Raw genomic sequence first — 55,542 nt, forward strand, 5'->3', positions numbered from 1 at the left:
GGCGCTACTATGGTCGAGCCCTTTGACTCCTTTAACACCATCGTTGGTCAGGGCACTGTTGCGGCGGAAATTATTGCGCAGCTCTCTGGCCAAGGCCTGACGCTCGACACAATCTGCGTGCCCGTTGGTGGCGGTGGCCTGCTCAGCGGTGTCGCCTCGTATTTGGCCGATATGTCGCCGAACACCCAGGTCATGGGTGTGGAGCCTGCGGGCGCGGCCTGTATGCGCGCAGCTTTGGAGAACAACGGCCCCATCACGCTGGGGCACACTGATCCGTTTGTCGACGGGGCTGCGGTGGCCCGCTTTGGTGACCTGCCGTGGCACATACTGGAGGCCAACCGCAATCGTGTTCATCCGATGATTGCGCCGGAAGGTGCCGTCTGTGAGGCCCAGCTGGATCTCTACCAGAACGAGGGCATCATCGCTGAGCCCGCCGGCGCGCTGTCCGTGGCAGCTCTGGAGCAGATGCAGTTCGAGCAGGACGAGGTTGTTGTCTGCATCATCTCCGGTGGTAACAACGACGTGCTGCGCTATGCCGAGATTATGGAGCGCTCGCTGGTCTACCGCGGCCTCAAGCACTACTTCCTGGTGAACTTCCCGCAGAAGCCTGGACAGTTGCGCATGTTCCTCAGCGATGTCCTCGGCCCGGACGACGACATCTCCCAGTTCGAGTACCTCAAGCGCAACAACCGCGAAACCGGTGCGGCCCTCGTTGGTATTGAGCTGCGTCGTGCCTCTGACCTCGATGAATTGCTGGCACGTATGGATGCCTCGCCGCTGAAGTGCCGCCGACTGGTGCCTGGCACGCCAGAGTATGACTTTTTGACCTAGACTTGCTGGGTCAATCTGGGAAACTTCCGAGGGAAATCTCCCAGGACTGTCAATCAAGTGAATCTTTTCGAGCAAGCTTTGTAGCGAAGGGGAGCGTCCACCCACTATGACTGGGGCAAACAGCGTTGACCAGGGTGTCCGAGTGGAAAATACAGTGATTGTCGAAATGTGGCTGGCCGCCGCAGAGCAGGACCTGGCCACCCGGATTCCGGGGCTGCTGGACTCAGCCACACAGGCCAAGGTTGAGCCGCTGTTTGTCTGGTCGGGGCTGTCAATGGATGAGGTCGAGCGCATCGACCGCTTCCTGGGAACGCTTCTGGCTCACCATCTGGCCGGTGGCACAGCTGCCGATATTGATGCTGCGAAGAGTGTCGTTGATAATCACCCGCTGGTTACTCTTGCCTCGCTAGTGGGCCGCGCTGCGCGTGTTGCGTCGGCAAGCGAAATGTGGCTGGACTGGCCGGCCGCTCTGCAGCTGAATCCGCACACAGGGGCCACCGGCGCGCTCATTTCTCACCTCGCCGCCGCGGTGCCGACGATGCTGGCAAATGCCGGTCTGCCTAACGACGTTGACAGCGACCAGACCGATTCGGATGAGCTTCAGCAGGCCGCACAGGTTCTTCTGCTGCACGCGGGTGTGCAGCTATCGGTGATGCCACTGATTATCGAGCGCTGCGAGGAACTTGCCGGGGTAGCGGAGCTGTTCAATCCTTCCGCAAATGACCTGGTACAGGCGTTGTCGAAGGTACATCCGCTGCTCGAGGGGCTGCTGACCGAAATCGCAGAGGCCGAAGATGGTGTCTATCCGCTGGCGCTGCGTCAGTTGGCCAGGACGGCACCTCGTCAGGCGCACAAGCTGTTCAAGGCGACCCTCGGCTACACCATTGCCACTGCCGCTGATCCGGCTAACTGGGAAGCTCGGGAAGAGCTGGGCCAGCTCGATGCGGGGTTGCCACCAATGCTGGTGGCCGCTGCGCGTGAAGAGCTGCGTATGCGCCCTGCAGGTACTGCGAATCGTCGTGAAGCGGTCGGAGTGGTGGCAACGACCGGCCGCCCGCAGCTGTACTTCGACGAGCTGACGCAGACCGTTGGCGTACAGCTGCCGACACCGCTGGATCCGGCGGGGCGGACCTGGCGCGTCACCTTCGGCGGTACCGTGGCGACAACGCCGGTGGTGGGCCTGCAGGATTCACTGCCGCGACCGGTCGTGACCATCGACGAGCCGGTGCGCGATGTGCTGGTGGAAATCGGCGATGAAAAGCATTGGCGAGTTCCGGCGATTAGCACTGAGGACCCTATTCTTATTTTCGGTGCTGACGGGCAGTCGGTGACGGATAAGGTTTCGCTACATTCGACGTCCGCCACAGTGGTCTACCCGGTCGATGCCACACTCGTTGACCCCGTCACAGGTGCTGAGGTGCCATTCCTTGCGGATCCGCGCCCATTCAACTGGGAGCTGTGGCAAGTCGCTGAAATTGATCTTCGCGATGTTCATGCAGTTCAGGTTCGTCGCGCCGGAGTGGCGGGTGAGGTCCGCTCGGCGTCCCCGCAGCGCCAGCCGCGGATGACCATGCCGCACGCCCGCCTTGACGGCACAGTATCCTCCTATGGCACTCCGGTTTACGCCGGCGGGCCGGTGGCGGTGTTCCCGCCGACTCTGTCCGGAAAGGACGAGTCCTGGCGCGCCATCGTCACCGAGTTTGGTGGCTACGGCGCGTTCACCACGGATTCAGTTATGGTCTACGACCTCGAAGTACCCGCAGCCGGTGGTGAGGTCGACATTCTCACCGACGATGATTACCCGTGGGTCGGCGAGTTCGTGGTTCGCCTTGTCAATCCGCGCGGCCGCAGCTTTCAGAAGCACTTTGCCATTGCTGAGCAGGCCGACCTCACCATCACCTACAGCGGCGGTGGCGACGGCTTCCGCATCCCCACCATCGAGGGCCTGAGCCCCGCTGACATCCGCGTTGTCTCCGGCGACAAGCCGCTCGAGGCCGAGCCCGCCATCGTGCGTCTCGGGGCGGATGAAGTCACCGGCACTGTCGAGCTCTCCACTGACGAAGGCGCATGGCTGCAGTTGCAGGTCACGCCAGGCACGCTGCAGTTTGAGGTTCCGCTTGCCGACGAATCCGTCGCCCGCCGCACCACTACTTTGGTTACCCGCCCGAAGCGTGTCGATGCCTTCGGCAAGATTGTCGTTAGCGCCCCGGGTGAACTGCGCCATGCGCATATTGCCGTTGCCAGTGGTGAACGCGATATCTGTCGCATTCCCATCAAGCGTTTCGGCGATACTGGCTATGCGGAGTTTGGCAAGTTCGCTGACCGTATCTCCCTGCTGAAGGCCCTGCGCATCAGCCTGGACTGGACGCGTGTGACGGGACGTAAGCGCCTGTCGGTGCCACTGGTGGAGGCATCCTCCCGCGATGCCATCCGTCAGATTGCCTTCAACGATGAAGCCACTGACGTCATCGAAATTGATGTTGCTGACGATGTCGCGCATCTGCCGATGACCCTGTGGCTGTGGGCTGCAGGTCAGCCGTGGCGCGAACCTGTTGCCCTGGAAGTCGTTGAGGGCAAGTGCGAGCTTCCCGACGAGCTTCGCGGTCTCGGCCCCTTTGTCGCCCAGGTGACTCTCGGTGTGGAAAAGGAACGCCATCCGCAGTGGCCAGCGGCTGGGTCGATTATTCTGCATCATGTTGATGACGCTGAGGCTGTCGACCTCGACGGTGAGGGCGCTGACCCTGTTGCGCGTGCGCAGGAGCTGTGGGGTGAGCTGAATCAGGACCAGCTCGCACGTCTGTGGACGCTACTGGTGACCCTGCGCGCCGGTCGTGCAACTGCGATGGCACAGGCGAACCCGCTACTGACCGCTCCTATGTTGGGGGCCATCCTGTGCGCTGAACCGCGTGCTGGCCTGGCTGCGTTGAACCGGTCGGTTATCGCACTAGATGATCAGCCGGGAATGTTTATCTCTTCCGGCCTTGTCCTCGGCGACTTCAGCGCCACTAAACCGGTGCCGGGGCGTCGCCGGGTGCCATGGCTCGGTGCGCTGGCAGCGCTGGCGGATCTCACTGACGAGAGCGTGGACCGCTCCCGACAGCTGGATTACCTACGTACCACCGGTGGTCAGGGTCTGCTGGACATCGCCGCCAGCGGTCAGGACACGACTTTGGAGTCAGCCACCATTGACCAGAGCTCGGTGCAAATCACCTCGCTGCCGGAGGCTCAAGCCAGCGCTATTCTGTCGCAGGTCTTTGATTCTTACCGCATGGTCCCAGGTCCGCTGACCGACGATGACGCCCGATTCACCGCGATTTATGAAGTGGTTCGCAACCGCGCCGAGATTGTGGAATCCGGTGTCATGACCCAACTCGCCGCAGCCTCTCGGGTGCTGTTCAAGACGGTGTCAAAGGCATCGCCGCGACTGCGCAAGGCGGTCAATGTCCGCTTCCACAAGCTCGATGGCATTGACGCGGATGATCCTGCGCTGCACTGGACTTTGGTGCCGGGCACGTCGCTACTTATTGCAGTGGCCGCCCGTGTACTGGCCCGTACGCAGGCTGAGAGTTCCGACGCTAGTGTCGCCGCTGTCCGTGAGCTGATTCCGATGTGGGCACAGCTGGCAGACCTGGTGCCGACTCTGGTGATGAGCGATATTCTCATCGCCGATGCGTTGGTCGCTCACGTTCTACACGGTGATGTCACCGAGCTTCCGTGGCCGGCATCGGACTAGCTCAGTGAAATGACAGCGTAGCCCCAGGCTGGAAGCGTAATTTCCGGGCCGGCAGCTTCGTCGTTGACGATGCTGGCAGCTGCATCCTCAAAAGTGTGCAGCAGGTGAGCGGAACCGAATTCGGAGTCCAGGTTGATGCTGGCCTCAGCGTCAGAGAAATTGGCTACCAGCGCGACCGTCTCAAAGGCGTCCGAGCTGCGGGCACCGACTTCGCGCTCATCCTGACTGCGCACGACGACGAGGCAACGGTTGTCCTCGTCATATTCGGTGACCACAGATGCCGACCACGGAGTGCGCAGAGATGGGTGCGACTTTCGGAGCGAGAAGAGATCGCGGTATGCCGACAGAATGGCTGCGTGCGAGCCTTCCGAGACCTCCTGCCAATTGAGCTTCGAGCGGTTAAAGGTCTCCGGGGCCGATGGGTCGAACACTTCCTTCGGATTCCAACCGGCCCGGGCAAACTCACGAAGGCGACCTTCGCGTGTGAGCCGCTGCAGCTCCGGATCCTCATGGGAACAGAAGAACGCAAACGGGGTGGAAGCTCCCCATTCCTCGCCTTGGAAGAGCATTGGAGTAAAGGGGCTACAGGCGATAACTGCTGCCTTCAGAACCTGCTGCGCCGGGGTGAGGTTCATGGACGGGCGGTCGCCAACTGCGCGGTTACCCGTTTGATCATGCGTGGTCGTGTATGTCACGAATGCATGCATGGGCTGGACAGACAAATCAAAGGGGCGACCGTGCGTGCGTCCGCGGAACGTCGACATTGTGCCCTCGTGCCAGAAACCTGTTTCCAAAGCGCTAGCCAGCGCTTCCACCGAACCAAAGTCCGAGTAGTAGGCGTGGTCCTCGCCAGAGACAAGCGTGTGCAGCGCATGGTGGACATCATCATCCCACTGCGCGTTGAGACCAAAGCCACCGGCGGCGCGAGGACGAACCAAACGGGGATCATTCTGGTCGGACTCCGCAATCAAGGAACGTGGAATACCAGTCTCTGCTGCGACAGTATCGGCAACAACCTGCATCTGCTCCAGAATGTGGAAAGCCCCCTCATCATGCAGGGCATGGACCGCATCCAGTCGCAGGCCATCGACGTGGTAATCCACCAGCCATTGGCGCACTGCATCCAAGATGTAGGCGCGCACCTCATCGGAGTTATCCCCAGTGAGATTGACGACCTCGCCCCAACCCGTCGAACCACCAGCGGTGTAGGGGCCGAAAAAGCCCACATAGTTACCGTCTGGGCCGAAGTGGTTATAGACAACATCCAAAATGACGGCCAACCCCTTGCGATGGCAGGCATCAATAAGCTTTTGCAGACCACGCGGGCCACCGTAGCCTTCGTGCACGCTGTGCCAGGACACACCGTCGTAGCCCCAGTTGCGGTCACCGCCAAAAGGCTGCACCGGCATAAGCTCGATGTGCGTGACCCCCAGCTCAACCAGATGGTCCAGATGTTCTACGAGACCTGCGAAGTCACCAGAATCACTGAAGGTGCCCACATGCAGCTCATAGATCAGACCACCCGGCAGGATCCGGCCCGACCAACCCGAGTCCTTCCACTTGTAGGCGCCGAGGTCAATGACCTCGGAGAAACCATGCGGACCATCTGGCTGGGACTGGGAACGCGGATCCGGCAGCGGGATCGTCCAGTCGCCGACAGCAGGGGAGGAGCCATCCCGCGAGCCGCCGTCAGGCGCGCCATGCCCCGCATGTGCCCGCAGTGAAAACGCGTAACGATCTCCCGGCGTGCGCGCCACATCAGCCTCGAACCAACCAGAGTTGGCGCTATAGCCTTCGGAGGCATCAGCCATCCGGTGCATATCAAAAATTGCGGGAGCGTCAGGATTGCCCAACAGCAGACGGGCTTCAGAAGCGTAGGGTGCCCAAACTCGATAGTTGCTCATGAGCCCCATGGTAGGTCAGTCAGCGGATTGACACAGTAAAACTTTTTCGAACACCGCAGATTCGAATTGAGTCCGAGGTCATCTTTGAAATGGGCGGAGCGGCCGTGATTGGGTGTGCGCCCAGCTCGTACGTCACAATGGACACTATGACCACCGAGCCATCCACTTCGACTTCCACAGCGCCGCGTCGGCGTGACATCGAGCTGATTGTCCCCGCCGACGGCGAGATTGTCACGAATGAAATCGAGATTAAGAAATCTCGCTTCATTACGTGGATCGCGCGTGCCGACGACGAAGATAGTGCCCGAGAGGTCATCAATCTGGCCAAGTCGGAGTACCCGGATGCCCGTCACCACTGCAGCGCATACATTCATGAGGTCGTCGGTGGAAATCGTGTAGAGCGCTCCTCGGATGACGGTGAACCGGGTGGTACAGCAGGCCGGCCCATGCTCGATGTGCTGCAGGGCTCGGGGATGACAAATGTAACCGCAGTGGTTATCCGCTATTTTGGCGGCATCAAGTTGGGCACCGGCGGGCTCGTGCGGGCTTATTCGGACTCGGTCTCACAGTGCCTGGAGAAGGTCACGCGCATGCGGCGTGTGCAAAGAGCCTTGAGGATTGTGAGCGTCCCAGCCGCCGATGCCGGTCGCATCGAAGCTGAGCTGCGGGCGCGTGGTTACGAGATAGTGGAAACGCAGTGGGGGCAGAGCGTGGACTTTTCTATCGCGGTGACTGCCGATGGAATTGCTCAGCTTGACGGTGAAATGCAGGCTCTGACCAAGGGCGCCAGCGATCTATCTAAGGACGGCGGCGAAATCTGGTGGGAGCTGCGGGCCTAACTGCGCTACTCCTGCCCTGCAGGCTCTTCGCCGTAGTGTGCGCCGCGATGGCGCTTGAGAATCGCCACCAATTCGTCCTTATTTTCCGCAATCTTTTCCGGTCGGCCGAAGACACAGACCGCAGCGACAGTTGCACCGTCTTCCTCCACGGCGATGGAGACACCATCGACTCCACCGCCTTCTGCGATGCCTGGGGCAGCACAGACACCGGTCTCTGCAATTTCGCCGGCCTGGCGGAGAAAATCGTCTACATAGACCTGGTCTTCTGGTCGTGCAGAGTTTAGGTATGACCACAGTTCGCGCTTTTCAAAGCGGCTCATCAAAACCCACCCCGCGGAGGTTCGCAACAACGACCGGGGTAGGAAATTCTCCGTCAGGTACTGGTAGCGCATGGACTCACCGACGGTCTTGAGATAGAAGAGCTTTCCACCGACCGGCAGCGCCAGCACAGTAATTAGACCAGTTTCGTTGTGAATTGCCTCAAGCTCGGCCGTCGGTACGTTGACCATGTGACGACCGGCCATGACATTGAGCAGAAATGGTGCCATGCCGAGCGTGTAACGCTTGTTTGATTCGTCAAGGTAGCCTGTGACGGTCAAACCGTTGACAAGGCCCTGCGTGGTACTGAGAGGATAGTTCAGTGTGTGGGCGATGTCAGTGAGGGTCAGGCCCTCGTTAGAGCGCGCAACAAGTTCGAGGATCGCCGCAACGCGGTCGACCATGCGGTGGCGGGGGCGGACAGTTTCTGTCATAGGGCTAACTCTAGCAACCGAACTACGCCATCGCGTTAATTGCCTACCTAAATAGGGAGGACTGTTCGGTTGGTTATGGGTATTGACACTTTTGATGAAATGTACGAATCAACGACGGATGTGTTACGTCAGGTCGATGAGAACACTCTAATATGTACCCCATGAGCTATCTTCAGCCCCAATCTCAGAACCCCATCGAGCTCCGCAAGAATGCGGTGCGAAAGTACTCCCGCAATGCAGTCGTGTGGGCAGGCAGCGGTGTCGTTGGCGGCGCAGTGCTGGGCATCATTGCGCCGAGCTTCGAACTCTTCCTCATTCTCGCGATTGTCGGCCTGGTGGGTGGATTTATTAACTGGCAAAAGGTTCAGCGGATTGTGAACCACAAGGATCCGCAGTAAATGCCACCTCAACAGCAGTTACCCACTGAACCAGTGCGTATCGATGCCTGGATTTGGGCGGTCAGGTTGCTGAAAACGCGCTCCCTGGCCGCGGATGCCTGCCGCGGAGGGCACGTCAAAGTCAACGGTGAGGCTGTAAAACCCTCGGCTCTGATTGTCCCTGGGGACACGGTGAGGTTGTGGGCCAATCACCGCGAGCACATCGTTGAAGTAACCAAGACAGTGAAGAAGCGAGTCGGGGCGCCCGTGGCCAGGCAGTGCTACATCGACCACTCACCGCCGCCGCCCCCGAAGGAAATCCTCGCATCCATGCCGATGCGCGACCGCGGGGCAGGGCGGCCTACGAAGCGTGATCGTCGTCAGCTCGACCGTCTTCGTGGACGTCGTTCATAGAAACCCCGGCTTCGGTCAATTGCTGCAAACGTGCGCGCAAGCGAGCTGGTCGGCGCTGCGGATTATGGCTAGTATCCGCAGTTGCCTCAATGTGTTTGGCACCGCGGGCGGCAAGCAACAGGTCATCGATAACACGCACATGACCGGGAGTGAAGCGGTACTTCATGGCCTTACTGACAGCGCTCAGGCGCTGCGGGTTCAGTAACTCACGCAACTGGCCGACGGTGCGAATGCCATTGAGTTGCAGTAGCTCCTCCGCCCAACCGTAATGCTCCGATTTGGAGCGCGGCGCATCCGGAAGCAGCATTGTGAGCACGCCCGGCAGGGTTTCCTCGGTCACCACGATGTCATCGGCCGTGGTCTGTGCCGGAACAGAGGCCTGCTCGCCTCCGCCATGCGTGGACTCATCGGGAGTGGATTCCTCTAGCACGGCAACGACTTGGTCAAACTGCTGGTCCGCCAGCTCAATGAGGCCCGCGGCCAGCGCAAAAGCTCGATCAATCCGCGGGTCTGTCGCGCCCTCGGGTGCTTTGTAGCGAATATCGTGCTCAAACTCCGCCCACGCATGCTGTAGGACCGTGCGCAGCTGTACCTCAAACTGCATGTCCGCATAGGGAGCCAGCTCTGACGGCGCCGCCGTCGACACCTTGCAAATCAAGTGCTGAGAGCCATATCCCAGCCGGCCGCTAACCCTCGTCTCGGCCGTCTTATCAATCGTGCGCAGCACAATCAGCGAATCTCCCAGCGCGTCCATAATCGCCGGAATTTCCGTCGAATGGTACGTCGTCACCCGTACGCCGATGATGTCGTGGATATCGTGCCACGGGTCTGGGTAGGTGTAGGTGCCATCAGCTTTACGACGCAAGGCCTTCTGCCGCAAGGAACGGAAAGACTTCACTCGTGCCGTGACATTGTCAAAGGCCAGACCGGCATCCGAGAGGATCTCTTGGATTGCATCGACAAAATCTTCCGCGGCGGTGGGATGCCGTGTAACCCATGAGTCGTACTTAGATTGCAGCGCGCGTGTGACTTCCCGATCTTCCGCCTGCTGAGCCTTGCGGGTGGGTTCTCGGGAATCGTCGGCAAGCGAATCTTTCATCCGATTAGTCGTCATCGTCCTCGCGGACCAGGAGCGCTACCGGGAAGGAATTGAACAGAGACGACACGGCGATGGTGCCTGACCACGTGTGACCGGTAAAACAGTCGGTCCAGAAACCCTTGGGCAGCGTCACGGTCGTGTCGCCCCAGCCGCCTTCGCGCTGCAACCCCAGCGGGCGACGCGTGACCAAGGCAATGACATTCTCCGGCTCGCCCTGGGGGCCTCGCGCCGCGCCAACCAAGTGGCGCTCGCCCACACCTACGGCGAAAACCGGCTGGTAAGTGCCGCCGACGAAGGACTCCGGGCGCTCCGCACGCAGCTTCACGCCGTGGTGGGTCACCATCAGCTTTGCGACGTCCGCATCGGCATCCGTAAAGTCCTCCGGCAACTCCGCTGGCTGTTCCGGGCTCTTCGTTACCGAAGTGACCTCATCGCGAGCGACCTTATCCAGCGCCGCGACGCGCGCATCGTAGTCGATGAAGCGGCGGTTATCTGGGTCAACCAGGGAGTCCTCTGTGAACTCCGTGCCCTGGTACGTATCTGGGATTCCGGGGCCGATGAGCTGGAGGAGCTTGCGCGACAGGGACGTAGTCAGAGCTGCGGGCGCAATCGAGCGGACGAACTCGGTGATGGAGTCGGTCAACGGCCCGTCGAGAAGCGCGTCAATCCAACTACGGATGCCAAGCTCGAACTCTTCGACTGGCTCGGTCCACGAAGTGTGAACGTCGGCTTCGCGAATGGCCTTAGTGGCGTAGTCGTGGAGCCGTGTGCGCAGTTCATCGGTGATTACACCGTCAGTCGGCCAGACACCGATGATGTTCTGCAGCAGGAAGTAGCCAGTGGCATCGTCCGGGGCAGGGGTGATGGCCATCCAGTTGCGGACATTTTCCGCCCAGTCGCCGGAGACATCGGAGAGCTGGAGAATGCGGGCGCGGACATCTTCGCCGCGCTTGGTGTCGTGCGTGGACAGCGTGGTCATAGCCCGTGGCCACAGGCGAGCGCGCTCCGACTGCAGCAGGTGGAACTCCGCTGCCGACATTCCGTAGCGGCCGAGGTCACCACCGACCTCATTCAGACTGATTAGGCGGCACGCGCGGTAAAAGGTGGTGTCTTCGACACCTTTCGCCATGACCGCACCACAGACCTGTGCGAAACGAGTAGCGGCCTCGCCGCCGGCGACCAGACCTGCAGAAATAAGGTCGAGGGCGAAAACACGCGAGGGGAAGCGCGCCGCCATCTCGCCAATGACAGTGGATGCCACTCGAGAGAGGGAGACATAGTCCGAGCGGTAGACGGGCATGGCGGCGACCAGTTTGCAGATGGTGTCGATGAGCACCTCATCGCTGACGCTGGTGCCGCTGATAGACCAGTTGTCGCGGCGCAAGGCGCGCGCTAGACGACGGACTTCTGCAGCCAACTCGTGTGCCGCGACATCGTGCTTGAGAGCCTGTGCTGTCGCCTGCACGGCAGTCCTATCCCAGGTCGAACCGGACTGCTGCAGAGCCAACATGCTCATGGCATCGCGGGAGTCGCGGTTGACAAAGACATTGTCGAACTCGCGGAGAGCATCGTAGCCCGTCGTGCCGTCAACCTGGAGCCTTGGATCCAGCGGCTCTTCAGCTCCCAGAATCTTCTCGATGACCAGCCATTTGTCATCCCCGAGTAGGCGACGCAGCTCACTGAGGTAGCCGAACGGGTCACTGAGACCATCCGGGTGATCAATGCGAACACCGTCGATGATGTCCGCGGCCAACAGCTCACGGACAATGCGGTGCGTGTGCTCGAAAACTACTGGGTTTTCCTGGCGAATACCAGCCAGGCCGTTGACACTGAAGAAGCGACGGTAGCCAATGACCCCGTCCTTCCAGTACATCAACCGGTAGGACTGGCGGTCGTGCACTTCCTGCGGGGTGCCGTTTTCGGTACCAGGGCGCACCGGAAACGCATTGTCGTAGTAGCGCAGCAGCGGCTCGTCGCCGGAGGTGTCAATCTCCAGCTTGTCTGTGTCCTCCGGGGAGCCCAGGATTGGCAGCCCCATCTTGCCATTGGCACCGTTGTCCTCGTGCCAATCAATGTCGAAGTACGGCTCGAACTGAGAATCCTTGCCATAGGTCAGGACATCCCACCACCAGGCATTGAGCTTCGGCTGCTCAACTCCGAGGTGGTTCGGCACTAGGTCGATGATGATGCCCATACCAGCCTTGTGCGCTACCTGAGCGAGCTTCTGCAGCTCTTCGATACCGCCGAGCTCTGGGTTCACTGTGGTCGGATCGATGACATCGTAGCCGTGGTTCGACTCCGGTACAGAGGTGAGGATAGGCGACAGGTACAGGTGCGAAATCCCGAGGTCTGCCAGGTAGCCGACCTGTTCAGCCGCGTCAGCGAACGTGAAAGCGCGCCCGTTCGGATCGGCCTTGGGGCCACGGAGTTGGAGACGATAGGTGGACGTAATTGGTCGGCGACTCATGTTCCCCTTTATACCGCCCACCAGGAAAAGCTGCTGCCTAACCGCTGCGGCAGGAGCTGAATCCTGGCCTATGGCTACTGCCAGTTATTGGATTTTGTCCCAGAAAAGCGCAGAAAGCCCCCAACAAGATGGCCTTAGAAAGGTGGCATTCCGTCATCGCCCGGCAGGGAAGTGGAACCGAACAGCGGCACAGATTCGCCAGCGCTATCTCTGCTGGTGGAATTGGCTGCCCTGGTAGCGCCAGTCGTTCCAGCCGCGGCCTCACCCGTCCCTGACGCACCGTCCTCTTCCGGATTCAGACCGAGTGCGGTGAAGAGCTCTTTCTCGCTCCAGATCTCAATCTCTTGCCCCTCAGCCTGAAGCTGCCGAGCCCGCTTTTCCTTGGAGGTCACCGAATCCCACGGACCGGCGACCAAAATGGTTGTCTTTTTCGTGACACCCTTATTGATGTTCGCGCCCGCAAAGGCAATCTTGTCCCACAGGAAGCCCTTGTCATACGGTGAAAAATCACCAGTTAGCGTCACGCGCTGCTGGTACAAAAGCCCACTGGGATCCGCGTCCGGATTCGGATCCGGAATTTTATCCGGCGTCTTGGCCGCATCCCACTTGGCGTTACGACGCGGACGACGCGCCGGAGCCGAACCACCCGATTTCGGCCCAGTACCCGCACCAGGGCCAGTTCCGGCGTTGGTTCCTGCACCCGTGTTAGCGACACCTGCCGGGTCGTAGCGCACCATCCGCACCCGACCACTGCCAATCTGCCCCAGGCTCAGCGAGACTTTCTGGCTCAAATCCGCCACAGACGTCGCCCGCTGCTGTTCCATCAGCCACAGCGCTACCTCAGCACATGCGACCGCATCCGCCGTCGCATCATGATGATTCTCCAGCGACGTCCCCGCGGCCTCCGCCAACGTTGGTAGTTTCAAATTCGGCAGTCCCAATTGCATCTGCCGGGCCCACATGTAGGTACACGCAAAGTTCAACTTCGGTGCTGCGATGCCCTCGGCCCGGCACGCCCGCGACAGTGCCGTGAAATCGAACCGCGCATTGTGAGCAACTACGTCCAGGTCGCCGACGACATCAACGAACTTCGCCAGCTGCTCCGGAAATGCTGGTTCACCAGCCACATCAGCTGCTGTAATGCCATGAATCGCCACATTGGCCTCATCGAAGTACTCCAGCCCCTTCGGCGGTCGACACATCCAGGAATAACGCTCCGTCACCTTCCCGTCACGCACGATTGCAACACCAAGCTGAATAATCGAGCCCGTGTCCTCGTTCGCCGTCTCCACATCGAACGCCGCAAAGGGCGCGATATCCGACGCGGCAACCTCATCGCCCGAAGGCAGCGGTGCAAAAGGCACAGAGTGCTTTACGACGTCCCCCGCGCCCTCAACTACACTGACACCCTCGGTGACCGCCGCGCGTTGCGCCACCCACGGCATCAAAGTGGCAGAAAAAGCATCAGCGGAGTTGTAGAACTCCGGATTCTTGGCCATCTCTGCCATGAGAGCTGCCAGTAACTGTGCCGCGGCCTCCCGATGCGGCATCACGCGAGCCTTCGGTAGAGCTGCTCCCAGGTCGACCGTGCCGGGGAAAAAGCGTTTGGGCGGAGTGTAGGTACCGTTTTTACTTGCGGCTGCGGCCTCCGCGACGTCGGCAAGCGGAAGGGGCTTTGCGGGAGCAGTGCTGGCCGTGTTGATGGTGGGGGTGAGGCGGAGCCCATCTGCGGTAATAGTCACCGTGTCGCCGGTGAGCTCGAAGACGACGGCGGGCTCGGAGGATGGCGTGGTCGTAGTCATGCACTAGATGGTAGCGCCGATGGCGGATTGAGCCTTATAGCGGCTTCGGTACCTGCGCTTTTCTTCGCGTATGTGCCGCGAAGGCGTGGTGTCGAAGATGTGGAAATGTTCACAGAAATAGGAATATTTTTGGTGCATTCGGGCAGTGGGGGTGTCTGTACCCCTGTAAACCACATGTTTTGGGGTATTAAATGTCCGGATGCATTTTGAGTGGGCGCTACTTATACTTTTCGACGAATGGCGGTAACTCGTCGTTCGAGCTTTCGAGCTCAAGCGAAGGGCAAAGCGGAAACAACGTATGCCAGTGAAGCGATGAAATAAGGAGTAAACAATTTGAGCACGCATCCTGTGCACCCTGGTTCTATCCTGAACGACAATTTCCTCGAGCCACAACATCTGTCCATCTACCGACTGGCTCTCGCCATCGGCGTGCCAAGCTCGACCCTGGAGCGCTTTCGCACTGGCCGCACTGCGGTCACCACTGACCTCGCAAATCGACTGTCCGACTACTTTGACACTGAGCCGGAGTACTGGTTGAACTCTCAGGCGGAGTTCAATATGCGCGCATCTGCGTAAGAAGGCTTCACACGAGCTCGGCTCCCATTGGACTGGTGGCGGCTGGCCAACGCAAGTTACCGACTGCGGTTATGGCTGGCGACGGCGGGTCAACGCGAGTTACTGACCGCGTTTATAGCAAAAATCGCCCGAAAAATGGTCTGAAAGTGTCATAAACTTGCACAGTTTCACATTTGCAGCCCGTAATTTTTGGTCCTTAACCCTGTTTTGAGTTGACCTCAGAGCCACCCCCCCTGCCAGTGGAAGAAAAATCTTCCGCCGACAGGGGATTTTTGTGTAGGCCCAGGCTCAGGCCCAGGCCTCGACCCAGGCGCGCCCCGCACTACGGGGGCCAATCCGGCTAATGCCGCTCCATCAGCACAATGGTCGAACGGGCTGGAACGCGGAGCTCACCCTCCGGCTCAACGAGACGCTCGCGAGTCGGGCGCCCGGTAATTTCCGTGGTGTCAATGATGACTTCCCAGCTGTGTGCGTACTCGGTGCCCGGAATCTGGAACATGATGTCCTCGTGGTGGGCATTGAAGCACAACAGGAAGGAGTCGTCCTCAATCCTGTGGCCGCGGCGGTCGGGCTCAGTAATGGCATCGCCGTTGAGCCAGACCATCAGTGACTTACCGAAGTCGAAGTTCCAGTCATCGGTGGTCATGACACGGCCCTTGTAGGTCAGCCAGGCAATGTCACGGTCGTCGGTCTCGGCACCCAGCGGACCACCGCGCAGGAAGCGGCGGCGACGGAATACGGGGTGCTCAGAGCGTAGCTCAGTCAGGAATTGAGTGAATTCAACCAGTTCAGAGTTGGTGCGTGTCTGGTTCCAGTCCACCCATGACAGTCGGTTGTCCTGGCAGTAGACGTTGTTGTTGCCCTTCTGGCCACGTCCCATTTCGTCGCCATGACTAATCATCGGAGTGCCCTGGGACAGCAGGAGAGTGGTCAGGAAGTTACGGCGCTGACGGGCACGCAGCGAAATAACGCGCTCGTCGTCAGTGGGGCCTTCCACACCACAGTTCCACGAACGGTTGTGGGACTCGCCATCGCGATTGTCCTCACCATTGGCCATATTGTGCTTTTCGTTGTAGCTGACCAGGTCGTTGAGAGTAAAACCATCGTGCGCGGTCACGAAGTTAATCGACGCGGTGGGGCGGCGGTCATTGTTTGCATACAAGTCGGAGGAGCCGGTGATACGCGACGCGAATTCGCCGAGCGTAGATGGCTCGCCGCGCCAGAAGTCGCGGATGGTGTCGCGGTACTTACCATTCCATTCAGTCCACTGGGGCGGGAAGTTACCGACCTGGTAGCCGCCTTCGCCGACATCCCATGGCTCTGCGATGAGCTTGACTTGGCTGACAATCGGGTCCTGCTGTACCAAATCAAAGAAGGCAGACAAGCGATCGACATCGTGGAATTCTCGGGCGAGCGTGGAGGCCAAATCGAAGCGGAAGCCGTCGACATGCATCTCGGAGACCCAGTAACGCAGCGAATCCATAATCAGCTGCAGGGAGTGCGGGTGGCGCACATTTAGGGAGTTACCGGTACCGGTGTAGTCCATGTAGTGCTGGCGGTCGCCTTCAACCAAGCGGTAGTAGGCTTCGTTGTCGATGCCTCGGAAGCAGATGGTTGGGCCCATATGATTGCCCTCAGCGGTGTGGTTGTAGACCACATCGAGGATGACCTCAATACCCGCATCGTGGAACGCTCGCACCATGCCCTTGAATTCGCTGACTGCCCCGCCCGGCTTTTGGGAAGCCGCGTAGTCCTGGTGCGGAGCCAGGAAGCCAAAGGTGTTGTAGCCCCAGTAGTTGCGCAGGCCCTTTTCGCGCAGGTGATCGTCCTGGAGGAATTGGTGGACAGGCATCAGTTCGATAGCCGTGGCGCCGAGATCCTTCAGGTAGTCGATAATCGCAGGATGAGCGAGACCGGCATAGGTGCCACGTAGCTCCTCCGGAATATCCGGGTGAGTCATGGTCATGCCCTTGACGTGGGCCTCGTAAATCACCGTTTCGTTGTACGGCGTGCGCGGCGCGCGGTCCGCACCCCAGTCGAAGAACGGGTTGATGACCACCGAGGTCATGGTGTGGCCCAGACTGTCCTCGGTGTTGCGCTTTGAGTGGTCATGAATGTCGTAGTTGAACAGCGAGGGATGGCCGTCGAAGTCGCCGTCGAAAGCCTTGGCGTATGGGTCGACCAGTAGCTTGTTGGGGTCACAACGCTTACCGTTGGCAGGGTCGAATGGGCCATGCACGCGATAAGCATAGCGCTGGCCCGGCATGATGGACGGGATGTAGCAGTGCCAGATATGCGCATCGACTTCTTCCAGCTCAATGCGGGTCTCTTCGCCCTCGGCGCTAATCAGACAAAGCTCTACTTTTTCCGCAACATCGGAAAAGAGCGCAAAGTTGGTGCCAGCGCCGTCGTAGGTAGATCCGAGCGGATAAGGCTCGCCCGGCCACACTTGATAATCGCCGACTGTATTTGCTTGGTTCATGTGACTACCTTAACCGTTTTGTAAAATTCGCGAGCCTTTTCGGGTTCGCGTGGGCGAGGAAACATTCCCATCCATCGAGCGTACCCCGCTAAAACGACCGTCTATCAAAATATCGGGTTGAACGGTTAAGAACGTAAATTGCGTGCAAAAGTACGCATTTAACCCTGCTTGTGGGCAATTTAGGCCCCCCAAACACACCTCTTCAGTGCCCGCACCCCCAATATTCGCGGTCACCAACGCGCGAAGTTCAGCAAAGGGCTTTAGTTTTGGACTTATGAGTCCACGAACCATTGGTGTAACGGAAGTAGCGTTCCGAGATGCTCATCAGAGCCTCATGGCAACGCGAATGGCTATGGAAGACATGGTCGATGTCTGTGAAGAAATGGACAAGGCCGGTTTTTGGAGTGTGGAGTGCTGGGGTGGCGCAACCTTTGACGCTTGCATCCGCTTCCTCAATGAAGACCCCTGGGAGCGCCTGCGGACATTCCGCAAGTTGATGCCCAACAGCCGCCTGCAGATGCTGCTGCGTGGCCAGAACCTCCTCGGCTACCGCCACTACGAAGACATGGTGGTCGACAAGTTCGTCGAAAAGTCCGCAGAAAACGGCATGGACGTATTCCGCGTTTTTGACGCCCTGAACGACCCTCGCAATCTCGAGCACGCCATGCGCGCTGTCAAAAACGTCGACAAGCATGCGCAGGGCACGATCTGCTACACGACGTCTCCGCTTCACGACGTTGACGGGTACATCAAGCTCGCAGGTCGTCTACTCGACATGGGTGCGGACTCCATCGCGCTGAAGGACATGGCTGCGCTGCTGAAGCCGCAGCCGGCTTACGACATTATCCGCGGAATCAAGGAAACCTACGGCGAGGACACCCAGATTAACGTCCACTGTCACTCGACTACCGGTGTCACGATGGTCACCCTGATGAAGGCCATCGAAGCCGGTGCAGATGTTGTGGACACGGCAATCTCGTCAATGTCGCTCGGCCCGGGACACAACCCGACTGAGTCGCTGGTGGAGATGCTGGAGGGTACCGGCTACACCACCGACCTGAACATGGACAATCTGATCACGATTCGTGACCACTTCCGCAAGGTGCGTCCGAAGTACGCAGAGTTCGAGTCCAAGACCCTGGTCAACACCGACATCTTCATGTCGCAGATTCCAGGTGGCATGCTGTCGAACATGGAAAATCAGCTCAAGGCCCAGGGCGCGGGCGACCGCGTTGATGAGGTTATGCGAGAGGTGCCAATCGTTCGCAAGGATGCCGGCTACCCGCCGCTGGTGACACCGAGCTCGCAGATCGTCGGCACGCAGGCTGTGTTCAATGTGCTGATGGGACGCTACAAGGTCATGACCGCCGAGTTCGCCGACCTCATGCTCGGCTACTACGGCCAGTGCCCGGGTGAGCGAAACCCAGAGCTGATCAAACAGGCAGCGGAGCAGACCAAGAAGGAAGAAATTACTGTCCGCCCGGCTGATCTGCTCGAGCCCGAGTGGGATGACCTGGTCGCGCAGGCCAAGGAGCTAGACGGTTACAACGGCACCGCCGAAGACGTCCTGACCAACGCCCTGTTCCCGTCCGTCGCACCGGGATTCTTTACCACTCGCGGCGAAGGGCCGAAGAACGTCGGCAAGACCGCCGAACAGCTCAAGCGCGAGGCAGAGCAAGCCTCTGGCGCTGCCAATGCCATTCGCGAGCCAATACGCTACAAGGTCACCGTCGGCGGTCGCTCGCAGACCGTTCAGGTGGAACCCGCCTAGGAACATCGGGGAGAAGAGATAGCAATGTCGCAAAGTTCAGCAAACCAGCCGAATTCGGCGGACGCCGTCGCGCCGGGCGTCGACGCCTCTATGGAGGAGCGCCTGGAGTACTTGGATGCTCAGCGCCAGCGTGTTGAGGCCGGCGGCGGTGAAGCCCGCCAGGCCAAGCAGCACGAGCGTGGCAAGATGACTGCCCGCGAGCGCATCGACAACTTCGTCGACGAAGGCACCTTCCGTGAAACCGGCATGTTCATGACTCACCGCACCACCGACTTCGGCATGGACTCCGCCGACGCGCCTGCCGACGGCGTGGTCACCGGCACCGCCGCGGTTCTCGGCCGCGCAGTCCATGTGGCCTCCCAGGACTTCACCGTCATGGGTGGCTCCGCCGGTGAAACACAGTCCCGCAAGGTTGCGGCCACTATGCGTGCCGCTGCCGACAACGGCACCCCATTCGTATTTATCAATGACTCCGGCGGTGCCCGCATTCAAGAGGGTATTGACTCTCTGTCGGGCTATGGACAGGTCTTCTACAACAATGTCTGGCTCTCCGGTCTGGTGCCGCAGGTGTCCATCATCGCCGGGCCATGTGCCGGTGGCGCAGCCTACTCTCCGGCGCTGACCGACTTCATCATTCAGACCCGCAAGGCGCAGATGTTCATTACCGGCCCGGGTGTTATCAAGTCTGTTACGGGTGAAGAAGTTACTTCTGAGCAGCTCGGTGGCGCTGATGCGCACATGGCCAAGGCCGGAAATATCGACTTTGTTGCCGACGATGATGAGCAGGCCATCCTGATCGCGCAGAAGCTCCTAAGCTTCCTGCCGCAGAACAACACCGAAGAGCCGCCAATCGTCGACCCGGTATTCGATGCCGAGCCGGATCCAGAGCTCCGCAACATCGTTCCCGTCGATGGCAAGAAGGGCTACGATGTCCGCGAGGTCATCATCCGCATTGCGGACAATGGCGATTTCCTCGAGTGCCAAGCTGGCTTTGCCACCAACCTGGTCGTTGGTTTTGGTCGCGTTCTGGGGCGTACCGTCGGCTTCGTCGCCAACCAGCCGAACGTGATGTCCGGTGTGCTGGACATTAATTCCTCGGACAAGGGTGCCAAGTTCATCCGCTTCTGCAATGCCTTTAATATCCCGCTGGTCACCCTGGTTGACGTTCCTGGCTTCATGCCAGGCGTCACTCAGGAGCACGGTGGCATCATCCGCCACGGCGCAAAGATGCTCTACGCATACTCCGCCGCGTCTGTGCCCAAGGTGACCGTCGTCATGCGCAAGGCCTACGGTGGTGCGTACCTGGCGATGTGCTCGAAGGACCTCGGCGCGGACTACGTGTTCGCATGGCCGACCGCAGAGATCGCGGTGATGGGTGCAGAAGGCGCGGTCAACGTGGTCTTCCGCAAGGAAATCGCTGCTGCGGGCGACGAGGAAGAGCAGGCGCGCGTGCGCGAGGAGCGCATCGCCGAATACAAGACGCGCTTCTCGACGCCATATGTAGCCGCCTCGCGCGGACTGGTCGATGACGTGATTGATCCGGCTGAAACCCGCCTGCGTGTGGCTGACGCCCTGTCGGTTTTGCGTAACAAGCGCGAGGTTCGCCCGGCCAAGAAGCACGGATTGGGGCCACAGTAATGGGTGACAGCATCGGTGAGATTAAGGAGCTGCGAGCGCTGGTTGCTGAACTGACCGACCGGTTAGATGCGACCTCGACTAGCTTGCAGAAGGCCACGGCACGCCTGAACCAGGCAGAAAACGAACTGGCTGAACTGCGCAAACGCGTGGATGCGGATATTCCGGAAGATACGGTCATCGCTATTTCGGCTGCGGTGTCGGCATACCTCGGTAACCGCGGCAAGGTGAAGGCAATTCGATACAACCGCCACAAGACGTGGGCTGCGCAGGGCCGCCAGGTTCAGCAGCAGCGCACTCTGCGCTAGGTGAGCATCTTCGCCAACCGACTTATTTGAGTCCGACTCATTGACTTTTTGCTTAGTAAAGGATTGTTGAGCCATGAAATTGAAAGTGACCGTAGGCGGCATTGCCTACGATGTCGATGTTGAAGTGGTTGAGGAACCAAAGCGCCTTTCGCCCATCGTTCTGGGTGGATCGTCCAGCGCCTCTGTCGAGCCGGCCACCGCCAGTGTCTCCGGTGTCTCCGCCAATTCGGTGGTAGCTCCGCTGGCGGGTTCGGTCAGCAAGATTTTGGTCGAGGAAGGCCAGGCGATTGAGGCAGGGGAGGTGCTGCTCATCCTCGAGGCCATGAAGATGGAAACCGAGATTACGGCACCGAACGCCGGTACCGTCGGCGCCATTCATGTTGAAGTCGGCGATGCGGTGCAGGGAGGACAGGGGCTCGTCTCAATCGACTAGCGCAAACTCGGTCGCGCATGTGGCCCAGTTGCATTCGTGCGGCATTAGCCGGGGTGAAATGTTTTGGGGTGAAATATTACTAGCCCCGGTTGCTGGAAATACTTAAGGTTGCCTTAATATTTTCCTTATGAATGCCGTTCTTCTCGCCGTTTTGGTGATGCTAATCCTGGCGGTCTGCCGGGTACACGTTGTGCTTGCGCTGTTTATCGGCGCTTTGGTCGGCGGACTTTCCGCCGGCATGGGGCTTGATGCAACCATGGTGGCCTTCCAGGAAGGTCTCTCTGGTGGCGCCAAAATCGCCCTGAGCTATGCCATGCTGGGTGCCTTCGCTATGGCTGTGGCATCCTCTGGTTTGCCTAAACTGCTGGCTGACTGGCTGATTGCTAAGATCGGTGCAGAGGATGAAGGCACCAAATCTAAAGCAGAGGCATGGACTAAGTGGGGCATGGTCGCCGGTATTTTGACCATGGCCATCATGTCGCAGAACCTGATTCCGGTTCACATTGCTTTTATTCCACTGATTATCCCGCCATTGTTGCCGGTCTTTAACCGTCTCAACATCGACCGCCGAATGATGACCAGCGTGATGACCTTCGGTTTGATCACCACGTACATGTGGGTTCCGGTCGGATTCGGTGCTATCTTCCTGAACGACATTTTGCTGGGTAACATCGAAAAGGCCGGTCTTGATGTCTCCGATATCAACATCATGGCCACGATGGGTATCCCGGCTCTCGGTATGCTGACCGGTCTGGCCATTGCCGTCTTCTTCTCCTACCGGAAGCCACGGCATTACGAAGACCTGCCAATCGCAGAGTCCTCGCATACGGAATCGCAGTCTGATGAACCGGTGTCGAAGTATCGGGTCATCGTCGCTCTCGTCGCAATTGTGGTGACCTTCGTTGTTCAGATTGTGATGAACTCCATGGACACCGACGCAGATCCTCTGCTGATTGGTGCGCTCACTGGTCTGGCAATCTTCATGCTCACCGGTGCCGTGCGCTGGCGTGAAGCCGACGACGTCTTCACCGCTGGTATGAAGATGATGGCCCTGATCGGCTTTATCATGATTTCCGCGCAGGGCTTCGCCTCTGTGATGTCGGAATCTGGTCAGGTCGAGCCGCTGGTGACCGCCACCGCAGACCTGTTTGCAGGTAACAAACCAGCTGCTGCATTTGCCATGCTGGTCGTTGGTCTGGTGGTCACGATGGGTATCGGTTCGTCCTTCTCGACGCTGCCGATTATCTCCATCATCTACGTGCCGCTGTGCCTATCGCTGGGCTTTTCTCCGATGGCTACCGTTGCCATCATCGGTACTGCAGGTGCCCTCGGTGATGCGGGTTCGCCGGCATCGGACTCGACCCTCGGCCCGACGATGGGGCTCAATGCCGATGGGCAGCACGACCACATTCGCGATTCGGTTATTCCGACCTTCCTGCACTTCAACCTGCCGCTGCTGGCAGCTGGTTGGGTGGCAGCTCTGGTGCTCTAGTGCGCGAGTTCGCCGCTAGCCCCGCTATTTAGCAATCGCTGCAATCCCCGCGATAAAGAGCTCGGTTCCCAGTGCAATGCGCTGGCGGCCGAGCTCTTTGGCTTTTTCAGCCAAGTATTCAGGAGCTGTCTCGTTCTCATTGCCCTCACCGGTCCCGGCGTCATTATTGGCTTGAGGGCCCGTGCTGGCGGCTTTATCCTTGCCGACGGTGCCCTTGTCGACGTTTAAAGTTAGCGCACTGGCCGTTTGCTGGTCGACTGTCGCTCCGAGGATGAAATAGACGAGGACGGAGGCGGTATCAGCCGCTGATTTGATGCCGGTAGAAACTTCGGGTGCATTCTCCAGGACGTCGGCAAGCAATTGCTCGGGGCGAACCTTGGCGGTGCCTGTGGCGAGTGCGGCGGAGACGACCTCTGCGCCATCGCGATGAGCAGTGAGGCAGGAGTAGAGCAACTCGGCAATGGCTTCGGTGTCGGCACGCCAGTCGCCTGTGGGGGAAAACTCGGTGCAGGGAGCCAGGATGCGGTCCGCGACGGCGCCGAGCAGTGCCTGCTTAGAAGGGTAGTGCCAGTACATTGCGCCGGCGGCGGTGCCCAAGTGACGAGTCAGGCGGCGGATTGTGAGATCGCCAAGACCGTACTCGTTGAGGATGGTAAGAGCTGCGTCGACAATGATTTCCTTGGTCAATTGCACACTGCCTACCGTAGACGAAAGGGTAAATATCTGGAAGGAGGCTTGGGTTGAAAGGCAGGGCAAAAGCCCGCGACACGACGGGAATTGAACCTTGTTCGACAATCGGAGAATGCGGTATTAAGTTTGAGAACTGAACAATTTGTAAAACACTGTTCAAGTTCTATCCCCAGTCTCAAGGAGCGTCACCCCCATGACTCAACAGCAGCAGGACATTTTGGAACTCGCCCGGGAAAAGGTGCTCGGTCGCGGCGAAGGACTGAATTACGAGGAGACCTTGGCTGTTCTCAACCTCGATGACGACAGCATTGAGGATTTGCTGGCGCTGGCTCACGAGGTACGCCTGAAGTGGTGCGGCGAAGAGGTTGAGGTCGAAGGCATCATCTCGCTGAAGACCGGCGGTTGCCCAGAGGACTGCCACTTCTGCTCGCAGTCGGGCCTCTTTGAGTCCCCAGTGCGTTCGGCATGGCTGGACATTCCGGCGCTGGTCGATGCCGCCAAGCAGACTGCAAAGTCGGGCGCTACTGAGTTCTGCATTGTCGCTGCAGTCAAGGGTCCGGACGAGCGACTTCTCAGCCAGATGGAGCAGGCAGTTGCCGCTATTCAGGCAGAGGTTGATATCAACGTTGCCGCATCCATGGGAATCTTGACGCAGGAGCAGGTAGACCGCCTGGCAAAGGCGGGTATTCACCGCTACAACCACAACCTCGAGACTGCCAAGAGCTACTTCCCGCAGGTTGTTACCACTCACACCTGGGAAGAGCGCCATGACACCCTGCGCATGGTTGGCGAGGCAGGCATGGAGGTCTGCTGTGGTGGCATCTTGGGCATGGGGGAGACCCTTGAGCAGCGTGCTGAGTTTGCTCAGGACCTGGCGGCTCTCAATCCGACTGAGGTTCCGATGAACTTTCTTGACCCGCGCCCGGGCACCCCGTTCGCTGGTCGCGAGCCAATGCCGGCCAAGGACGCCCTGCGTGCCATCGGGGCCTTCCGCCTGGCACTGCCGAAGACCATCCTGCGTTTCGCTGGTGGCCGTGAGCTCACCCTTGGTGATCTGGGCGCAGAACAGGGCCTGCTTGGTGGCATCAACGCTGTCATTGTCGGCAACTACCTGACCACACTTGGCCGCCCGGCCGAGCAGGACCTGGACATGCTCGGCAAGGTGCGACTTCCCATTAAGGCTCTCAATGCAACCGTCTAGCACGCGGACATCTAACCCGAGCGTCGCGCGGAGGAAGAAAAAAGTCGACTCCACCGAGCTGCTGCAGGCGATGGTGCTGGGGGATGAGCCCAAGTTCGATCCGTTTACCGGTGCCGACCTTGAATCTGGTGAAGTGCGCGAACGCTCCTACGGGGCCAAGGCGGGGCTGGAGGCGCCTCGGTTCTGCCAGCTCTGTGGGCGGCGCATGGTGGTGCAGGTGCGTCCGGACGGTTGGACTGCACAGTGTTCGCGTCATGGCGAAGTCGACTCGGTTATGTTGGAGCAGCGCTAAGAAGTATCGGTAGTATCTGGGTGCTGCTAGGCATTCTGGTTTTGAATATGCGCCGTGAGGTAAATTAGTCAACTATGACTGTGAAAAATACCCGAGTCCCACACGTTGAGAAGAAGAGCGTGGCAATGGCCTCGGGTATTGTTCTTTTTTCCGTTGTAACAGGAACGATTGCTGGTTTGGCCTGGGCCTTCCTGCGACCAATGCAGCAAGTGCAAATCTTGGACAACGATCAGCTAGCCGTGGTCCAAGAAACGGTCGATGCAGGTTTCATCGGGATGCTCTGGTTTGTAGCTGTCACCGCAGTTAGCGGGTTAGCGCTGGGAATTGCTGCGTTCCGAAAGCGTCCGATTACCTCCCCGGTGCAGATGCTTACCGCAATGGGGTGGGCTGGGTTTTCCGCGTTGATGAGCTCGGCTGTGACGTATATCGTCGGCCAGTCTGTTGCGACATTGCGGCAGCCGGATTTGTCGGCATTGATGCCAGGTGAAATGCTCTCGGTAATTCCTGACTTCACAGCCTATGTGGCGTTGTTGGTCGCACCGCTGGTAGCGATGCTCGCGCTGTGGTCGCGGGTGCTGTTTCAAGAGGACTTCGCGGAGGGCAACGACAGCTCTGCGGCAGATGCCACAGAGATGAACAATGGCACAGACGGTGCCGCAGCGGCGGCCGGTACAGCACCGGATACGACCCCAGATTCGGCCACTAAGTGAGACCGTGAGGCCTGGTCGCTGGAGCCGTCGTAAAGCACTGTTTCTACTGAACAGGGGTAGTTATTGGGAAATAGGCTTATACAAGCCTTACAATTTTGGAAAATAGGTTCGTCCTCGATGTCGGTATTCGCCCCGTTTTAGGGGCTTTTTCGATATTCCGCGACGAGCTTAGGTCTCTTGCACTTGCCCGTTTGAGTCCGCTGCGAATGCCTCCGGGAACTGTCATCGGTAACGGTGACGACGTTGTTTTCGGTCGTAGCCACAGCCCATTGAAGTAAGGACGTAGTTTTCCGTGAATACCAGCCCTGCGGCCAATGCTCATGCTTCCAGCCTGCCGCGCCTTGAATCGGATCTGTACGCATCTGTCGTCGATAAAGATGGCCGCTACGGTGGCGTGGTCGCAGATGAGCAGTGGGCGCAGGAGATCAAGCGCCTCGCCCGCGAACGCAATGCCGTAATCCTCGCGCACAACTACCAGCTGCCGGAGATTCAGGATATCGCCGATTACACCGGTGACTCCCTGGGGCTTTCCCGCATTGCTGCGGAAACCGATGCCGACGTCATCGTCTTTTGTGGTGTCCACTTCATGGCGGAAACCGCCAAGATTCTGAGCCCGGAGAAGACCGTCCTCATCCCGGACGAGCGCGCTGGCTGCTCCCTGGCGGACTCCATCACCGCCGACGAGTTGGCCGAGTGGAAGGCTGAGAACCCGGGCGCGCTGGTCGTCAGCTACGTCAATACCACCGCAGACGTGAAGGCTCTGACCGACATCTGCTGTACTTCATCCAACGCCGTCGACGTGGTCAAGTCCATCCCGGAAGACCAGGAGATCCTGTTCAACCCGGATCAGTTCCTCGGCGCACACGTTCGCCGTGAGACCGGCCGCGACAACATCAAGGCATGGGCTGGCGAGTGCCACGTTCACGCCAACATCAACGGTGAGGAACTCGCGCACCGCGCGGAGGAGAACGCCGATTCGCAGCTGTTCATTCACCCGGAGTGCGGTTGCGCGAACTCGGCGATTTACCTCGCAGGTGAGGGCACCATCGAGCCGGAGCGCGTGCAGATGCTCTCCACTGGCGAGATGCTGACCGAAGCGCAGAAGCTGAAGGATGCTAAGCCCAACAGCAAGGTTCTTGTGGCCACTGAAGTGGGCATGCTCCACCAGCTGCGCAAGGCTGCTCCTGACGTCGACTTCGAGCCGGTCAACGACCGCGCTTCCTGCTCCTACATGAAGCTCATCACTCCGGCGGCACTGCTGCGCTGCCTCGTTGAAGGCACCGACGAAGTCGATGTCGATCCCGAGGTCGCCGACAAGGCACGCGCCTCGGTCGAGCGCATGATTGCTATCGGAAATCCAGGCGGGGGCGAGTAACACGTTTGGTCTACGCCCGTCATTCGACAGTTGGACATTAACGTGTGACCTCCTGGTCATCGGCGGGGGAGTCGCAGGGCTCAGTGCTGCGCGCCGAGCCATTGAGCTCGGCCTAGACGTGTTGGTCATCGACAGCGTCGAGTGGCGCGTCGGTGCCCGCAAACAGCTACGTTTCGCCGACGCTGCCACGAATCTCGCCCAGGGCGGGCTCGCCGTCGTCGGGCTTGACGACGACCCCAGCGGCCATGTGGCCAATGGGTTCGACGACACCACCGATTCCCATATCGCGGACACTCTCGATGCCGGTGCCGGACACTGCGATGAAGAGGCCGTGGCTTCCATCATCCGCGCCGGTGCCGCTACGACCGAGTGGCTGATTGGGCTGGGTGCCACATTCGACCCAGCACCGGATAACCCAGCCGTCTATTCCCGCACCAAAGAGGGCGGGCATCACGCGCGCCGCATCATTCATGCCGGTGGTGACGCCACCGGTGCCGAAATCGAGCGTGCGCTAGAGGCATCTGTCACTGGTGTGCGAGTGCTGCAAAACGCCACAGCCCGCCAGCTCATCGTTGGTAAAGACGGCCGTGTGCTGGGCGCTTTGGTAGCGGATCCCCGTGGTGGCGGCGCTATTCGTGCAGGCGCAACCCTGCTGGCTACTGGCGGGGTCGGCCATATTTACCGTGCGACCACGGCTCCCTCCGGTGCCCGTGGCGAAGCCATTGGTATGGCCTCCGACGCCCGTGCGGAGATTCGGGACATGGAATTTATCCAGTTCCACCCGACCGTGCTCTATGACGAGCGCTCAGCAGCAGACGGCACCGGTCGCAGGCATCTCATTAGCGAAGCTGTTCGCGGTGAGGGAGCCATTCTCGTCGACTCGCGCGGCAACAGTGTGACCGAGGGCGTTGACCCCCGCGGTGACCTGGCTCCGCGTGACATTGTCTCACGCGCTATCGCGACCCGCATGCGCGAACTCGGCGAGGATCACGTCTTCCTCGATGCACGTCACATCGACAATTTCGCCACCCGCTTTCCGACGATCACAGCGGGTTTGACCGCAGCGGAGATTGATCCGACTAAGGAGCTCATCCCGGTGGCCCCGGCGGTCCACTACACCTGTGGTGGCATTGCGGTCGATCCGTTCGGTGCCACCACCGTGCCAGGCCTCTTTGCAGCCGGCGAGTGCTCCGCGACGGGACTCCACGGTGCCAACAGGTTGGCATCCAATTCGTTGCTGGAGGGATTGGTCGTTGGCAAACGCGTGGCTGAAAAAGTCGCCGAAGCAGGCGTTGCACCGGCCGGGGACGAGGAGTTTGCGGCGGCGATTGAGAACCTGCCGCAGCTACGCCCGGAGCTGGAACCACGGCAGCTTTTCCAATTGCAGACTGCAATGCAGGAAGGCGCTGGGGTGACGCGCAATGAGCAGAGTTTGCGACAGGCGTTGGCGGTTGTCGACCGGCTCCCGCAATCGGTTCAGGTTGTGGCAGCAAGGAAAGTAGTCGAAGCAGCATTGGCGCGGCCATATACTTTGGGGTGCCACACTTGGTTTGAAAAGGACGAGGATTAGCTAACTATGACTTGTGAGAAGGACACGCTGCGCGGAGTGCTGAATGAAAACATCACCCGTGGCCTCATTCGGACCGCGCTGCAGGAGGATATGAGCTTCGGGCCAGATGTGACCTCGCTATCGACGGTCGCGGCATCTGCGCAGGCGCGCGCTCGCCTGGTGGCCCGCCAAGAGGGCGTTATTGCGGCTATCGATGCGGTCGAGTGGACGCTGCAGGAGGTCATCGCAGGTGAGTTCACCGTCGAAAAGCACGTGGAAGACGGCACCCTGGTGCATCCCGGCACAGTTCTGGCAACGATTTCTGCGCCGACTCGGGGACTGCTGACTGCCGAGCGCACGATGCTGAATATCCTCACGCACGCCAGTGGTGTGGCCACTGCGACGCGCCAGTGGGCCGACGCGATTGTCGGCACCGGTGCGCGGGTGCGTGACTCTCGGAAGACATTGCCGGGCCTGCGTAACCTGGAAAAGTATGCGGTGACCTGCGGTGGTGGTATCAACCATCGCTACGCATTGGGTGATGAGGCCCTGATTAAGGACAACCACGTGGTGGCCGTTGGCTCGGTGTCGGGTGCGCTGAAGAAGGTGCGCGCTCAGTATCCGGAGCTGCCGTGTGAGGTGGAAGTCGATACGCTGGCGCAGCTCGATGAGATCCTGCCGATGAAGCCGGACATCGTCATGCTGGACAACTTCGAGGTCTGGGAAACTCAGATCGCGGTGCAACGCCGCTCGCAGGTTTCGCCGGCAACACAGCTGGAGTCCTCCGGCGGGCTGACCATCGATGTGGCGCGTGAATACGCATCCTGTGGTGTCGACTACCTGGCTGTGGGCGCGCTGACCCACTCAGCCAAAGTCTTCGATGTCGGACTCGACTTCGACGAGCAGTAACTGATTCAGCCCCGGTATCGCTTCGTGGCTCTGACTACAGGCGACGGGGGCTACAGACGACGGGCGATTTCCGCGCCAATCTCGCTCAGAGCTGCTCCCCAGCGCGCCCGTGACGGTTCATCGCAGGTTTCCTGCGCGCGGTAGAGTGCCTTCTCCGCGGCACCGACATCGCCCAAGTGCAGGTGGCACTCAGCAATCTGCGCAAGCAACGGGACTGCCTGGATATTGAGCTTGTCGGACTGAAAAAGTCCCGCAGCCAACTCCAGGTGGTCGATGGCACGCCCCTGGTGGCCTCGACGAATTTCCGCCTGGCCGTTCAAGGTGTGCCACATTGCCCAGCGCAGGTGGCGCGGGGGAGTGGCCTCGGTCGGTTCGAAGCCGTCCTTTTCCAAGTTATCCAGCAAATCCAACCAGTCCGCGGCCTTGTCCATCAGCTTTGGTGCCGAGCCACGGATGGGGCGACCCAAGCTGTCCGTCTGCGGAGCATCAGCTTTGTCGCCGAGCTCCTCGAAGCCCTGCATCAGGGTTAGTGCCGCTTCCCAGAGGTTGTTTTCCTCAGCCAATGCCGTGGCGGCGTCGAAAAGCTGCTGCGGGCTAGAAGTCGCGGAATCACCAGAAGTAGTCATGGCTTAACACTCTACTTTGTGCCACCGACAGCACCGAAGTGGGCGGGGCGCTAGTAACCGTCGTCAAGCGACTGAATGATAATGACGTCGAGTGCATCGAGAACAGGATGCCCCTCCCACACGTCGCGGGGCAGAAGCTCTTCGACGCGCCGGGCATAGGCCGCGGCACCGTCGGTATCGCCGGCGTCGAGACGGTAGCGAACACCTGCCAAGAGCGCGCGGGCAGCTTCTTCGCCATCGCCGGACTGGAGGTAGCCCTCGGCGGCAGCTTCGACGTGGTCGATGGCCAACGTGTCGCGACCGGCGGAATAGAAGACGTAAGCGGCATCGTCGTGCCAGTCGGCGAGTGACCAGTCGTCGGAGATGAGCTTCTGGGAACGCAGCAGAAGGTCCTCGGCTTCGCTGAGCGTGTGGTCGATGGTGGCAGAAGCGTCCTCGGAGACGATTTCGGCGGTGAAATTGACGTCGAAATCGCCACAGCCATCGATGTCATCGGACTCTTCGGTGGAAATGACCAGGTCAATGACATGAATGATGGAACGCGCAGCCTGGCGGTAGGCCTTGGAGGCGCCCTTGGTGTCGCCACTGCGCTCAAGGTGTTCACCGTGTTCGATGAGTAGCTTTGCGGCATGGCGCGGATTGTTGCCGAGTCCCGCAGCCGTGGCAGCAATGGAGAATGCGGCATCAGTGCGTTCTTCATCGGCGGTAAACGCTGACCAGTGGGCAACCGGCTCGGCACAGCGCAGTGCCTCGTCAATCTCGCCGGCATCGAGCAGACTGCGGGCCAAAACGAGCTGAATATCCATCGTGATGGGGTTGACCGGCATTCCCTCGGCGCTGGCGAGTGCGCGGCGGGCAATCTCGGCGGATTCCGCGAACTCGCCGTGGGCGTTGAGAAGTGCGCAGAGTAGACGTACGCTGCGAAGCACTGCGACAGTGAGATCCGCGTCGAGACCAGCCTGCACAATTGGACGAAGCTGACGGATAGCCTCCGCCTCCTCGCCGGCTTCCAGCGAGAGGAAAGCCAAGAACTGGCGGGCTTCAATCGTGGTGGTGACAGGCTCTGACTGTGGGGCTGCCGCAACACCGGCGGTGATGCGGGCGGCCTTGCGTAGCTCACCACGGCTGTGCGCGAGCTGCGCCTGCAGCAGTTTCCGGTCATCGAAACTACTGCGTTTTGGGGCCCAACGAGCAGACCACTCAGAGAGCTGACCTGCAATTTCGGCCCGGCGCGCCAGTGATGCGGCAGCACCGGCGACAGCAGCGCCGACCAGGTAGTAATAGGCCTCGCCGGGTTGGGGAGTGGTGGCGATGATTTCCTTGGTAAGGCTAATTAGCTCGGGAATTTCGGAATCCTCGGGACGGCGACCGGTGATGGCATCACCCGGGTTTGCGTCGATGAAGGCCTCAGCTTCGGCAAAGGCTCCGTATGAGCGAGCGTGCAGAATCGCGGGGCGGATGTTGGCCTCGGTAGCCCAGCGTAACCATTCGGCTCGTGCGGCGGCGGCTTCTTCGACCAATTCCAGCTGGTCGGCAACTGCGTGTCTGAGTGCGTGGAACTCGCCAATGACATCGGGGGAGTCTGTTGGCGCATCGGCCAACCAGTGCGTGCGGGCGAACGTGGTGACAGCACGCCAACTGGTGACGTGGTCGAGGGTGGCACCGGCTGTGCGAGAGGCGGCCAGCAACTCCGGTAGAGAGTCCGGCAATTTCTTCAACGGAGTCGGCAGCGGCGGGAAGCTAAGAGCCTCACCATCAGCTCGGATTCCGGATTCAGAGTTTTCTTCTTCCCACCACACCATTGGGCTATTCTCGCCCGTGGCATCGGAAAGATGCAAAACTGATGGCGACTACGGTTTTACATTATCCCCAGTGCGCTTCTAATCGCGGTTCGTCAGAGTCCTCATTAGGTCGCGAACTTCATCGCGTACCGGATGGTCTGGGCCTACCAAGTCGCCGATACGAATCGCGAATTTGCGGGCGCAGTCATAGTTGTTATCGCTTACGGCAGCGCGCACGGCAATGGTCAGGGTGCGTGCGGCATCGGCAGGGGCATGGGCTTCTAAGAAAAGTTCGGCAGCCTCGTCGGCGTATTTGTACACCCCGTCGTTGTCCCAAACGGCCCAGCACAGTAGCGCCTGGGCCTCGTGCCACTTGGCCGATTCCCAAGACCCAACGACGTAACCGCGCGAGCGCTCCATCAGATGGTCGGTTAGCTCGCTCTCGGCGCCGACGTTACTGAGGGAGAGCGCGGCATCCATCAGGGTTTCTGCAGGTGAAATCGGGGACGAGTACCCGGCGCGAATATCGGCCAGGGCGTCGAAGAGCACCGCAGCATGTTCAGTATTTCCCTCGTGAATTGCCGATTCCGCCGCGATAGCACAGGAAAAATCAGTGCGCGCGGAATCCTGAGTGGGCTCAGACCACTTTGCCACCGTTTCTGCCTCATGGCCGGCATTGCGGAAATCTCCAAGCTCATAAAGCGCCGTTGCCTTTAGCAGCGCGATTTCCATGGTGACTTCGCAGTCAGGGTAATCTGCCGACACATCTTGAGCGCGCTGAGTTAGTTTCAGCATCTCTTCGGCGCCGGGTTTGTTGTGTGCCACCTCGAAGTTGATGTCGGCCATCTCTCGAACCGCGAGAATATGGTCAGTGTCGAGTTGGTGTTGGTTGGCAACTGCGATGTTGTTCGACAGCATTCGGAACGCGGTATCGCTATTGCCGGTTTCTATCGAGTACCGAGCCAAATTCTGTCGCAGCTCAAGGCCTGCAATCACTGATTGCTCGCCGATTACGTTGAGTTGCGAGGAGCAAAGCCGTGCCGCATCGACGACTTTTCCGGCCCGATGCAGTAGCGATGCTTCAGTCAGCGTCTTTGCCAGCGCAATCGACTCAAATTTATCCTCGTTTGGAAGCTGACGAATCATCTCATGCAGGTCGCGTGCCAAGTCCTCGCGGTTGACTATCCGCAAGGCACTGGCAACCCGGATTAGTGCATCCGTCAGTGCCGCACGCTTCTTCCATTGGCGGGGGCTAAAAGGCTCATCCGCTTCATCACTTGCCGACGTTTCCTGCAATCGCGGCCCAATCCCATCCTCGGTTACCGCACTGTGACTACCAGTTGGGGCATCCAGGTCGTCGGCAAGCACGAGTGCCCGGTACGAAGTGATTTCCCTGCTCATGCGTGCGATTAGCGGAATCTCTGACTCGGCGGCAGCGGAGGTGGGGCCGTCAGCGATAAAGGTGGTGTAGCGGCGGGCTTCGTCGGCGGCCAGTCGCGCCCGAGCACGCCAATACTCCGGGACATTGTCGTTATCGGAGGCCCAGACCATCCAATTCATAGCGGCATCGTGAGCCGCCGTCATCATTCCAAGAGATTCAGTGACCTCACGGGCAAGGCGGTAGAACGCGCCTACGTGCTTGGTAACGCCATGGGCTTCCGGAGCGGAGAAGAGCTTCGGGTCGTAGAAATGATGCGCGAAAACTGATTCCAGTTGACGCGTGACCAGGGAATTGTCGGCCGCGGCCGCATCCGCGTAGGCTGCGACGAGCTCCGGCAAATCCGGGCTGTTTCCGTTCTGGTTCAACAGCTGGCCTTTCTACGACGTGTTTCTACTTTCCCCAACACTGTAATAGGTCACTGTGGGAGGAAAAACTGCACCACAGTATGAGGGGTTAAATGGGGCAATCGGTATGAACCCTACGCGGGAAAGATATGCTTAGTTCATACTCGCGGGTGCCTTTGAGGGCGAATAGTAGCGAATCCAGTGGATAAAGTCTCTGGCTTTAACCCAGATTTTTACCGCTTTGTTGCCATTTCTGTGTTGCCCCGAAGTACTCACGTATGAATCCATCGTGCGAATAGGCGGTTACTAAGTAATTATGTTGTCCACTATTGATCTTCGCGGTCAGACTCCCACCACCGCCACTCTGCGTCGGGTGTTGCCCCGTGGGGCGGCGGATGTTGATTCGATGATTCCCACGGTCAAGCCCGTTGTCGATGACGTGGCAGCGCGCGGTGTGGACGCGGCGATGGAGTACTCCGAGAAGTTCGACGGAATCCGGCCGGCATCCATGCGGGTGCCTGCCGAGGTCATCGACGCCGCGGAAGGCGCGCTGGAAGACGATGTTCGCTCTGCTCTGCAGGAGTCCATCCAGCGTGTACGCGCCTTCCACGCTGCTCAGAAGCCGAATGACAAGACTGTTGAAATCCTCCCCGGCGGTACTGTCCGCGAGAAGTGGATTCCGGTTTCCCGTGTCGGCCTTTACGTGCCCGGCGGCAATGCCGTCTACCCGTCGTCGGTATTGATGAACGTCATCCCAGCTCAGGAAGCTGGTGTGGAGTCCCTCGTCGTCGCCTCTCCGCCGCAGGCTGACAACGACGGCTGGCCGCACCCGACCATTCTGGCTGCCTGCAAGCTGCTCGGCGTGACCGAGGTCTGGGCCGTCGGCGGTGCACAGGCCGTAGCCCTGCTCGCTTACGGCGATGAAAACGAGAACCTCGAACCGGTCGACATGGTCACCGGCCCGGGCAATATCTTCGTCACCGCCGCCAAGCGCCTGTGCCGCTCGGTCGTCGGCATCGATGCCGAGGCCGGTCCGACCGAGATTGCCATTCTCGCCGACAACACCGCTGACCCGGTCTCCGTCGCCTACGACCTGATTTCCCAAGCAGAGCACGATGTCATGGCCGCCAGCGTGCTCATCACCGATGACGCTGATTTCGCCGCCACCGTCGACCGCGAGGTCGAAAACCGCTACGAGGTCACCATGAACGCCGACCGCGTCCGTGAGGCGCTCACCGGCACGCAGTCTGGCATCGTGCTTGTCGACGACATGAATATCGGTGTCCAGGTTGCAGATGCTTACGCCGCTGAACACCTGGAGATCCACACCGAAAACGCTGCCGCCGATGCTGAGCGCATTACCAACGCTGGTGCAATCTTCATCGGACGCTTCTCGCCGGTTCCGCTGGGCGATTACTCGGCTGGCTCTAACCACGTGTTGCCGACCTCCGGTACCGCCCGCCACGCCTCTGGCCTGTCCACCCACACCTTCTTGAAGTCGGTCCACATGGTTGACTACGACGAGGCCGCGCTGAAGGAAGTTGCCGACAGCGTGGTCACTTTGGCCAATGAAGAACGACTGCCAGCTCACGGCGAGGCGATTCGCGCCCGTTTTGAGACGCTCCTGGACTCCGAGGACGATGGTGCAGCAAAGGGGAACGACAACTAATGAGCAACCAGTCTGACAAGCAGGCGCAGTCCGACAACCAGGCGCAGCCGTCGGTAGAAAAATTGGCACTGGCAGATTTGCCGCTGCGCGACGAGCTCCGCGGTGAGGAAGCCTACGGTGCCCCGCAGCTCGACGTCGATGTTCGCCTGAACACCAACGAAAACCCGTACCCGCCATCCGATGACCTCATCGCCGACCTGGTCGCGGAAGCGGAGAAGGTAGCCTCTGACCTCAACCGCTACCCAGACCGCGACGCAGTAGCACTGCGCACCGCACTAGCCGACTATGTCACCCGACAGACCGGTGTAGAAGTCACGGTCGACCAGGTGTGGGCCGCCAACGGCTCCAATGAAATTCTCCAGCAGCTGCTGCAGGCATTCGGCGGGCCGGGACGCAGCGCGATGGGCTTTGTCCCCAGCTACTCGATGCACCCAATCCTCTCGTCCGGCACGCAGACGGAGTTCATCGGCATCAATCGCAACCCGGAGACCTTCGACATCGACATGGACAGTGCACTCGCGGCAATTGCCGAGCACCGACCGGATGTCATCTTCATCACCACGCCGAACAACCCGACCGGCAACCTGACCACGCTCGCTGACTTGCGCCGCATTATTGAAGCCGCGCCGGGCATCGTCATCGTCGACGAGGCTTACGCCGAGTTCACTGAGGAGCCGTCGGCGACAACGCTGCTGGCTGAGTTCCCGTCGAAGCTGGTCGTCTCCCGCACGATGAGCAAGGCTTTCGACTTCGCAGGCGGCCGCCTCGGCTACTTTGTCGCCAATCCGGCATTCATTGATGCTGTGATGCTTGTGCGTCTGCCATACCACCTGTCGACGCTGACTCAGGCCGCTGCCACGGTTGCACTTCGCCACTCGGATGCGACGCTGTCGACCGTCGCAAAGCTTGCCGACGAGCGGGACCGCGTCGTCGCCGCCCTGAACAGCTATGGCTACGACGTGATTGACTCGTACTCGAACTTCGTCTTCTTCGGTCGTTTTGCAGATGCCCCGACGGCATGGCAGAGCTTCCTGGACGAGGGGGTACTCATTCGCGATGTTGGCGTGCCCGGTCGTCTGCGTGCCACTATTGGTCTGCCCAGCGAAAATGATGCGCTGCTGGCAGCTGCTAAAAAGTTGGCGGCGACCGCGCTGGCTTGAGCGGACATGCTGCTGGACCAGCCAATTGCGCTGGTAGATCCCCACTACAAGGAGAAATCTGACTTATGCACGCCAGTGATAAGGACCATCTGGAGGCCGAGCGCCCTGAGCGCGTTGGCCGTGTTGAGCGCGCCACCCGCGAATCGAGCATCGTCTGCTCGGTGAATCTCGATGGCACCGGCAAGACCGATATTTCGACAGGTCTGCCGTTCTTCGATCACATGTTGACCGCTTTCGGCTCCCACGGCAGTTTCGATCTGACGGTGCACGCCAACGGCGACACCGAGGTTGATGCGCATCACACGGTGGAGGATACCGGCATTGTGATGGGCCAGGCCTTCGCCCAGGCGTTGGGGGATAAGTCCGGCATTCGCCGCTTCGGTGACTGCTATATCCCGATGGATGAAACCCTGGCGCACGCAGTGGTTGACGTGTCTGGTCGCCCATATTTCGTTGGCACTGGGGAGCCGGAGCAGATGCTGACCGCCGTCATTGGTGGCCACTATGCGACTGTCATCAACGAGCACTTTTTCGAGTCCTTTGCTCTCAACGCCCGCATTGCCCTGCATGTTCGCTGCCTCTATGGCCGCGACCCGCACCACATCACCGAAGCCGAGTACAAGGCCGTTGCCCGCGCGCTGCGCGCGGCTGTCGAGGACGACCCGCGAGTCCACGGTGTGCCGTCGACGAAGGGAACCCTGTAGCAGGCAGTTGTAGTAGTCAGCTGCAGTAGGCGAGTTAGTCGCCACAGTAGGTAACAGTAAAAATCCGCCTTAGCTGGCATTTTAGAGGAAACGATGGTAACAACGTCTGTAGACGTGCTTCTAGCGCAGGTGTCTACCGCATCGACGCTAAGCACTTATTTTTTGTTCATTGTCGCTGGTCTGCTGGTGGGCGGAACATGGTCACTCTATAAGTCCGGATCGAGGGTTGGAACAATTATCCTCGGGCTCTTATCTGTGATTGCGCTCGCCGGCGCGATTTTGTGGTTGATTGGAGTGATGGAGTAAATGGCGTCCCGGGTGATGGACCGCAGGCAGTTAGACGAACTGGACAGCATGTGGAAAGCGCCCGGACTAGTACCTACGCTAGTCGCCGTGATGGCCGCCTTCGGTGGCTGGTCACTCCTCATGCCTGTCATTCCGCAGGCAATTCTTGACGACGGTGGCGGAACCTCACTCGCCGGTGCCTACACCGGTATCTTCATGGCCGCCACCGTCCTCACACAGACGCAGACCCCGCGCATGTGTCGACGTGTTGGCTACGGAATGACCATGCTGATTTCGGGATTGTTCCTGGGCTTGCCGACGATTCTGCACATGTTCGGCACCGATGCTGCTTTGGTACTAATCATTGCGGTTCTCCGCGGTATGGGCTTCGGTGCGTTGACTGTCGCCGAGTCCGCATTGATTGCAGAGCTTGTGCCACTGAAGTTCCTGGGGAAGGCCTCCGGTGCGCTTGGTGTTGCCGTTGGTCTGTCTGAGCTCATCTTCTTGCCGCTGGGTCTCATCATTGCGGACAAGACCGGCTCGTACGTTCCGGTCTATATTTTGGGTGCTGTCATTTCGCTGGTTGGTTCGCTGATGGCACTGTTCATCCCGAAGATTAAGCCGGCGCCAAAGGAAGGCAAGGGCGGCAAGGAAGACGTTGGCGACCCTGTTCCTGGAACTGCCGCGACACAGCCGAGCCCGGTCGAGCACGTTGCTACCTGGAAGCTGGTGGCTATTCCCGCGATTGCAATCAGCACGATTGCTATGGGCTTCGGTGGCATTTCCGCATTCCTCGCGCCGGCGGCTCGCGAAGTAGATGCGGTTTCTGGCGCAATCGTCGCTGGTCTGGCGCTATCGGTTCTCGGCGGCGCGCAGATGGTGTTCCGTTACTTCGCCGGTATCTATGCGGACCGTAAATCCGAGGCTGGCAGGCTGCTAATCCCGGCATTGATTAGCGGTTTTATTGGCCTGCTGATGATGTCTGGCTTGATTCTCTTTGATCTGTCGGCCTGGTTCCTGCTGGTTGCCGCTGTATTCTATGGCGCAGGATTCGGCATCGTTCAGAATGAGGCTCTGCTGCTGATGTTCGCTCGACTGCCACGTGACCGTACCGCTGAGGCCAGTGCTTTCTGGAATATGTCGTTTGACTCTGGCACCGGTATCGGCTCGTTTGTGCTGGGTGCTGTTGCCGCTGCCGCACTTCGTCCATACCCAGCAGTCTTTGCCTTTGCTGCAGCGCTGTTGGCGGTTGGTCTCATCGGGGCCGTGCTTGACCGAATCATCGGAAAGCATCGCGTTGCGGAGTATCAGAACACCCGTGCTACACTGCGCCGTCTGGGCGACGCAGTGAAGCGTCACACGCCAGAGGCCGCTGTGCGTGTTGCCCGCCCCGCTAAGAATGCGGTGACGCGCCTGACGGTGCGAGAGCGCAAGAAGAAGTAGGGTTACGCGACGGCGACGTTCATCTCGGTAAGGAGGGCCCGCAGACGGGTCTCGATATCGTCGATAAGCGACTGCAGCTCATCGTCGGCGAGCTCGTCCGGATCGACGATATCCCATTCCACGTAGCGGTCGCCGGGGACCGCTGGCGTCTCGTCGATGCCCATGAGCACCACCACATCGGCGCGGTGGGAAACGCGGGGCGTAATCGTCTTCTGGGTCAGCAGTGAGGTGTCTACGCCGCGGTCATGAAGGGCCTCGATAACGCGCGGGTTCAAGCCGTCCTCTGGGTTTAGGCCGATGGTGCGGATGAAGACTTCATCCCCGGCCAGGTGGTAAGCCAGGGCAGTGGCAATCTGGCTGCGACCGGAACCGCGGTTATCGGCAAAGAGAATTTCTTGGCGAGGAGCGAAGTCCTTGCAGCCGCTGGCGGCCTTGATGCGTTCGGTGGCCTCGCGTTCGGCGAGAACGGGCAGGAAGTTGGTCACCTTGGCGGAGTCGGTGAGCTCCGCAATGACATCGTCGAGAATGGAATCGATGGTCGCAGCATCGCAGGACGCGCCATAGAGACGGTGAAGATCCTCGCGAACGATGGCAAAAGACTTGTTGAGAACGGATGCGGTAGTCATGGCGTAAGTGCCTCTCTACGAAAGGAATATGGACTACTTAGGAATAAATCAATAACCTAGTTAACCTGTTGTTAACCTTGAGTTTACCAAAGTATTTCGCGATTACATAGCTGTTGGGTAGCTGTTGCACAGCTGTTGTATAGCTTCGCTTTTCCCTGTGCTGGTCAGCTTTCGTGGGGTAAATGGCAAAGGCTGATACTCAGCGCCTTAGAATGGCCAACCATGGAACAAGTCTCACCTTCGACGAAGAGCCCGACCGTCGCCATCCTTGATTACGGCTCCGGTAATTTGCGTTCAGCTGAGCGTGCTGTGGCCACTACCGGTGCTGAAGTTATCGTGACCGCCGACCCGAACATCGTGATGGAGGCCGATGGTCTTCTCGTTCCCGGTGTCGGCGCCTATGCCGCATGCATGGAGGGGCTGCATCGAGTTCAAGGGCCGCGTCTGATTGGCTCTCGGCTCGCAGGTGGGCGACCAGTGATGGGTATCTGCGTCGGTATGCAGGTGCTCTTTGATCGCGGCGTTGAGTACGCCGACGGTATCCACGCGGCTGAGACCGACGCATCCGCAGCTGTCACCGGCACGCCGGGCTGTGGTGAATGGCCAGGCACTGTCGAGCGCCTCGAAGCGTCGATTCTGCCGCACATGGGCTGGAATACGGTCGACGTGCCGGAAGGTTCGAAGATGTTTAAAGGGCTGGAAGATCAGCGCTTCTACTTCGTCCACTCCTATGGAGTGCGCAAGTGGGAGCTCGACACCGATTCGCGCATCGCTCCACCGCTGGTGACCTGGTCCACACATGAATCCGATCGATTCATTGCAGCAATCGAAAATGGTCCGCTGTGGGCCACGCAGTTCCACCCAGAGAAGTCCGGCGAGGCTGGGTTGAAGCTGCTGCAGAACTGGGTGGGCACGCTCTAATCGAGCAGTAGGTAGTATTTGCCCTAACCGCACTACCTGGTAGGTGGCGAAATTTCGCCGCCTAGACCACCTATACTGAGATAACTAGCAACAAGCGTGGGGTCGGAATCGTCACCACGCTCAGAGTCGAAGAGAGTAGAGCCCCCATGAGTTTGACCCTGCTGCCCGCTGTAGACGTAGCCGACGGCCAGGCTGTGCGCCTTGTCCAGGGTGCTGCTGGAACTGAAACTTCCTACGGCGCACCACTGGAAGCGGCCATGAACTGGCAGAACGCAGGCGCTGAGTGGATCCACTTGGTGGATCTCGACGCCGCATTCGGTCGCGGTTCGAACTACGACCTGCTTGCCGACGTCGTGGGCAAGCTCGACGTGAAGGTGGAGCTCTCCGGCGGTATCCGTGACAACGCTTCGCTCGAGGCTGCGCTGGCCACCGGCTGTGCTCGTGTCAACATTGGCACTGCCGCACTGGAGAATCCGGAGTGGTGCCGCGAGGTTATCGCCAACTACGGCGACCGTGTGGCCATTGGCCTGGACGTACTCAACGAAGAGGGGCAGTGGCGCCTGCGTGGCCGCGGTTGGGTCTCCGACGGCGGTGACCTCTGGGAGGTGCTGGAGCGCCTGGATGCTCAGGGGGCATCTCGTTTCGTGGTAACCGATGTTTCCAAGGATGGCACCCTGCAGGGCCCGAATGTGGAACTGTTGCGTGATGTCGCTGCGGCCACCGATGCTCCAATCGTCGCTTCAGGTGGTGTCAGCAGCCTGGACGACATTGCGGCCATCGCCAAGCTGGTCGATGAGGGCGTCGACTCCGCGATTGTCGGCAAGGCACTCTACGCAGGTCGTTTCACCCTGGAAGAAGCCCTGGCAGTAGCCCGCGGCTAAAGACGACACTTTCGTGGCCGGGGCCGGGGAGACGTCGTCAAGCGAAAGCGTCAACGAGGAAACGTCGCCCTGGCTGAGACGGCGGATGAAGGACTTAGAAAAGTATGGATGCCCTGGAACCGCGGGCGATGCTCGCTATTGCTGAAGCGGCGCTCGATGAGGTCGAAGGCCTGTTCACGGAGCACGTGGGCGCAGACCCGGTCGTCATGAAGCCGCGCGGGGATTTCGCGACGGAGACCGACCTGGAAATTGAACGTCGTCTACGCAAGCTCTTGACGCAGTATTCCGGTCTGCCTGTCTATGGCGAGGAATTCGGCGGCAAGGTCCCAGAGGAACACACCGCCTGGGTCATCGATCCGATTGACGGCACCACGAACTATTCCAACGGCTTTCCGCTGTGCGCCATGCTGCTCACACTCATGCATGAGGGGGAGCCGGTGGTCGGCATCACCTCGATGCCGCTGCTGCGCCGCCGTATTACCGCAGCTAAAGGCAGCGGCACCTTTGTCAACGGCCGTCGCGTCAACATCGACGCCGAGGCTGGCCGGCCGGTTTCGATTGCTTTCGGGTCTGTCATAGCGAGTACCGACGGCACATTCCCCCGCAAGTGGCGCCAATTGCTGCTGTCAAAGGTGGGCGAGCGCTATCCGACGATTCGAATTACCGGCTCTGTCGGCGTGGATCTGGGGTCCACCGCGATGGGAGCCTTCGGTGGCACCGTGACTTTCTCACCGCATGTGTGGGATAACGCAGCTGGTGTATTGCAGATTTCCGAAGCTGGAGGCGTCGTCACGGACCTGGCGGGCAAGCCCTGGAGGCATGATTCGGTAGGCGTGCTGGCGGGTACCCGAGATGTCCATGCCACGCTGCGGTCGATTATTGATCAGCTGGGACATCCGGAGACTTTCCGGAGCTAGAACGTGAGCAACATCCGGGAAGGGGGATTTTGTCCCCCACACACTCCGAGCTAATGCCCCGAGCCAAGAACTTTGAGCTAACACTTTGAGCTAACACGAGGAGAACTTAAAAACTATGTCTCTGGCAGTACGCGTGATTCCCTGCCTGGATGTCAACAATGGGCGGGTCGTCAAGGGCGTGAATTTTGAAAACCTCCGTGATGCTGGCGATCCGGTGGAGTTGGCCCGCCGCTACGGTGAGGAGGGCGCGGACGAGCTGACTTTCCTGGACGTCACAGCTTCCAAGGATGGCCGCGGCACCATGCTCGACGTGGTGCGCCGTACCGCAAGTGAGGTCTTCATTCCGCTGACTGTCGGTGGCGGTGTGCGCAGCGTCGAGGACGTCGACCAGCTGCTGCGTGCCGGTGCCGACAAGGTCAGTGTCAATACCGCTGCGATTGCCCGTCCGGAACTACTCAGCGAGCTGTCGCGTCGTTTCGGTGCGCAGTGCGTCGTGCTGTCGGTGGATGCTCGACGCGTACCCGAAGGGGGCACACCGCAGCCGTCGGGCTTTGAGGTCACCACGCACGGCGGTTCACGTTCGGCCGGTATTGACGCCGTCGAGTGGGCACGTCGCGGCGAGGAGCTTGGTGTCGGCGAAATTCTGCTGAACTCCATGGATGGCGACGGCACCAAGGATGGTTTCGACCTGGAGTTGCTGGAGAAGGTCCGCGCTGCCGTCGATGTCCCGGTGATTGCCTCTGGCGGTGCGGGTAAGGCGGAGCATTTCCCGCCAGCCGTGCGTGCCGGTGCCAACGCGGTTTTGGCCGCGTCCATTTTCCACTTCGGCGAGGTCAGCATCGCCGAGGTCAAGGAAGAAATGGCGCGTGAGGGAATCGAGGTACGTCAGTGACAGGTCTAGCCCCAGGCGCTGCAGCGCACGGTGCAGGAGATGATCCGCGGGAGTACACGCTCCCCGAGGACATCGAGAAGATCACCAAGTTCAATGCTGACGGGTTGATTCCCGCCATTGTGCAGGAAGAATCCACTGGTCGCGTGCTTATGATGGCCTGGATGGATTCCCACGCCCTGGCGTACACCATCGCTACCAAGCGCGGCACCTACTGGTCGCGCTCGCGGTCGGAGTACTGGATCAAGGGGCTTACTAGTGGCCATTTCCAGACAGTGACATCGCTGGCGCTGGACTGCGATGGCGATACCGTACTGATGCAGGTGGTGCAGGACGGTGCGGCATGCCACACCGGCTCGCACAGCTGCTTTGACGTGCATCCCGTGTTCGAGGGCTAAGCAGTCCATCTCGGTTGCCGGGGTGGGGTTTTCGTCGTCAAGCACGTGTCCGACCCCAGTGAAGTCCGGGGTTAAGTGATGTGTAATCCGGGGTGCGTGGCACAATAGCGGCTATGACTCGTATCACCATGACCACGCGTGAGCGCTTCCGCGAATTGGCTGCACACCATCGGGTCGTGCCCGTGGTTCGCAAGGTTTTGGCGGACGGCGAAACGGCGCTGTCGGCTTACCGCAAGCTCGCGGCCGATTGTCCCGGCACTTTCTTGCTGGAGTCCTCCGATGTGGGGCAGTCGTGGTCGCGCTGGTCGTTTATCGGTTGCGGCAGTCGCGCCGCACTGACGGTGGATGATGCGGGGGAGGCCACGTGGATTGGCAACGCGCCATCGGGTGCGCCGGAGGGCGGAAATCCGCTGGATGCGCTGCGTCGCACGCTGCAGCTGCTGCACACGGAACTTCCGCTTGCCGACGATGCCTCGGTACCCAAGCTCACCTCTGGTCTCGTTGGCTACTTCGGGCATGACATTGTCCGCTACATCGAGCCGCAGCTGCCGGATACCACTGACAATGATTTGCAGATTCCGGAGCTCATGCAGCTGCTGGTGGAAGATTTGGCTGCTTTTGACCACCACGAGGGTGTGCTGTGGCTGATCTCCAATGCCGTCAACTGGGACGGCTCGGATGAGCGGATTGACCAGGCGTATGACACCGCCTGTGATCGTGTCAATGCGATGGTGGAGCGGCTGTCGGAACCATCTGTTTTGCGACCGGCGGAAGTCAGTTTCCCCGAGCCGGTAATTCGCCGTCAGCGCACTGCCACGGACCACATGGATCGCATTGAGCGCTGTAAGGAGCACATCCGCGCCGGCGATGCGTTCCAGATTGTGCTTTCGCAGCGGTTCGAAATGGACACGCAGGCATCGGCCTTTGATATCTACCGCATTCTGCGGGTTTCCAATCCGTCGCCGTATATGTTCCTGGTCAATGTTCCTACCAAGGACTTCTCCGATACCGCTTTCCAAATTGTCGGTTCCTCCCCGGAATCACTCGTGGCGGTCCAGGGAAGTGAGGTCATCACCAACCCCATTGCCGGCACGCGCCCGCGCGGAGCCACGGTGGAGCAGGACAATGCCCTGGAAGCTGACCTGTTGGCAGACGAGAAGGAAAATAGCGAGCATCTGATGCTCGTCGACCTTGGCCGTAATGACCTCGGACGTGTGTGCCGCCCAGGCAGTGTAGTTGTCCACGACTTCCGTCATATTGAGCGCTACAGTCACGTCATGCACCTGGTGTCTACGGTCACCGGTGAGCTTTCCAGCGACGCCACGGCCGTCGACGCATTTGCGGCGACCTTCCCGGCGGGAACGCTCTCGGGTGCGCCGAAGCCTTCCGCGTTGAGCATCATCGACAAGTTCGAAGACACGCGTCGAGGTGTTTATGGTGGCACTGTTGGATATTTTGACTTCCGGGGAAATACTGACCAGGCAATTGCCATCCGCACAGGTGTGAAGAAGGGGGATATCGTCTACGTTCAGGCCGGTGGCGGAATTGTCAGTGATTCTGACCCGGTGGCTGAGGATGAAGAGACCCGCAACAAGGCCGCGGCTGTGCTGCGAGCTGTCGCGGCAGCTGAGACACTAGTCCCAGCGGAAAGGAGCTAGGTTTTCGATGAAGTCGACAACGATGCTCTCCGGTGGCCTCATCGGTGTGGCCGCGGCGGGAATGTGGTTGTGCAGCCGAAGTGCGTGGCTGACGGTCGATACGGTCGATGATAAGTCCGGTCCGGCGACCACGGATTTGGTGGGTGCAGTCTGGGCTCCAGAGTTGACCTCTATTGCGCTGGCGCTGGTGGCTGCGCTGTTTGCTACTACCATTTTGGGTTCACTGGGGCGCCGCATTGTCGGTGTGCTCGCTGCGCTGCTCGCTATTGCGGCCTCGTGGACGCCGATGACGCTGCTCGCTAGCGGAGAAAACGGTGTGGATTCCCAGCGGGCACTGGATTTGTTGACGTCGGGAAGCGCCTCACAGCGCGCCAGTGATGCGGTGACTGTGGCAGACTGGGCGCAGGTCGCTGCGATTGAAGTGCACGCTATGGGGCCGGCCTTGGCATTGTTGTGTTGTGCATTGGCGCTGGTTGGGGCGGTATTGCTAGTGCGCCGTCCGGGTTCTGTGAAGAAGCAGAAGTCCAGTGCGTATGAGACCCCGGAGGTACGCCGCCAGCGTATTGCCGAGGATCTGGAGGAAGACCCGCAGTCGGGTCGAGTTCTGTGGGATGCTTTGGATGCCGGTGTAGATCCTACGGATCTGGATAAGGAGTAAGGCCGTGGCTAACGTTCTGGACAAGATTATTGAAGGTGTGCGGGAAGATCTCGCTGCTCGGGAAGCCAAGATTTCCTACCGGGAGATCAAGGAGCTCTCGCTAAAGGCACCGTCGCCGATTGATGCCGTGGCGGCACTGGCCAAGCCCGGCGTGCAGGTGATTGCAGAGGTCAAGCGTGCCTCGCCGTCGAAGGGCGAGCTGGCTGACATTCCTTCGCCGGAGGTTTTGGCCGCAGAATACGAGCAGGGTGGTGCTGCGGTTGTTTCCTGCCTGACTGAGCAGCGCCGCTTCCGCGGTTCGCTGGCCGACCTCGACGCCGTGCGCCGCGCGGTGAACATTCCGGTGCTGCGCAAGGACTTCATTGTCACCCCGTACCAGGTTCACGAGGCCCGCGCGCACGGTGCCGACTTGGTACTGCTGATGTGCTCGGCGTTGGATCAGCCGACGCTGGAGTCCCTGCTGGATCGCACCGAATCGCTCGGCATGAATGCTCTGGTTGAGGCACACACCGCCGAAGAGGTTGAGTGTGCCGAGGCCGCTGGCGCCAAGATTCTCGGCATCAACGCCCGAAACCTGAAGACTCTCGACGTGGACCTCACCGTGTACGAACGCCTCGCCCCGATGCTGCCGGACAACGTTGTGAAGGTCGCTGAGTCCGGTGTCAAGGGGCCGGAGGAACTTCGGTACTACGCCTCCCACGGCGCCGACGCGGTGCTGGTGGGCGAGGGGCTGGTCACCGCAGGTAAGCCAGGAGATGCTTGCCGACGTCTCGTTGCCGCCGGTGTCCACCCGACACTGCGCAGCGAATAGTGGTAGTTCGCGGTTGCGATGTAGAAGCCGCATTGCGCCGCGATAGTTGCTTCCTTTGGTAGCGCGGCACACCTGTTGTGCTGGCGCACCACAGTTTCTTAGGCCTTATGCCCCGAGGCAGGTGGGGATAGTCCACAATAGATAACTGTGAGTGACCAAGATTTCAAGAATCATGATGCCCGCGGTGACCGCCTGCCCACGATGGGTGAGGTTATCGCGGAGACAACGAACCACGAGTCAGATGCCATTGGGCACTGGGGTAAGTGGGGCGGCCAGTTCGTGCCGGAGGCGCTGATGGCCGTCATCGGTGAGGTCACCGATGGCTACGCGAAGGCCCGTGTTGACCAGGATTTTCTCGATGAGCTCGACCGACTGCAGCGCACCTATGTCGGCCGCCCCTCACCGTTGTACTACGCGGAGAAGTTTTCCGCCGACATTGGCGCTGACGTCTGGCTCAAGCGAGAGGACCTGAACCACACCGGTAGCCACAAGATTAATAACGTCTTGGGCCAGGTACTGCTGGCTAAGCGCATGGGCAAGAAGAACATCATTGCCGAGACTGGTGCAGGCCAGCATGGTGTCGCAACCGCGACGGCCTGTGCGCTGCTTGGCCTGAACTGCCGTATTTACATGGGTAAGGTCGACGCGATTCGCCAGCGTCTCAACATCGCCCGCATGCGGCTGCTCGGTGCAGAGGTCATCGAAGTCGAGATTGGCTCGAAGACCCTCAAGGACGCGATCAATGAGGCCATGCGCTTCTGGGTCTCCAATGCCGATGACACCTACTACTGCTTCGGTACCGCCGCTGGCCCGCACCCATTCCCAACAATGGTGCGTGACTTCCAGCGCATTATCAGTGCGGAGGCGCGCCAGCAGATTCTCGCCGAGACCGGCTCGCTTCCCGACGCCGTCGTGGCCTGTGTCGGCGGCGGTTCTAATGCAATCGGCGCGTTCCATCACTTCATTGACGATGAATCGGTCCGATTGGTTGGCGCTGAAGCTGGCGGTGACGGTGTTGAGACCGGCCGCCATGCAGCCCCGATTTCAGCTGCCGGTAACCCGGGTGTTTTCCAGGGCTCCTTCGCAGCTCTGATGCAAAACGAGGACGGCCAGATTACAGAGTCCCACTCGATTTCCGCCGGCCTGGATTACCCGGGTGTGGGCCCGGAGCACTCTTACCTGGCCGACATTGAGCGCGCGTCCTACCTGCCGGTAACCGATACTCAGGCAATGCAGGCATTCCAGGATTTGACTCGGATGGAAGGTATCCTGCCCGCTATTGAGTCCGCACATGCGGTCGCTGCAGCTCGTCTTATCAGCGACGACCTGCGTGAAGAGCTGGGGCGTAAGCCACTGATTATTGTCAATGTTTCCGGTCGCGGTGACAAGGATGTCGACACCGCTGCTAAGTGGTTTGATCTGATGGAGGAGTCCTAAATGAGTCTGAGCGACGTCTTTACCAAGGTTCGCGAGGAAAACCGCGCCGCATTCATCGGCTACTACCCAGCGGGATTCCCGACCACAGATAAGTCGATTGAGAACATCAAGGCGATTGTTGACGCCGGTGCCGACATCATCGAGGTCGGCCTGCCTTTCTCTGACCCGATGATGGACGGCCCAACCATTCAGGATGCCGCCAACGTGGCTCTGGATGCGGGCTTCCGCACCCGCGAGATTATGCGCGTGGTTCGTGAAGTCACTGAGCACGGCGGTACCTGTGTGGTCATGAGCTACTGGAACCCAATTCTGCAGTATGGTCCGGAGCGTTTTGCCGAAGATCTGGCCGCCGCCGGTGGTCGTGGCACCATCATCCCGGACCTCATCCCCGAGGAAGCAGGCCAGTGGCAGCGCGCGGCAGAAGCCAATGGCTTGTCCAACATCATGTTGGTAGCCCCGTCTTCGACCAACGAGCGTCTGCAGCTGACCGCCACCGCGTCGACCGGTTTCGTCTATGCCACCAGCCACATGGGTGTCACAGGTGCCCAGGCCAGCGTTGACTCGGCAGCTGGCAAGTTGGTCGCCCGTACACGTGAAGTCACCGACACACCAGTATGCGTTGGCCTCGGTGTCTCCAATGGGGCACAGGCCGCCGAAATTGCCGAGTTCGCAGATGGTGTTATCGTCGGTTCGGCACTGATTAAGGCTGCTATGAAGAGCACCGATGACCTGGTAACGCTCGCCCGCGAACTCGCAGCGGGCGTACGAGGAGAGAGCTAGCGCATCTATGAGTTCCACCCTTGTTCTCGCTGAGACTGCAACCACATATCTGGCCAACATTCCCTCCCCGTCGCAGGGCGTGTGGCAGCTAGGACGGATACCGCTGCGTGGCTACGCGATTTCCATCTTGGTCGGCGTACTCATCGGCATCTACTGGATGCAGCGCCGCTACGCGGCCAGGGGTGGAGATCCGGAGTTGGTTCTCGACATTGCCATCGCAGTCATTCCTGCGGGCATCATCGGTGGCCGTCTCTACCACGTCGCTACCGACTGGGAGAAGTACTTCGGCCCCGGCGCCAATCCTGCCGATGCGCTGAAGATTACCAACGGTGGTCTCGGCATCTGGGGAGCGGTGGCACTCGGTGTGCTAGCTGCGTGGGCGGTAGCAAAATGGCGGAAGGTGCCGTTTGCGCCTGTGCTCGATGCGGCTGCACCCGCCATCATTCTCGGACAGGCCATTGGGCGCCTGGGCAACTGGTTCAACCAGGAACTCTACGGTGGCCCGACGTCACTTCCGTGGGGCCTGGAAATTTACCAACGAGTCGATGAGTTCGGCAGGGTTGCCCCGGTCAGCGGAACGTCGACAGGCGAAGTGCTAGCCGTTGTGCACCCGACGTTCCTCTACGAGATGGTGTGGAACGTCCTCGCCTGCCTGGTTATTGTCTGGGCGGACCGCAAGTTCAAGATGGGCGGCGGGCGAGTCTTTGCGCTCTATGTCGCGGCCTACACGTTGGGGCGCTTCTTCATTGAGCTCATGCGCGTTGACGATGCAACGCTTGTGTTCGGCGTGCGTATCAATAACATCACGTCGCTAGTGGTCTTCCTCTGTGCGGTGATTGCTCTATGGATTCTGCGGGGCAAGAGCCGTGAAACCGCAGAGGAAGTCAGAGGAGAAAGCGACCCTGCTGAAGCCCGCAGTGTTTCCAACTGACGCGTAGCGCAGTAAGCGACTAGGCTAGAGCCCGTGCTTAGACGAACGAAGATTGTATGTACCCTCGGTCCAGCAGTTGCGTCGCTGGAGGGGATTACCGGGCTGGTCAACGCCGGCATGGATGTTGCCCGTCTGAATTTCTCTCACGGTGAGCATGAGGACCACGCTCAGAACTACCGCTGGGTGCGTGAAGCATCCGACACTACCGGACGTGCAGTTGGTATTCTCGCCGACCTGCAGGGACCAAAGATTCGCCTCGGTCGCTTTAAAGAGGACTCGACGTACTGGGCCGACGGCGAGATTGTGCGCATCACCGTTGACGATGTCGAAGGCACACACGACCGCGTCTCCACGACGTACAAGCACCTCGCTGAAGATGCCCGCCCGGGCGACCGCCTGCTTGTCGACGACGGCAAGGTGGGCCTGGAGTGCATCGAGGTAGACGGCAATGACGTGGTGTGTCGCGTTATTGAAGGTGGCCCAGTTTCCAACAACAAGGGTGTTTCCCTGCCGGGCATGAACATCTCGGTGCCGGCCTTGTCGGAAAAGGACATCGCCGACCTGCGCTTTGCCCTCAAACTGGGCGTGGACTTTATTGCGCTGTCCTTTGTCCGCTCGCCTTCCGACGTCGAACTGGTCCATGCAGTCATGGATGAGGTTGGCCGTCGTGTTCCGATTATCGCCAAGCTGGAGAAGCCAGAGGCAATCGAGTCTCTGGAGGCCATTATCCTGGCCTTCGATGCTGTGATGGTCGCCCGTGGTGACCTCGGCGTTGAGGTGCCGCTGGAAGATGTTCCGCTGGTTCAGAAGCGAGCTATTCAGATTGCCCGCGAGAACGCCAAGCCGGTCATTGTGGCGACTCAGATGCTCGACTCCATGATTGCGAACTCCCGCCCGACTCGTGCAGAGGCCTCTGATGTGGCAAACGCCGTGCTCGATGGTGCAGATGCTGTGATGCTCTCGGGCGAGACCTCGATTGGTAAGTACCCGCAGACCACGGTTAAGACCATGGCTCGGATCGTCACTGCTGCTGAGCGCGAAGGTGAAGTTCCTGCGCTGACTCACATGCCGCGTACCAAGCGTGGCGTGATTTCCTACGCAGCTCGCGATATCGGTGAGCGCTTGAACGCCCGCGCTATGGTTGCTTTCACAACATCGGGTGACACCGCTCGTCGTGTGGCTCGCTTGCATTCCCGTCTGCCGCTGCTGGTCTTCACTCCAAACCAGCAGGTTCGGTCGCAACTTGCGTTGACGTGGGGTGCGGAGACCTTCTTGGTGCGCCAGGTTGACTCCACTGATGAGATTATGCAGGTCATTGATGAGCAGCTCATGAGCATGGACAGCTATGACACCGGTGACACGCTCGTTGTTGTTGCTGGTACCCCTCCTGGAAATGAGGGCAACACCAATATGATTCATGTCCATGTTATTGGTGAGGACGCACGCTAACTCTCTCGCACGCGGGAAAAGCCGGTAGCCCTTTTCGGCTTACCGGCTTTTTGCTTGGGCTTATCAAGCTGGGGTGTTTGGCGAGGTTCAACGCCGGCAATCGGCCACGCCGGCAAACGACCCCTACTTCGCCAGGTAGGAGAGAACCGCGGCAGCTGCAGCCGAAGTCGCAGATGCAGCAGTCGGTTCGAAGTCAGGCAGGAAGGTCGGCATGTGGTTCGACGGCACGTCTTCGACCACGCGGTCAGCGGCAACGGCAGCTTCCCACTGATCTCGAGGTGTGACACCAACCGTCCAGTAAACATACGGACAGTTCAGACCGCGCGGGATGTCTGAGAAATCCTCCGATGCGGTCCACGGCACAGCATCAGTGGAGTCTTTGCCGAGCACCGCATCCATGACCGGGCGGATTGTGGCAAACGCCTCCTGATCATTGTCGGTGACTTCGCCGTGATCGGAGTACTCAATCATCGGCTCAACCTCGGTGCCGGAAGCCAGGCATTCGCCACGAACAACACGCTCGATGCCCGCAATGAGCTTGGCGCGCACCTCGTTGGAGTAGTAGCGAATATTCAGCACAATCCGAGCCTGACCGGGGATTGTGTTATTCGAGTTGCCGGACTGCAGCGTGCCGACGGACAGTACTCCAAACTCGTGGGGAGGAATTTCGCGGCCCACAATTCCCTGCAGACGCAGCACGATTGCGGCTGCTAAGTACGTCGGGTCAATGGCGTTGTGAGGCATAGAGCCATGCGCCGAACGGCCGGTCAGAGTGATGCTGATGGTGTCGCAACCTGCGAGTGCTGGGCCAGGCATGGTCATAACCTGACCGGCGGGGCCGGGAACAACATGCTGGCCGAAGCACACATCTGGGGTTGGGATGAGTTCTGCCAGGCCATCGTCAATCATGGCTTGTGCACCGCAGGCCAGTTCCTCGGCGGGCTGGAACAGGGCAATGAAGGTACCCGACCACTCAGTCTTAGTAGCTGCCATCAAGCTGGCCAAACCAAGCCCGGCCGTCATGTGCATGTCATGGCCACAGGCGTGCATGACAGCGGTAGCAGATCCATCGCGGGCAGTACCGGTGGCAGACGAGGCAAAGTCCACACCTGTTTCCTCAGAAACAGGGAGTGCATCGATGTCAGCGCGGAAGAGCACGGTGGGGCCCGGACCATTTTCCATGACGCCAACGAGACCATGGCCACCGATACCCTCATGCACGGTGTAAGTTCCCATCTCGCGGAGAGCACCGGCAAGGTACGCAGCTGTCTTCTCCTCTGCCTGAGACAGCTCCGGGTGCTGGTGCAGATAGCGGTAGATTTCCCACTGCGTGTCCAGCGGCACTCGATGGGTGGCGATGAGGTCGCGAATACGGCTCAGTCGTGCATCACTAAGTCGTGCATCATTGTTGCTCACCTGGATTAAGACTCCTAACTTCTTTCTCTGCTCTGCGCCAGCCTCCTACAGCCGCGTTCCGTCCTCGATGAGGGGATTGTACTTCAGCGAATTCGGCAGGCACTGGCACTCGGTCGCAATGTGAATGCTGTCCGAAATCTTTCCGGTCTCCCGTAAACGGTACAGCTCTGGGACAACGCGGTCGCGCAAATCCCATGGGGAGATGGTGTTCAGATAAATCTTGGTGCCGCCTTCAAATCCGGCCAGGTTCGAGGTGCGCCACTTAATCATCACACGCCAGGGCATTCGGGCATCTAAATCGACCGGCCGATGGTGCCATTCCTCGTTACACGGAATGGTGGGGCCGGCAGCGGCATGGCAGGCGTGAATCAGGTCCGACATCGCATCGATCTCAGCGCGGGTTTGCAGCCACGGTTCGCAGATATCCGACTTCGAGAAAATCTCCAGCGTAGGGTAGCGGTGTCCGAATCCAGCGAAGGCTACCGCGTGCTCATTTTCCGCGATAATCAGATTGTGGCGCGCCGCATAGTCCACTGCGAACTCGTTGTAGATATTCGGGTTCTTGCGCACCGCCTGCACTTCGCGCTTGAGCTGCTCGCCGTGCTCATCAATCGCTACAAGTTGCTTGTGCAGATGGTCGAAGCTGGCACCGGCCGGCTTCAGCCAGTTTTGGAAAGCGGCCACATAGCGCACGTAGCGGTTGCGTCGGTACAGGTCAGCAATCGACTCGACGGTGAACGCAATGAGTGCGCGGTGCTCGGCGACGGTCAGCGTGCCAGAAGAAGCTAGCTGGTTGTCGTGCGTGGCACCGTCAACAAAGTGGCGACGGGCAACAATCACATCGTGGCCGCCAGCGAAATAGCTTGGGGCTCGGCGCAGCAATTCCTCGTCGGAAAGCGCGCTGATTTCCTCTTCGCTGCGTCCGGCGGCGCGGTAGCGCGTGCGGATGATATTGAGCACGTGCTCGCGGCCCTTCGAATCGTCGAGGTAGGCCTCCATGCGCTGCTGAGTCTCACGGTCAGGCTCGAAGCCGTAGTTTTCCGCCCAGTAGTCATAGGAGACGATTTCGAACAGGTTGGGTACGCGACGGAACTCGGCAGTGGTGTCGAAGAGCTGGTCGGGCAGTACTCCTGTCAGTGTGCTGTAGCCGCCGAACACTGATTCGTCGATGACCACGCGGGCTTTCTCCGGCGGGGTTTGTAGCAGATTGTTCCAGCCGAAGGAGTCGCGGGAACCGAAATCCTCCTCGGTCAGCGGCTGCGGATCCGGGTGCTTGATTCCCAGCGGCCGATTGCCTCGACCAGGGACGGTCCACACCTGGGTACCGGAAAAAGGATTGACTTGCTTCACCGTGCCGTCGGCAAGCGTGATGAGGGGATTGCTGAATGCCTGCATAAAACCAACACTACGTCGTTAGCGTGTACAGGCGCGCGCCGATTCCACGGCAGGTGCTTGACGACGGTGGCTATTGTCAGTCCGCCCCGCGTGGCTTAGCCTGTGGAGTTATGTCGAAAATTGTTTTTCACTGCCTTGTGAAACCAGCCGAATCGGAGACGCTGGCCGAGGCATTTCGTGCCAAGTTGAGTGAGTTCGACCGCGCCGGGCGGATTAGTGATGTGGATGTCGCAGTGGCAGCGGCGGACACCGACGCGCAGTTGGTGGAGCAGTGGGAGCGCGAGAACCCGAAGGAACCGCTCGGGGATAGGAAGGTATTCCGCTATCTTTTGAGCTTTGAGCAGCACGGTGGTTCGCTCAATGAACTCGCTATGGACCTGTCTGAGCTACTGACTCCGCGTGCAGAATTGCCCCCGGACCCGGTGCTGCGAGAGTTTGACGAAATGCTCGAATCTGTTGCGACGTATCCCTGGAATGTTGCCGTATTTAGGTAATTTCCTACCTAATCGGTGAAAAGTGTAAGACTCCACAGAGCCGGTGATTGGCTTGGCCAGCGGGTGTAGCGCGTAACACTGCGAGTTTTGCCAGCAATATGCCGTTGTATAATTATGTCCGCTTCAATATCAACAGTTGCCCAGTCCTTGTGCACACAACCTGTGCCACCGAGTTACAGCAGCCGAGAAGTGGTTTACAACCGCGGACGGTTTGCTCTTCGTGGGCGCCATAATGGTTTCGCAGAGAGGTTTATTTTGAATATCGAGCAGAAGGTTTCGGGACTCTATGACCAGATTCTTACCCGAAACGCCGGTGAGCCGGAGTTCCACCAGGCAGTGGCAGAAGTTCTGGAGTCGCTGAAGGTCGTCCTGGAAAAGGACCCGCACTACGGTGACTTCGGCTTGGTTCAGCGTCTGTGTGAGCCGGAGCGCCAGATTATTTTCCGCGTGCCATGGGTCGACGACCAGGGTCAGGTCCAGGTCAACCGCGGCTTCCGCGTTCAGTTCAACTCTGTGCTGGGTCCGTACAAGGGCGGTCTGCGCTTCCACCCGAGCGTGAACCTCGGCATTATTAAGTTCCTGGGCTTCGAGCAGATTTTCAAGAACTCCCTGACCGGCCTGCCGATTGGCGGCGGCAAGGGCGGCTCCGACTTTGACCCGAAGGGCAAGTCCGAGCTGGAGATCATGCGCTTCTGCCAGTCATTCATGACTGAGCTGCACCGCCACATCGGCGAGTACCGCGATGTCCCAGCCGGTGACATCGGCGTCGGCGGCCGCGAGATCGGCT

Annotated in this window: 48 protein-coding genes; 35 read left to right on the forward strand and 13 right to left on the reverse strand. The window is 59.8% G+C overall.

Annotated elements, in window-relative coordinates; genetic code table 11:
- The coding region (locus tag Q0U90_RS07060) for a pyridoxal-phosphate dependent enzyme (RefSeq protein ID WP_297452957.1) at positions 1–831 on the forward strand (831 nt) is incomplete at its 5' end.
- Positions 832–937: 106 nt separating this feature from the next.
- A complete protein-coding gene (locus tag Q0U90_RS07065; protein WP_297452959.1) occupies positions 938–4,564 on the forward strand; it encodes a hypothetical protein in 3,627 nt (1,208 codons plus the stop codon).
- On the opposite strand, the gene treZ is transcribed toward Q0U90_RS07065, so the two are convergent.
- On the reverse strand, positions 4,561–6,477 hold the full coding sequence (gene treZ / locus Q0U90_RS07070) for a malto-oligosyltrehalose trehalohydrolase (protein ID WP_297452961.1): 1,917 nt from the start codon (positions 6,475–6,477) through the stop codon (positions 4,561–4,563). The genes Q0U90_RS07065 and treZ overlap by 4 nt on opposite strands.
- Before the next feature lie 137 nt (positions 6,478–6,614).
- Here treZ and Q0U90_RS07075 point away from each other — a divergent pair, with 137 nt between their 5' ends.
- Positions 6,615–7,307 (forward strand): YigZ family protein, encoded by a 693-nt coding sequence (locus Q0U90_RS07075; RefSeq protein WP_297452963.1) that lies wholly within the window; start codon positions 6,615–6,617, stop codon positions 7,305–7,307.
- A 5-nt stretch (positions 7,308–7,312) separates the two neighbouring features.
- Here the strand turns inward: Q0U90_RS07075 and Q0U90_RS07080 are convergent, their stop codons facing one another.
- Positions 7,313–8,059 (reverse strand): helix-turn-helix domain-containing protein, encoded by a 747-nt coding sequence (locus Q0U90_RS07080; RefSeq protein WP_297452964.1) that lies wholly within the window; start codon positions 8,057–8,059, stop codon positions 7,313–7,315.
- Between the two features lie 152 nt (positions 8,060–8,211).
- Here Q0U90_RS07080 and Q0U90_RS07085 point away from each other — a divergent pair, with 152 nt between their 5' ends.
- Positions 8,212–8,457 (forward strand): hypothetical protein, encoded by a 246-nt coding sequence (locus Q0U90_RS07085; RefSeq protein ID WP_297452965.1) that lies wholly within the window; start codon positions 8,212–8,214, stop codon positions 8,455–8,457.
- On the forward strand, positions 8,458–8,850 hold the full coding sequence (locus Q0U90_RS07090) for an RNA-binding S4 domain-containing protein (RefSeq protein WP_297452967.1): 393 nt from the start codon (positions 8,458–8,460) through the stop codon (positions 8,848–8,850). It begins immediately after the preceding gene.
- On the opposite strand, the gene Q0U90_RS07095 is transcribed toward Q0U90_RS07090, so the two are convergent.
- The 3 genes from Q0U90_RS07095 to Q0U90_RS07105 form a co-directional block, all read right to left on the reverse strand.
- The gene (locus Q0U90_RS07095; RefSeq protein ID WP_297452969.1) at positions 8,798–9,964 is read right to left on the reverse strand and encodes a GTP pyrophosphokinase family protein; all 1,167 of its coding nucleotides are present in this window, start codon (positions 9,962–9,964) and stop codon (positions 8,798–8,800) included. The genes Q0U90_RS07090 and Q0U90_RS07095 overlap by 53 nt on opposite strands.
- Complete coding sequence (gene treY, locus Q0U90_RS07100) at positions 9,954–12,416, reverse strand: malto-oligosyltrehalose synthase (protein WP_297452970.1); 2,463 nt, start codon at positions 12,414–12,416, stop codon at positions 9,954–9,956. The genes Q0U90_RS07095 and treY overlap by 11 nt, the downstream gene beginning before the upstream one ends.
- 134 nt (positions 12,417–12,550) lie before the next feature.
- Positions 12,551–14,218, reverse strand: a complete 1,668-nt coding sequence (locus Q0U90_RS07105) for an exonuclease domain-containing protein (RefSeq protein WP_297452972.1) — start codon at positions 14,216–14,218, stop codon at positions 12,551–12,553.
- Positions 14,219–14,551: 333 nt separating this feature from the next.
- Between Q0U90_RS07105 and Q0U90_RS07110 the strand changes: the two genes are divergently transcribed.
- Positions 14,552–14,794: a HigA family addiction module antitoxin gene (locus Q0U90_RS07110; protein WP_048758902.1), complete on the forward strand. Its 243-nt coding sequence runs from the start codon at positions 14,552–14,554 to the stop codon at positions 14,792–14,794.
- 340 nt (positions 14,795–15,134) lie between these two features.
- On the opposite strand, the gene glgX is transcribed toward Q0U90_RS07110, so the two are convergent.
- Positions 15,135–17,276: a glycogen debranching protein GlgX gene (glgX, locus tag Q0U90_RS07115; protein WP_297452974.1), complete on the reverse strand. Its 2,142-nt coding sequence runs from the start codon at positions 17,274–17,276 to the stop codon at positions 15,135–15,137.
- Between the two features lie 274 nt (positions 17,277–17,550).
- Here glgX and Q0U90_RS07120 point away from each other — a divergent pair, with 274 nt between their 5' ends.
- The 5 genes from Q0U90_RS07120 (at position 17,551) to Q0U90_RS07140 (ending at position 22,915) form a co-directional block, all read left to right on the forward strand.
- Positions 17,551–19,047, forward strand: coding sequence for a methylmalonyl-CoA carboxytransferase subunit 5S (locus Q0U90_RS07120; RefSeq protein WP_297452976.1), 1,497 nt, complete (start codon positions 17,551–17,553; stop codon positions 19,045–19,047).
- A 24-nt stretch (positions 19,048–19,071) separates the two neighbouring features.
- On the forward strand, positions 19,072–20,685 hold the full coding sequence (locus Q0U90_RS07125; RefSeq protein WP_297452978.1) for an acyl-CoA carboxylase subunit beta: 1,614 nt from the start codon (positions 19,072–19,074) through the stop codon (positions 20,683–20,685).
- Positions 20,685–20,990, forward strand: a complete 306-nt coding sequence (locus Q0U90_RS07130) for a hypothetical protein (protein ID WP_297452981.1) — start codon at positions 20,685–20,687, stop codon at positions 20,988–20,990. Before Q0U90_RS07125 ends, Q0U90_RS07130 begins: the two co-directional genes overlap by 1 nt.
- A gap of 73 nt (positions 20,991–21,063) precedes the next feature.
- Entirely contained in the window at positions 21,064–21,423 is a 360-nt protein-coding gene (locus Q0U90_RS07135; RefSeq protein ID WP_297452983.1) for a biotin/lipoyl-containing protein, read from the forward strand.
- Between the two features lie 127 nt (positions 21,424–21,550).
- Positions 21,551–22,915 carry a Na+/H+ antiporter NhaC family protein gene (locus Q0U90_RS07140; RefSeq protein WP_297452985.1) on the forward strand — a complete coding sequence of 455 codons (1,365 nt, stop codon included), beginning with the start codon at positions 21,551–21,553 and terminating at the stop codon, positions 22,913–22,915.
- A gap of 24 nt (positions 22,916–22,939) precedes the next feature.
- Here Q0U90_RS07140 and Q0U90_RS07145 read toward each other — a convergent pair whose 3' ends face one another.
- On the reverse strand, positions 22,940–23,608 hold the full coding sequence (locus tag Q0U90_RS07145) for a TetR family transcriptional regulator (protein WP_297452987.1): 669 nt from the start codon (positions 23,606–23,608) through the stop codon (positions 22,940–22,942).
- 190 nt (positions 23,609–23,798) lie between these two features.
- Here Q0U90_RS07145 and bioB point away from each other — a divergent pair, with 190 nt between their 5' ends.
- The 6 genes from bioB (at position 23,799) to nadC (ending at position 29,641) form a co-directional block, all read left to right on the forward strand.
- Positions 23,799–24,806 (forward strand): biotin synthase BioB, encoded by a 1,008-nt coding sequence (gene bioB, locus Q0U90_RS07150; protein ID WP_297452989.1) that lies wholly within the window; start codon positions 23,799–23,801, stop codon positions 24,804–24,806.
- 70 nt (positions 24,807–24,876) lie between these two features.
- Entirely contained in the window at positions 24,877–25,098 is a 222-nt protein-coding gene (locus tag Q0U90_RS07155; RefSeq protein WP_297453037.1) for a hypothetical protein, read from the forward strand.
- 74 nt (positions 25,099–25,172) lie between these two features.
- Positions 25,173–25,808: a hypothetical protein gene (locus Q0U90_RS07160; RefSeq protein ID WP_297452990.1), complete on the forward strand. Its 636-nt coding sequence runs from the start codon at positions 25,173–25,175 to the stop codon at positions 25,806–25,808.
- Positions 25,809–26,160: 352 nt separating this feature from the next.
- On the forward strand, positions 26,161–27,183 hold the full coding sequence (nadA, locus tag Q0U90_RS07165) for a quinolinate synthase NadA (protein ID WP_297453039.1): 1,023 nt from the start codon (positions 26,161–26,163) through the stop codon (positions 27,181–27,183).
- Complete coding sequence (gene nadB / locus Q0U90_RS07170) at positions 27,152–28,753, forward strand: L-aspartate oxidase (RefSeq protein ID WP_297452992.1); 1,602 nt, start codon at positions 27,152–27,154, stop codon at positions 28,751–28,753. The genes nadA and nadB overlap by 32 nt, the downstream gene beginning before the upstream one ends.
- A gap of 6 nt (positions 28,754–28,759) precedes the next feature.
- Positions 28,760–29,641, forward strand: a complete 882-nt coding sequence (gene nadC, locus Q0U90_RS07175) for a carboxylating nicotinate-nucleotide diphosphorylase (RefSeq protein ID WP_297452994.1) — start codon at positions 28,760–28,762, stop codon at positions 29,639–29,641.
- Positions 29,642–29,691: 50 nt separating this feature from the next.
- Here nadC and Q0U90_RS07180 read toward each other — a convergent pair whose 3' ends face one another.
- From Q0U90_RS07180 to Q0U90_RS07190, 3 genes are all read right to left on the reverse strand, one after another.
- Positions 29,692–30,267, reverse strand: coding sequence for a hypothetical protein (locus tag Q0U90_RS07180; protein ID WP_297452996.1), 576 nt, complete (start codon positions 30,265–30,267; stop codon positions 29,692–29,694).
- A gap of 50 nt (positions 30,268–30,317) precedes the next feature.
- Entirely contained in the window at positions 30,318–32,069 is a 1,752-nt protein-coding gene (locus Q0U90_RS07185) for a hypothetical protein (RefSeq protein ID WP_297452997.1), read from the reverse strand.
- Between the two features lie 78 nt (positions 32,070–32,147).
- Positions 32,148–33,854, reverse strand: coding sequence for a hypothetical protein (locus tag Q0U90_RS07190; RefSeq protein ID WP_297452999.1), 1,707 nt, complete (start codon positions 33,852–33,854; stop codon positions 32,148–32,150).
- A gap of 295 nt (positions 33,855–34,149) precedes the next feature.
- On the opposite strand from Q0U90_RS07190, the gene hisD reads away from it, so the two are divergent.
- The 4 genes from hisD (at position 34,150) to Q0U90_RS07210 (ending at position 39,094) form a co-directional block, all read left to right on the forward strand.
- Complete coding sequence (gene hisD / locus Q0U90_RS07195) at positions 34,150–35,502, forward strand: histidinol dehydrogenase (RefSeq protein ID WP_297453000.1); 1,353 nt, start codon at positions 34,150–34,152, stop codon at positions 35,500–35,502.
- Complete coding sequence (locus Q0U90_RS07200) at positions 35,502–36,662, forward strand: histidinol-phosphate transaminase (protein WP_297453002.1); 1,161 nt, start codon at positions 35,502–35,504, stop codon at positions 36,660–36,662. Before hisD ends, Q0U90_RS07200 begins: the two co-directional genes overlap by 1 nt.
- 65 nt (positions 36,663–36,727) lie before the next feature.
- The gene (gene hisB / locus Q0U90_RS07205; protein WP_048758286.1) at positions 36,728–37,366 is read left to right on the forward strand and encodes an imidazoleglycerol-phosphate dehydratase HisB; all 639 of its coding nucleotides are present in this window, start codon (positions 36,728–36,730) and stop codon (positions 37,364–37,366) included.
- Between the two features lie 306 nt (positions 37,367–37,672).
- Positions 37,673–39,094: an MFS transporter gene (locus Q0U90_RS07210; protein WP_297453006.1), complete on the forward strand. Its 1,422-nt coding sequence runs from the start codon at positions 37,673–37,675 to the stop codon at positions 39,092–39,094.
- Positions 39,095–39,096: 2 nt separating this feature from the next.
- Here Q0U90_RS07210 and Q0U90_RS07215 read toward each other — a convergent pair whose 3' ends face one another.
- The gene (locus tag Q0U90_RS07215) at positions 39,097–39,720 is read right to left on the reverse strand and encodes a three-helix bundle dimerization domain-containing protein (RefSeq protein WP_297453008.1); all 624 of its coding nucleotides are present in this window, start codon (positions 39,718–39,720) and stop codon (positions 39,097–39,099) included.
- 222 nt (positions 39,721–39,942) lie between these two features.
- Between Q0U90_RS07215 and hisH the strand changes: the two genes are divergently transcribed.
- From hisH to pyk, 12 genes are all read left to right on the forward strand, one after another.
- On the forward strand, positions 39,943–40,641 hold the full coding sequence (gene hisH, locus Q0U90_RS07220) for an imidazole glycerol phosphate synthase subunit HisH (protein WP_297453010.1): 699 nt from the start codon (positions 39,943–39,945) through the stop codon (positions 40,639–40,641).
- A 146-nt stretch (positions 40,642–40,787) separates the two neighbouring features.
- Complete coding sequence (gene priA / locus Q0U90_RS07225) at positions 40,788–41,522, forward strand: bifunctional 1-(5-phosphoribosyl)-5-((5-phosphoribosylamino)methylideneamino)imidazole-4-carboxamide isomerase/phosphoribosylanthranilate isomerase PriA (RefSeq protein ID WP_297453012.1); 735 nt, start codon at positions 40,788–40,790, stop codon at positions 41,520–41,522.
- Positions 41,523–41,626: 104 nt separating this feature from the next.
- Positions 41,627–42,439: an inositol monophosphatase gene (locus tag Q0U90_RS07230; protein ID WP_297453015.1), complete on the forward strand. Its 813-nt coding sequence runs from the start codon at positions 41,627–41,629 to the stop codon at positions 42,437–42,439.
- 115 nt (positions 42,440–42,554) lie between these two features.
- A complete protein-coding gene (hisF, locus tag Q0U90_RS07235; RefSeq protein ID WP_005510401.1) occupies positions 42,555–43,331 on the forward strand; it encodes an imidazole glycerol phosphate synthase subunit HisF in 777 nt (258 codons plus the stop codon).
- On the forward strand, positions 43,328–43,726 hold the full coding sequence (hisI, locus tag Q0U90_RS07240; RefSeq protein WP_297453017.1) for a phosphoribosyl-AMP cyclohydrolase: 399 nt from the start codon (positions 43,328–43,330) through the stop codon (positions 43,724–43,726). The genes hisF and hisI overlap by 4 nt, the downstream gene beginning before the upstream one ends.
- A gap of 113 nt (positions 43,727–43,839) precedes the next feature.
- Positions 43,840–45,384: an anthranilate synthase component I gene (locus tag Q0U90_RS07245; protein ID WP_297453019.1), complete on the forward strand. Its 1,545-nt coding sequence runs from the start codon at positions 43,840–43,842 to the stop codon at positions 45,382–45,384.
- Between the two features lie 7 nt (positions 45,385–45,391).
- Positions 45,392–46,042 carry a TIGR02234 family membrane protein gene (locus Q0U90_RS07250; protein WP_297453021.1) on the forward strand — a complete coding sequence of 217 codons (651 nt, stop codon included), beginning with the start codon at positions 45,392–45,394 and terminating at the stop codon, positions 46,040–46,042.
- Positions 46,043–46,046: 4 nt separating this feature from the next.
- Positions 46,047–46,853, forward strand: a complete 807-nt coding sequence (trpC, locus tag Q0U90_RS07255; protein WP_297453023.1) for an indole-3-glycerol phosphate synthase TrpC — start codon at positions 46,047–46,049, stop codon at positions 46,851–46,853.
- Positions 46,854–47,054: 201 nt separating this feature from the next.
- Positions 47,055–48,290, forward strand: a complete 1,236-nt coding sequence (gene trpB / locus Q0U90_RS07260; RefSeq protein WP_297453041.1) for a tryptophan synthase subunit beta — start codon at positions 47,055–47,057, stop codon at positions 48,288–48,290.
- Entirely contained in the window at positions 48,291–49,070 is a 780-nt protein-coding gene (trpA, locus tag Q0U90_RS07265) for a tryptophan synthase subunit alpha (RefSeq protein WP_297453025.1), read from the forward strand.
- Between the two features lie 7 nt (positions 49,071–49,077).
- Positions 49,078–50,001: a prolipoprotein diacylglyceryl transferase gene (gene lgt / locus Q0U90_RS07270; protein ID WP_297453027.1), complete on the forward strand. Its 924-nt coding sequence runs from the start codon at positions 49,078–49,080 to the stop codon at positions 49,999–50,001.
- A gap of 33 nt (positions 50,002–50,034) precedes the next feature.
- Entirely contained in the window at positions 50,035–51,450 is a 1,416-nt protein-coding gene (pyk, locus tag Q0U90_RS07275; RefSeq protein WP_297453029.1) for a pyruvate kinase, read from the forward strand.
- 123 nt (positions 51,451–51,573) lie between these two features.
- Here pyk and Q0U90_RS07280 read toward each other — a convergent pair whose 3' ends face one another.
- Positions 51,574–52,830, reverse strand: coding sequence for an amidohydrolase (locus Q0U90_RS07280; protein WP_297453043.1), 1,257 nt, complete (start codon positions 52,828–52,830; stop codon positions 51,574–51,576).
- Positions 52,831–52,911: 81 nt separating this feature from the next.
- Positions 52,912–54,261 carry a DUF4921 family protein gene (locus tag Q0U90_RS07285; RefSeq protein WP_297453031.1) on the reverse strand — a complete coding sequence of 450 codons (1,350 nt, stop codon included), beginning with the start codon at positions 54,259–54,261 and terminating at the stop codon, positions 52,912–52,914.
- 110 nt (positions 54,262–54,371) lie between these two features.
- On the opposite strand from Q0U90_RS07285, the gene Q0U90_RS07290 reads away from it, so the two are divergent.
- Complete coding sequence (locus tag Q0U90_RS07290) at positions 54,372–54,755, forward strand: hypothetical protein (RefSeq protein ID WP_297453033.1); 384 nt, start codon at positions 54,372–54,374, stop codon at positions 54,753–54,755.
- A gap of 255 nt (positions 54,756–55,010) precedes the next feature.
- Positions 55,011–55,542: Glu/Leu/Phe/Val dehydrogenase dimerization domain-containing protein (locus tag Q0U90_RS07295; protein WP_297453035.1), on the forward strand; the 532-nt coding region annotated here is incomplete at its 3' end.

Origin of the sequence: uncultured Corynebacterium sp. (assembly GCF_946998835.1) — a bacterium.
GTDB lineage: Bacteria > Actinomycetota > Actinomycetes > Mycobacteriales > Mycobacteriaceae > Corynebacterium.

Bases quoted from the DNA above. Each gene is read 5' to 3' on its own strand.
- Q0U90_RS07065 (WP_297452959.1), top strand. From the start codon at position 938: ATGACTGGGGCAAACAGCGTTGACCAGGGTGTCCGAGTGGAAAATACA.
- treZ (WP_297452961.1), bottom strand. From the start codon at position 6,477: ATGGGGCTCATGAGCAACTATCGAGTTTGGGCACCCTACGCTTCTGAA.
- Q0U90_RS07075 (WP_297452963.1), top strand. From the start codon at position 6,615: ATGACCACCGAGCCATCCACTTCGACTTCCACAGCGCCGCGTCGGCGT.
- Q0U90_RS07080 (WP_297452964.1), bottom strand. From the start codon at position 8,059: ATGACAGAAACTGTCCGCCCCCGCCACCGCATGGTCGACCGCGTTGCG.
- Q0U90_RS07085 (WP_297452965.1), top strand. From the start codon at position 8,212: ATGTACCCCATGAGCTATCTTCAGCCCCAATCTCAGAACCCCATCGAG.
- Q0U90_RS07090 (WP_297452967.1), top strand. From the start codon at position 8,458: ATGCCACCTCAACAGCAGTTACCCACTGAACCAGTGCGTATCGATGCC.
- Q0U90_RS07095 (WP_297452969.1), bottom strand. From the start codon at position 9,964: ATGACGACTAATCGGATGAAAGATTCGCTTGCCGACGATTCCCGAGAA.
- treY (WP_297452970.1), bottom strand. From the start codon at position 12,416: ATGAGTCGCCGACCAATTACGTCCACCTATCGTCTCCAACTCCGTGGC.
- Q0U90_RS07105 (WP_297452972.1), bottom strand. From the start codon at position 14,218: ATGACTACGACCACGCCATCCTCCGAGCCCGCCGTCGTCTTCGAGCTC.
- glgX (WP_297452974.1), bottom strand. From the start codon at position 17,276: ATGAACCAAGCAAATACAGTCGGCGATTATCAAGTGTGGCCGGGCGAG.
- Q0U90_RS07120 (WP_297452976.1), top strand. From the start codon at position 17,551: ATGAGTCCACGAACCATTGGTGTAACGGAAGTAGCGTTCCGAGATGCT.
- Q0U90_RS07125 (WP_297452978.1), top strand. From the start codon at position 19,072: ATGTCGCAAAGTTCAGCAAACCAGCCGAATTCGGCGGACGCCGTCGCG.
- Q0U90_RS07130 (WP_297452981.1), top strand. From the start codon at position 20,685: ATGGGTGACAGCATCGGTGAGATTAAGGAGCTGCGAGCGCTGGTTGCT.
- Q0U90_RS07135 (WP_297452983.1), top strand. From the start codon at position 21,064: ATGAAATTGAAAGTGACCGTAGGCGGCATTGCCTACGATGTCGATGTT.
- Q0U90_RS07140 (WP_297452985.1), top strand. From the start codon at position 21,551: ATGAATGCCGTTCTTCTCGCCGTTTTGGTGATGCTAATCCTGGCGGTC.
- bioB (WP_297452989.1), top strand. From the start codon at position 23,799: ATGACTCAACAGCAGCAGGACATTTTGGAACTCGCCCGGGAAAAGGTG.
- Q0U90_RS07155 (WP_297453037.1), top strand. From the start codon at position 24,877: ATGGTGCTGGGGGATGAGCCCAAGTTCGATCCGTTTACCGGTGCCGAC.
- Q0U90_RS07160 (WP_297452990.1), top strand. From the start codon at position 25,173: ATGACTGTGAAAAATACCCGAGTCCCACACGTTGAGAAGAAGAGCGTG.
- nadC (WP_297452994.1), top strand. From the start codon at position 28,760: ATGACTTGTGAGAAGGACACGCTGCGCGGAGTGCTGAATGAAAACATC.
- Q0U90_RS07180 (WP_297452996.1), bottom strand. From the start codon at position 30,267: ATGACTACTTCTGGTGATTCCGCGACTTCTAGCCCGCAGCAGCTTTTC.
- Q0U90_RS07185 (WP_297452997.1), bottom strand. From the start codon at position 32,069: ATGGTGTGGTGGGAAGAAGAAAACTCTGAATCCGGAATCCGAGCTGAT.
- hisD (WP_297453000.1), top strand. From the start codon at position 34,150: ATGTTGTCCACTATTGATCTTCGCGGTCAGACTCCCACCACCGCCACT.
- Q0U90_RS07200 (WP_297453002.1), top strand. From the start codon at position 35,502: ATGAGCAACCAGTCTGACAAGCAGGCGCAGTCCGACAACCAGGCGCAG.
- hisB (WP_048758286.1), top strand. From the start codon at position 36,728: ATGCACGCCAGTGATAAGGACCATCTGGAGGCCGAGCGCCCTGAGCGC.
- Q0U90_RS07210 (WP_297453006.1), top strand. From the start codon at position 37,673: ATGGCGTCCCGGGTGATGGACCGCAGGCAGTTAGACGAACTGGACAGC.
- Q0U90_RS07215 (WP_297453008.1), bottom strand. From the start codon at position 39,720: ATGACTACCGCATCCGTTCTCAACAAGTCTTTTGCCATCGTTCGCGAG.
- hisH (WP_297453010.1), top strand. From the start codon at position 39,943: ATGGAACAAGTCTCACCTTCGACGAAGAGCCCGACCGTCGCCATCCTT.
- priA (WP_297453012.1), top strand. From the start codon at position 40,788: ATGAGTTTGACCCTGCTGCCCGCTGTAGACGTAGCCGACGGCCAGGCT.
- Q0U90_RS07230 (WP_297453015.1), top strand. From the start codon at position 41,627: ATGGATGCCCTGGAACCGCGGGCGATGCTCGCTATTGCTGAAGCGGCG.
- hisF (WP_005510401.1), top strand. From the start codon at position 42,555: ATGTCTCTGGCAGTACGCGTGATTCCCTGCCTGGATGTCAACAATGGG.
- Q0U90_RS07245 (WP_297453019.1), top strand. From the start codon at position 43,840: ATGACTCGTATCACCATGACCACGCGTGAGCGCTTCCGCGAATTGGCT.
- Q0U90_RS07250 (WP_297453021.1), top strand. From the start codon at position 45,392: ATGAAGTCGACAACGATGCTCTCCGGTGGCCTCATCGGTGTGGCCGCG.
- trpB (WP_297453041.1), top strand. From the start codon at position 47,055: ATGGGTGAGGTTATCGCGGAGACAACGAACCACGAGTCAGATGCCATT.
- trpA (WP_297453025.1), top strand. From the start codon at position 48,291: ATGAGTCTGAGCGACGTCTTTACCAAGGTTCGCGAGGAAAACCGCGCC.
- lgt (WP_297453027.1), top strand. From the start codon at position 49,078: ATGAGTTCCACCCTTGTTCTCGCTGAGACTGCAACCACATATCTGGCC.
- Q0U90_RS07285 (WP_297453031.1), bottom strand. From the start codon at position 54,261: ATGCAGGCATTCAGCAATCCCCTCATCACGCTTGCCGACGGCACGGTG.
- Q0U90_RS07290 (WP_297453033.1), top strand. From the start codon at position 54,372: ATGTCGAAAATTGTTTTTCACTGCCTTGTGAAACCAGCCGAATCGGAG.